Genomic DNA, 57,031 nt, shown 5'->3' with positions numbered 1-57,031 from the left:
GCAAGCCTCGTAGGTGACCTGGACCGCTTTCACTGGGACGACGCCACCATCAAGGTCGACTGGGCATTGTCCGCCCCAATCCCCTGGCGCGCGGCCGAGGCGTCTGCCGCCGGGACCGTCCACTTGGGGGTCGACACGGCCGGGGCCGTGCAGTTTGACGCGGACTTGGCCACCGGGCGGGTGCCCGGGGAGCCCTTCTTGCTGCTAGGACAAATGACGACCGCCGACCCAAGCCGCTCCCCTGCCGGTACCGAGTCGGCGTGGCTCTATAGCCACGTACCCAGGGACGGCTCTTGGCCCGTCGAGCGGCTTGCGGAGTGGGCGGACCGGGTGGAGCGGACGGTTGAGCGGCACGCGCCCGGTTTCCGAGACCTGGTGTTGGGCCGGGTCGTGTCGGGGCCTGGTGACCTTGAGCGGGGCAATCCGAGCCTGGTCGGCGGGGCGATCAACGCGGGGACGGCAGGAATCCACCAGCAGCTCGTGTTCCGACCAACCCCTGGGCTGGGACGCGCGGACACCGTCATCGAACGGCTGTTCCTGGCCAGTGCTTCGGCGCATCCTGGCGGTGGTGTGCACGGCTCGGCAGGAGCAAATGCGGCACGAGCAGCCTTGGCGGCGAATTCTTGGTACGGCCCAGCATACCGCCCGGCGATGCGTGGGACACACCGCGCACTGCACGGTCTACCAGCAATTACCGACTAGAACGACACCACCCCCCTACCACCACGCCATATCGAATAAACGCCATCCCCCGCACCGCGCGCCCAAAACCCGCCCCACATCGACGAAGCGCCACACTTGCACCGCCCACACACACACACCAAAGCCCACCCCTCATCGACGAAGCCCACCAACCTGCACCGCGCGCCTCGGGACCCGCCGACACCAACCGCCCGTTGTGGTGAAGTTGTTTTGTTTGGGGGGAGCGGTGGCCTAAGCCGGCTGGCGGGTAAGGCCACGCTTTCCAGTGGCCCCGCCTTTTTGCCTTACCCAGGCTGCCGCTAGGGGCCCCAAACAAAACAACTTCACCACAACGGGCACTACCGTTTTAATCTGGCGCCCGTGGCCGGCGTCGCCGCCAGGCGACAAGGCCGAACCCCGAGCGCAGCGAGGCCCAGAGACCCCTCACGCCATGATCAACCCGGACGAAAGCCCCCGAATACCCAGCCTAGACGCAACCACCGACAACCCCGGCCAACCATGATCAACCTGACCATGAGCCCCTGAATACACAGCCTAGACGAACCCACCGACAGTCTCGGGGGCATGAGGGCCGACGCAGGGGACTCTGAGCCTCGGCTGCGCCTCGAGACTCGGCCTTGTCGCCTGGCGGCGACGCCGGCCATGGGCGCCAGATTAAAGCTGAAGTGCCCGTTGTGGTGAAGTTGTTTTGTTTGGGGCCCCTAGCGGCAGCCTGGGTAAGGCTAAAAGGCGGGGCCACTGGAAAGCGTGGCCTTCCCCGCCGGCCGGCTTAGGCCACCGCTCCCCCCAAACAAAACAACTCCACCACAACGGGCAGTTGGTGTCGGCGGGTCCCGAGGCGCGCGGTGCCAGTGTGGGACTTCGTCGATTCAGGGTGGGCTTTGGTGTGTGTGTGTGTGTGTGTGGGCGGTGCAAGTGTGGCGCTTCGTCGATGTGGGGCGGGTTTTTGGGCGCGCGTGTGGGTTGGCGGGGCTTGCGGTGATGATGGAGGTGGTGGTGGTGGTGGTGACGGTTGGGTTAGGCTTGGATGGCGTCTGTGTTGCGGGTCCAGGTGCGGTGGGTGGCGATTTCCTTGGCGAAGGTTTCGGTGAAATTGGCTGGGAGGTCGGGGCCGGACTTGGGGGTGGTTACGACGCCTGCGTCAACGGCAACGTCTTGACCTTCGGCTGTGGTCACGGCTAGTCCGGCGGCGGTGAGTACTTCTCGGCCGGTGCCGGAGAGGGCGATTGTTTTGTGGTGTTTGAAGGCTTCTGCGACGAAGTGGCGGGCGTGGCCGTCGGTGGTGAGGGTTTGTGTGCCGTCTGGGATGAGGATGGCGTCGTAGAGGACGGATGTTGTTGATGTCATCACGCGGTCCACGGGGAGTTCGCCGCCGTCGGCGGTTTGGACGGTGCCGCCGTGTGGGGCGAGGACTTCCGGTGTGGCACCACGATTCTTCAACTCGGTCAGCACCGTTGTCAGGCCTGGACCGTCGACGCCGTCGGTGACCAATACGGCGATCTTGCGGGTGGCGATCGTGTCTGTGGGTTGCCGGGACTGGGACAGGGCGGGTGAGGTTTCGGTGCTCGCGGGCTTGCCCGTGGTGGGTGTGGGTAGGCCGAAGCCCGCGGCGACCTGGGCGGCGAGGTCCGGGTGGACCTTGGTGAGCTGGTCGACGACCGCGGAGCGGATTTCCGGGGTTTCCACGTGGCCGAGTTCGAACTGGAAGGCGGCGACGATGTGTTCGCGCTCCACAGTAGACATGCTGTTCCAGAACAGTGCCGCCTGGCTGTAGTGGTCCTTGAAGCTCTCGCTGCGCCTGCGGATCTTCGTGCCTTCGACCTTCTCCTGGTAGTGCTCGAAGACCTCCGGGTATTGACCGTCCACGACAGGGCAACCGCCGCCGAGGGTGTTGGGGGAGTAAGAGGTTCGACCGCGGTGGATTCGGTGTTGGCCGTATCCGTCGCGTTGGTTGTTGCGGACGTCCACGACAGGTCGGTTCACCGGGATCTGGGCGAAGTTGGGGCCACCGAGCCGGATGAGCTGCGTGTCCAGGTAGGAGAAGTTGCGGGCCTGCAACAGCGGGTCGTTGCTGAAGTCGATGCCCGGGACGATGTTGGCGGTGTGGAAGGCGACCTGCTCGGTCTCGGCGAAGAAGTTCTCCGGGTTGCGGTCCAGCACCATCTTCCCCACCGGCCGCACCGGCACCCGCTCCTCCGGGATGATCTTCGTGGCGTCCAGCAGGTCGAAGTCGAAGGCGAACTCGTCGGCCTCGTCGACCAACTGCACGCCCAACTCCCACTCCGGGAAGGCGCCCGCCTCGATGTTCTCCCACAGGTCGCGGCGGTGGAAGTCCGGGTCGGCGCCGCTGATGCGCAGGCATTCCGCCCAGACCAGCGAGTGCGTGCCGAGCACCGGCTTCCAGTGGAACTTGACGAAGGTGCCGCGCCCGTCGGCGGAGACCAGCCGGAACGTGTGCACGCCGAAGCCCTGCATCATCCGGTAGCTGCGCGGCAGCGCGCGGTCGGACATCAGCCACAGCACCATGTGCAGCGTCTCCGGCTGCAGCGCCACGAAGTCCCAGAACGAGTCGTGCGCGGACTGGCCCTGCGGGATCTCGTTGTGCGGCTCGGGTTTCACCGCGTGCACGAAGTCGGGGAACTTGACCCCGTCCTGGATGAAGAACACCGGCATGTTGTTGCCGACCAGGTCGTAGTTGCCCTGCTGGGTGTAGAACTTCGTGGCGAACCCGCGCACGTCCCGCACGGTGTCGGCGGACCCGCGCGACCCGGCGACGGTGGAGAACCGGACGAACACCGGGGTCGTGACCGACGGGTCGGTCAGGAACGTCGCCGCCGTGTACGCGGCCAGCGAGTCGTCGTACGGGGTGAAGTGGCCGTAGGCACCCGCGCCTCTTGCGTGCACGACCCGCTCGGGGATCCGCTCGTGGTCGAAGTGGGTGATCTTCTCGCGGGCGTGGAAGTCCTCGAGCAGCGTCGGGCCGCGATCGCCCGCGCGCAGCGAGTCGTCCGTGTGGCCGATCCGGACCCCCTGCTGTGTGGTCAGCGGGCCGTCCTGGTCGACCCGGTCCGGGTCGAGGTCGCGCTGCTTGGACATGCGTCGGCTCCTTCGGCGTTTGGGAACACCGACCGCTTACCCAGGCATGGGGCCGACAAACGTCCGTGGCCGGTGTCCCCGCGTGGGGGACACCGGCCACGGGGCGGGGTCAGGACTCAGACTCGGAAGCGGGACACCACGTCGTTCAGCTCACCGGCCATGGTGGCCAGCACGGCGGCGGTCTCCCGGGACGCGCCCACCGTGTCGCTGGTGGAGGCGGCCGCGTCGGCGACGTCGGTGACGGTGTGCGCGATCGCGTCGGCGCCCGAGGCGGCCTCGGCGACGCTGCGGCTCATCTCGCCGGTCGTGGCGGTCTGCTCCTCCACCGCCGAGGCGATGGTGTTCTGGTAGTCGCTGATCCGGTGGATGATCTGCGAGATCCGCTCGATCGCCTCGACCGCCGACGAGGTCTCGCCCTGGATGGTGAGCACCCGGCTGGCGATGTTCTCGGTGGCCCGCGCGGTCTCCTGCGCCAGGTCCTTCACCTCACCGGCGACGACCGCGAAGCCCTTACCCGCGTCACCGGCCCGAGCGGCCTCGATGGTGGCGTTGAGCGCCAGCAGGTTGGTCTGCTCGGCGATCGACGTAATGACCTTGACGATGTTGCCGATCTCGGCCGACGACTCACCCAGCTTGCCGACGATCTCGGTGGTCTCCCGCGCCGACTCGACCGCGTCGGTGGCGACCCGCGCCGCGTCGGAGGCGTTCGACGAGATCTCCCGGATGGAGGCGCCCATCTCCTCGGACGCGGTGGCCAGGGTCTGCACGTGCAGCGACACGTCCTGGGCGGCCTGGCGGACCGCACCGGCCCGGTCGGCCGTCTGCGCGGCGCCACCGGCGAGGATGTCGCCCGCCTTGGCCATGTCCCGGGACGACCCGGTCAGCGCCGCAGCGTTGGTGCTGATGGTGCGCACGGTGTCGAGCATGCTGTCGGTGGCCCGGTTCAGCGCGGCGGCCATCTGGCCGACCTCGTCGCGGCCGTGCACGTCCGCCCGGCGGGTCAGGTCACCGTCGGCGACACCCTCCAGCACGGCGGTGACCCGGCGCAGCGGCCGGGTGACGGCGGCGGCGACCCGCCATGCCAGCAGCAGGCCCAGCAGCAGGCCGATGCCCGCGCCGCCCAGGATCAGGCGGTTGGTGCTGCTGCCGGTGTCGGCCACGTCGGTGGCGGCGGCTTGGGCGGCGGCGGCCTGGGCGGCGGTCAGCGTCCCGAACTGCTTGTCGATGGTGGTGGTCAGGGCGTCGGCCTTGTTGTAGCCGTCCCAGAAGCTGCCCAGGTTGTTCGCGTCCGCCGACGGGATCATCTGCGTGTCGCGCACCGACAGGTAGCCCTTCCAGGTGTCCCGCAGCGCCGACAGCGTCGCCGAGTCGGCGGTCTGACCGGCGTACGTGTCGAGGGTCGACTCGATCTCGGCGTCCAGCGCCTGCATGGACTGCTTGTTCTTCGGCCGCCACTCGGCGTCCGACATGTAGTAGTTCAGCATGAAGTTGCGGTCGGTGAGGATGTCCGCCCGCACCTTCGCCAGCGTCTGCGTAGCCTCGACGCCGCGCGTGTAGACCAACCGCGCGCCGTCGGTCAGCTTCCCCGACCCGCTCAGGCTCAACCCGACCACGACGGCGAAGGCCGCCAGGACCGCCGCCACCGCGCTGAAGATCTTCACCGTCACCGGGAGGTCGTTGACCCGCCCCAGCACACCCCGCCCTGCCGCCATCTGCCGACCCTTCACCCGAGGAGACCACTCGTCCCGCGGTGATTCGGCACGCGGGGGGCGGGTCTGAGCCACCGGCGGGTGACGGCCCTATCACGTGACGGGCCCGGTGCGGAAGGGCCGTGCGCCCAGGTCCGGTGGGGCTGTGTGGCTCATACCCGGACCGGGTACGGACCGCGAGGCTGGTGCCCATGAACAACGTTCACGACACCGAGCAGGTGGACCGGGCCAACGCCTCCGGTCGCACCCCCGTCGTCTTCGTGCACGGCCTGTGGCTGCTGCCCAGCAGTTGGGACCGGTGGGCGGCCGTGTTCGACGCCGCGGGGTACGCCCCGGTCACCGCGTCCTGGCCGGACGACCCGGAGACCGCCGCCGAGGCCAACGCCCACCCCGAGGTGCTCGCCGGGAAGACCGTCGGGCAGGTCGCCGACCACGTCGCGGAGCTGATCGGCGCACTGGACCGCAAACCCGCCGTCGTGGGTCACTCGTTCGGGGGGCTGATCACGCAGATCCTCGCCGGACGCGGCCTGTCGGTGGCCTCGGTGGCCATCGACCCGGCACCGTTCCGCGGCGTGCTGCCGCTGCCGATCTCGGCGCTGCGGGCGTCCGCGCCGGTGCTGGCCAACCCGGCGAACCGGCACCGCGCGGTCCCGCTGACCCTCGACCAGTTCCGCTACGCCTTCGCCAACGCCGTCCCCGAGCAGGAAGCCGAGCAACTGTTCGAGACCTTCGCCGTGCCCGCCCCGGGCGCCCCGCTGTTCCAGGCCGCCGCCGCCAACCTCAACCCGTGGACCGAGGCCAAGGTGGACACGGACAACCCCGACCGCGGCCCCCTGCTGATCATCTCCGGCGAACGCGACCACACAGTCCCATGGGCACTGGCCAACGGCGCGTACAAACGCCAACAGGGCAACCCCGGTGTCACCGAGATCGAGGAGCTGCCGAACCGCGGACACTCACTGACCATCGACAGCGGCTGGCGCGAAGTCGCCGACACGGCGCTGCGGTTCATCAACCGCTTCACCGACCAGCCTGCGGCCGATCAGTGAGCTGACCGAGGCCGGTACCGGCCAGCGGCGGTGGGGCGGGCAGGCGGGGCGGGGCGCCGGTGTAACCGGTGACCTGGCCGAACCGGCCCGCCCCGTGTTCCGGTGGGCCACGATCTCATCGTGGGTGCGGGCGGCATTGGTGAGGTACAGGGTGGGTTGACGCATCGAGGTCGCGGTGTTCATCGGGGAGACAGTTTCACATTCCCGACATCCTGAACATCTGGGATGACGCGATGTCCATCGCCGATGACGCCGGACGCCTAATGCGACTGACCAGGTCGGTATCCGACCTCCAGACGCGCTTGAAGGACTGGCATCAGGCACTGGACTCCGTGGACAAAGAAGTCGCCGCGCTCCTCAGTCAGACCGGCCGCGCGACCCTGATCAGCCAGGCGATCGGACTGGCCGAACAATATCTCCGTGACCTCGACACCACGCTTGAATAAGCGGCCCAACGAATCCAATCGTCCGCGGACCACCACCTCCTCGGCACAACCGGTCGACCACCCGGCGGCCCGACACCCAGTTCCTCACAAGCCGCGGAAGGGCAACGCCTTCGCGCCGGATTGCCTTCCGATCTACCACAGAACAAGGACCGAGCCCGTCGACGCCCCTCAGCCAAAACGCGCGGCAGATGGAGAATCCAGCACGTCACATTGGCAATCAACAACATCCCATGCACCGGCAAACTCGGGTGCGACACCCTGATCCCCCAAAGGGATACACTATGACGGTTCTCGGGACAGGAGGCTTCTACAAGATGTACCACGGAAAGGCCAAGCCATGATCGCGGTAAGTGCGTTCTTCGATGAGGACGAACCCACCGTTCTCCGAACCCCGGAAGATGTCACAGCACTCCTCGATCGCGCCCAAACCGACTCGCGCAAGTTCGACATTCCTGTGTTCATGCAGTGGTACCTCGAGGACTCGGACGCGATCGAGTTCGGCGTGGGCGTGAACGACAACCTTGGCGCCCTCAGCTTCACCGGAGGCAACTGGCCCGGACTGTGGTTCAGCCTGGGCAACCCCGACGCGGGCGATGAGTTGTTGAGCTACGACTACATGAGTCACGAGCGGCCGACCCCCGCCTACTGCGAGATCCCGTTCACAGATGTCGTCAAGGCCGCGCAGGAGTTCCTCACAACCGGAGACCGGCCGACCTCCGTCACCTGGAAGGAGATGCACGCCGATTGACCGACGACCCCCGGGAGCCGACAGGCAGTCCGAGCAGGCCACGCCCCGTCTCGGGGTGGCACGGGGCGCGGGCAGGTGACCAGGGTAGTTGTCCACAAGCTGAACGGGTGTCCACAGCGGGGTGGCACCAGGGCACGGGGCCGGGGCGGGTGGTCGTAGTATCGCGGCCGTGTCCGGCGATCCGATCGAAACCAGCCCGACCGATTCCGCACCGAGTGACCACGGGCTCTACGGCCTCGAACACCTCGAGCCACCGGAGGACCCGTTCGAGTCGTCCGACGAAGACGTGCCGGTGTACGACGATGTCGACACCGGTCCGCCCGCGCTGCCCTTCCGCAGGCCGGAGCCCGGTCCGGAGCAGGTGAGCGCGACCCGTGAGGCCGCGGTCGAGGTGCTGCGCCGGGTGTTCGGCTACGACTCGTTCCGCGGTGAGCAGGCGGAGATCATCACCACCGTGGCCGCGGGTGGTGACGCGCTGGTGCTGATGCCGACCGGTGGCGGCAAGTCGCTGTGCTACCAGATCCCGGCGTTGGTGCGGCCGGGGGTCGGTGTGGTGATCTCGCCGTTGATCGCGCTCATGCAGGACCAGGTGGACGCGTTGCGCAACCTGGGGGTGCGGGCCGGGTTCCTCAACTCCACCCAGGACCTCCAAACCCGCCGCGACGTGGAGCGGGCGTTCCTGACCGGTGAGCTGGACCTGCTGTACCTGGCGCCGGAGCGGCTGCGGTTGGAGTCGACGGTGCAACTGCTGGACCGCGCGAAGATCGCGCTGTTCGCGATCGACGAGGCGCACTGCGTGTCCCAGTGGGGCCACGACTTCCGGCCGGACTACCTGGCGCTCTCGGAGTTGCACGAGCGCTGGCCGGAAGTGCCGCGCATCGCGCTGACCGCCACCGCGACCGACGCGACGCACAAGGAGATCGCCGAGCGGCTGAACCTGGGCGACGCCAAGCACTTCGTGGCCAGCTTCGACCGGCCGAACATCCAGTACCGGATCGCGCCGAAAGCGAGCGCGAACAAGCAACTGCTGGACCTGATCCGCACCGAGCACGCCAAGGAGGCGGGCATCGTCTACTGCCTGTCCCGGGCGTCGGTGGAGAAGACCGCGCAGTTCCTGGTGGACAACGGGGTCGACGCCGTCCCGTACCACGCCGGGTTGGACTCGCGGACGCGCGCGGCGAACCAGTCCCGGTTCCTGCGCGAAGACGGCCTGGTCGTCGTGGCCACCATCGCCTTCGGCATGGGTATCGACAAGCCGGACGTGCGGTTCGTCGCCCACCTCGACCTGCCCAAGTCCGTGGAGGGCTACTACCAGGAGACCGGCCGCGCGGGCCGTGACGGGCTGCCGTCGACGGCGTGGCTCGCCTACGGCCTCGCCGATGTCGTGCAGCAGCGCAAGATGATCGACAACTCCGACGGCGACGACGCGCACCGCCGCAAGCAGACCCGGCACCTCGACGCGATGCTCGCCCTGTGCGAGACGGTGGAGTGCCGCCGGGTGCAACTGCTGAACTACTTCGGCCAGTCCGGCGAGCCGTGCGGCAACTGCGACACGTGCCTCACCCCGCCGGAGTCCTGGGACGGCACCGTCGCCGCGCAGAAGATGCTGTCCACGGTCTACCGGCTCGACCGGGAGCGCAACCAGCGGTTCGGCGCCGGTCAGGTCATCGACATCCTGCTGGGCAAGCAGACCGACAAGGTCGCGCAGCACCGGCACGACCAGTTGTCCGTGTTCGGCAAGGGCGCCGAGCTGACCGAGCAGTCGTGGCGCGGGGTGGTCCGCCAACTGCTCGCCCAGGGGCTGCTGTCGGTGGAGGGCGACTACGGGACCTTCGCGTTGACCGAGCGGAGCGCGGAAGTCCTGTTCCAGGGCCGCAAGGTCAACCTGCGCCGGGAACCGGAGAAGCCCGCCCGTCTGCCGTCCGCCCGCACGTCCTCGCCCGCCAAGCCCGCGGTGGAGCTCTCCGCCGAGGCGACGCCGATCTTCGAGGCGCTGCGCGAGTGGCGGCGGAACGCGGCCCGGGAGCAGGGGGTGCCCGCGTACGTGGTGTTCCAGGACGCGACGCTGCGCCAGATCGCGGCGGTGCGGCCGGGGAACCTGCAGCAACTGGCCGGGATCAGCGGGGTCGGCGAGAACAAGCTGGCGCGGTACGGCCAGCAGGTCCTGGACACCTTGGCGGAACTGGTCTAGCGGGGCTCAGACCGACTCACGGGCGGTCAGCACCCGCAGCACGAACTCCAGGTTCCCCGCGCTGTGCGCCTCGACCAGCGCGGCGCTGACGTCGCGCAGCTTGCGGTTGGTGTTCTGCGACGCCACGGTCAGCGTCTGGAACGCGGTTTCCGCGTCGTAGTCGAAGCGCTGCATCAGCAGGCCCTGCGCCTGCCCGATGGTGGTCCGGGTCTCCAGCGCGGTCCGCAGTTGCTCCACCAGGCGGGTGCTGTCCTGGTACAGCGAGACGTTGTCGAACACCACGCCCGCGTTCAGCGTCAGCAGCATCACGAAGTCGAACGACAGCGAGTCGAACTGGTTGGCGTCGCCGGAGAACATCGAGAACACCGCCTGCCCCGGGCGGTGCGTCGGGACCGGCAGCACCAGGCACCCCCGGTACCCGCTCATCAGCATCTGGGTGGCGAACGCGGGCCAGCGCTGGTCGGCCGCGGCGTCGTCCATCCGCCGCGGCTCGTGGTAGGCCAGCGCCTCGCGGACCGGCCCCGGGACGCGGAAGTCCACGTCGGGGGCGCCGATCGTCTCGACCTCGCCGTCGTGCGCGCGGACCGTGATGGCGGCCCGGGTGCAGCCGGGTACGGTGCGCACCGCCCGGTCGGTGAACCTGTCCAACGCGGAGGCCACGTCTTCGCCGCCAATGAGCCTGGTCACCTCGGCCAGTTCCTGGGCGAGTGAGACCACATCGGTCATACGAGCCAGCCGGGCGTCGGGGCGTCGTGCTCCTCGCACCACTCGATCGAACCGACCGTCCACAGCAGGGCCAGCACCAGCACGTCGACCGGGTCAAACCGCGGGTCGTCGCGCAGCGCCAGTTCCAGTTGCAGGTCGACGTCGTCGAAGCGGCTGTTGAGCTGGGCCAGCAGGGCGCGGACCAGCGCGCGGACCGGTGGGTCGAGCCGGTCGACGTCGACGACGTCGCCGGTGTCGTCGCGCAGGTCCAGCACGAACGCCTTGTCGGGGCCGGACGACTCCGCCCGGCACAACATCATGTCCGCGGTGGCCACCACCAGCTCACGCAGCACGGCGGCGAGACGGTCGCGGTGGTCTGGGCCTGCGAGTACGTCGAGCGCTCCGGTCTGCGTGCGCGGGTCGAGGTCACCGCCTCGGGTGACGGCGACGAGCCTGCGGGCGACACCCCGGGGGTGCTCGGTCATCTGCACTGCCCTCCAGGTCACGGATTGGCCGGGTCTTGACGGGGACTTACCCGGTCCGCCCTGGGCTCAAGCGCCCGTTCCCCGGGTGAAATGCGCCCGCACCACGGTGCCCCGGCCGTCGGCGTGGATGGTGACCAGGTCGGCCAGGCTCTGCACCAGCAGCAGACCGCGGCCGTGCGCCTGGTCCACCGGGGCGGGCCGCAGCCCGGCGAGCGGGTCGGCGAGGGTGCCGTCGTCGCGGACCTGGCAGACGAGCTCACCGTCGGCCGCCCACACCGCGAGCCGGGCGTGGCCGCCGCCGTGCTCGATGCTGTTGGTGACCAGCTCGGTGACCACCAGCGCCACGTCGCCGACCCGCTGCTCGGACAGGCCGTGCGCGCGGGCCTCGGTGGACACCATGGCGCGGGCCGCGCCGAGGTCGCCGACCCCGACCAGCAGGCCGCGGGCCGCGTCCGGCTCGGCCGGGCGGCCCACCGACCCGGCGCCGCTCAGCGCCGACTCCGGGGCGTACTCGACGCTGGACCGGTAGCCCGCGCGGTCGAGCACGCCGGGGTGGGTGGTCAACGCGTCGGCCAGCACGGACTGCTCCAGCGCGGCCGCGTCGTAGGGGCACAGCAGCCGCAGGCCGCTGCCGTCGAGCAGGCGGTTGGCCAGGGCCTCGTGCCGCACGCAGGACGGGTACTGGGCGCGCGGCCGGTCCGGCCACACCACCTCGGTGACCACTCGGGCGGGGCGGTCCAGCACCGGGTGCAGCACCACGGGCACGATCCGCCCCGGGTTGCCGCCCACCTCGGCCATGTCCAGCCAGCGCACGTCCCCGGCGATGCCCTCGGCGGCGCACGCCTCGCGCAGCAGGTCCAGGTTCTCCACGGGGGCGGCCACGGTCACCGCGTCCCCGGCGGCGACGCCGCCGCGGACGAACGGCAGGACCGCGGCCAGGTATTCCACGGCCCCGCGGTAGAGCAGGGCGGTGTGGCCCGCCCGGGTGTCCTCGGTGGTCCCGTGCGTGGTCATCGTGTCCGTTGACCCCTCACGTCGCTCACCGTCGGGCGGCCCCTTCCGGGTCTCGGATCCGGCATCCCCGGCCCACACCCGGTCCACCGTCGAACAAGATCGGTGACCGGCCTGGTCAACAATCTACGCGCGCCGGAACCGTCCGGCTTAATGCCATCGCCACCGCCTGATCAGCCCGCGGCGATGGCCGCCTCGACCGAGGGGTGCACCTCGAGCACGTTGTCCAGCGAGCTGACCTCGATGGCCCGCAGCACCGCCCCGCCGCCGGTGAGCACGCGCAGCGGGCGGCCAGCGTCGCGGCAGCGGGTGTGGTACTCGACGAGCAGCGCCAGGCCCGCGGAGGCGAGGAAGCCGACCCCGGTCAGGTCGATCAGCAGCGGCGCCCCGTCGGCGCCGCGGCCGACCGCGGTCTCCAGGTGGTCGCGCAGCGCGGGGGCGGTGCCCATGTCGATCTCACCGCGGACGTGCAGCAGCACGAGGTCGTCGCGGTCGGCGAACTCGACGGTCAGCAGGTCGGACGTGCTCATGTCAACCCTTCGCGGGTCGGCGGCGCGGGGCCGCCGTGGTGCGGACACGACAGTGGGGCGGCTGGCTGCTCAACCGCCTCGGCGTCCAGCCTAGTAGGTTCTGCGCGGGCGGATCGATCCGTCCCACGCCACCGGGGAGGGTCCGGCGTGCCCGAGTCGTCCGCCCCGTCCGGCCCGACGCCCCCGAAGGAGCACAGGTGTCCGAGCCCGCCCAGCCCGACGTCGAACTGCGGTTGCGCGCGGACCTGGTGAACCTGCCGATCGTGCGCGGCGTGGCCGCCTCGGTGGCGATGGGCGCCGACTTCACCGTGGACGAGATCTCCGACCTGCGGCTGGCGGTGGACGAGGTGTGCTCGCAGTTGATCGTGCTGGCGGCGCCCGCGGCGGACCTGGAGTGCCGGTTCACCCGGACCGCGGACGGGGTCGAGTTCCACGCCAGCACCCGCTCCAACGATGGCCGCACCCCGGCGACGGACACCTTCGGCTGGCACGTGCTGCGCACCCTGGCCGACGAGGTCACCGCCGGGTTGGGTGAAGGGGTTCGGCCGCCGGTGCACATCACCGTGCGCAAGCGCCGCGCCGCGGAGTGAGCGGGGCGAGACGCGCGTCTCGCCCACGATGACCGGTCGAGGTGGAAAGATCGACCCGGTGGGCGACCTCCTGGCGATCAGCGACCTGCACATCTCCTACGCGGAGAACAAGGACATCGTGCGCGACCTGCGGCCCGGGGCACCGGACGACTGGCTCATCGTCGCCGGTGACGTGGCCGAGCAGGTCGCGGACGTGGAGTGGACGCTCGGGCTGCTGGCCGAGCGGTTCGCGAAAGTCGTGTGGACACCGGGCAACCACGAGCTGTGGACGATGCCCGCCGACGCGGTACAGGCCCGCGGCGTCGAGCGCTATGAGCGGTTTGTCGAATTGTGCCGCAAACTGGGCGTGGTCTCCCCCGAGGACGAGTACCCGGTGTGGGAGGGCGAGGGCGGTCCGGCGCGGGTGGCACCGATGTTCCTCGGCTACGACTACACGTTCCGTCCCGAGGGCGCGGCCACCAAGGAAGAGGCGCTGAAGATCGCGCACGCCAGCGGCGTCGTCTGCACCGACGAGTACTACCTGCACCCCGACCCGTACGAGACGCGGGACGACTGGTGCCGCGCCCGGGTCGCGCACACCGAGGCCCGGTTGACCGCGGCCGCCGACCCGGAGAAGCCGTTCGTGCTGGTCAACCACTACTCGACCTCGCGCGAGCCGACCAGGGTGCTGCGGTACCCCGAGTTCGCCCAGTGGTGCGGCACGGAGCTGACGGCCGACTGGCACACCCGGTTCCCGACGGCGGTGATGGTCTACGGCCACCTGCACATCCCCCGGATCACCCACTACGACGGGGTGAAGTTCCAGGAGGTGTCGCTGGGCTACCCGCGTGAGTGGCGCAAGCACGGCCATCCGCACGGATTGTTGCGGAAGGTGCTGCCGGTTCGCGAGCGCGTGTGACCGGCGATCCGCTCGTCTAGGGCCGTTCGTTCACTCTTGCCGTAGTTACTTCCTCGTTCGTCACGATATCGGCGTTGACCTGCGGTGATACCGTTCCTTTGTGGCCGGTATCACGCGGGGGTTATGCCTTGTTGGGATGAGTCGCTGCGGTAACCGTCACCCATATTGATGAACAGAAGTCGACGGCCGGGAAACCAGGCCGGGAAGAGGCCACTCCGACCGCCGACGGCGAAAGGTGGCTCGCCATGACCGCGGCGGAACTGTCCGACCTGCGCGCGCTGGACGGGGGCGTCGACACGGCGCCCGTGTTCGACGTGCCGGACTACCGGACGAGACTGGGTTGGCCGGTGGACGGGGACGCGTTGAACGCCTACCTCGACCTCGGCGGGGACCAGGTCGGTGGCCTGCGCATGCGCGCGGGGCTGGGCGCGGAGGTGCAGTGGTGGCTGCGCCTGCGGATGCTGGCGGGCCCGGTGCTCGCCGCTCCCGGCAAGCGCACCGAGTGGACCTTCCTCACCCAGCCGATCCCCGACGAGCACCACCGCAGGCCGCTGCCGCCGGGGGTGGAGCCGGTGTCGGCGCGGGTGCTGCTGCCGACCGCGGACACCGACCGGTCGGTGACGTTCTGGGCGACCGCGCCGGACCCGTCGCACCCGAGCCTGCCCCTGTTCACCTCCGTCGTCGGCGCCGTCCGCAGCGTCCTCTACGGCCATAGGTTTTGAGTTCGGGGCACACTCCCCCGCGCACGTGGCGCGCTGTGAACTGGCACGATCGACACCACCATGACGCTCACCGCGCGGCTGCCCGCCTCCCCCGACCCCGATGGCTTGTTCGACGCGTTCGCCTCTTGGGCCGACGAGCAGGGTCTGTCCCTGTACCCGGCGCAGGAAGAGGCGTTGATGGAGATCGTCTCCGGCGCCAACGTCATCCTCAGCACGCCGACCGGGTCGGGTAAGAGCCTGGTCGCGACCGGGGCGCACTTCGCCGCGTTGGCGCACGGCAAGCGCAGCTTCTACACGGCGCCGATCAAGGCGTTGGTGTCGGAGAAGTTCTTCGCGCTGTGCGCGACCTTCGGCGCGGAGAACGTCGGCATGATGACCGGCGACTCCAGCGTCAACGGGACGGCGCCGATCATCTGCTGCACGGCGGAGATCCTGGCCAACATCGCGCTGCGCGACGGCGCGGACGCCGACGTCGGCCAGGTCGTGATGGACGAGTTCCACTTCTACGCCGAGCCGGACCGAGGCTGGGCGTGGCAGATCCCGCTCATCGAGCTGCCGAAGGCGCAGTTCGTGCTGATGTCGGCGACGCTGGGCGACGTCACCCGGTTCAAAGAGGACCTGACCCGGCGCACCGGCCGGGACACCGCGGTGGTGACGTCGGCGGAGCGCCCGGTGCCGCTGATGTTCTCCTTCGGGATGACCCCGTTGACCGAGGCGCTGGAGGAGTTGCTCAGCACCAACCAAGCCCCGATCTACGTTGTGCACTTCACCCAGGCGGCGGCGCTGGAGCGGGCGCAGGCGCTGATGAGCATCAACGTGTGCACCCGCGCCGAGAAGGACCGGATCGCCGCGTTGATCGGCGACTTCCGGTTCTCCTCGGGGTTCGGCAAGACGCTGTCGCGGCTGGTGCGGCACGGGATCGGCGTGCACCACGCCGGGATGCTGCCCAAGTACCGCAGGCTGGTGGAGCGGCTGGCCCAGGCGGGCCTGATGAAGATCGTGTGCGGCACGGACACGCTGGGCGTGGGGATCAACGTGCCGATCCGGACGGTGGTGTTCACCGCGCTGTCCAAGTACGACGGCCAGAAGACCCGCGTCCTCAAGGCCCGCGAGTTCCACCAGATCGCCGGGCGCGCGGGCCGCGCGGGCTACGACACGCTGGGCACGGTCCTGGTGCAGGCGCCCGAGCACGTGATCGAGAACGAGAAGTCGCTGGCGAAGCTGGGCGACGACCCGAAGAAGCGGCGCAAGTTCGTCCGCAAGAAGCCGCCGGAAGGCATGGTCTCCTGGGGGCAGCCGACCTTCGAGCGGCTGCGCGACGCCGAGCCGGAGCCGCTGACGTCGAGCTTCCAGGTCAGCCACTCGATGCTGCTGAACGTGATCGGCCGCCCCGGCGACGCGTTCGCCGCGATGCGGCACCTGCTGGAGGACAACCACGAGGACCGGCCCGCGCAGCGCAGGCACATCCGCCGGGCGATCGCGATCTACCGGGCACTGCTGGCCGCCGGTGTGGTGGAGCAGTTGCCGGAGCCGGACGAGCACGGGCGCCGGGTGCGGTTGACGGTGGACCTGCAGTTCGACTTCGCGCTGAACCAGCCGCTGTCGCCGTTCGCGCTGGCCGCGGTCGACCTGCTGGACCGGGAGTCGCCGTCGTACCCGCTGGACGTGCTGTCCGTTGTGGAGTCCACTTTGGACGACCCGAGGCAGGTGCTGTCCGCCCAGGCGCACAAGGCGCGCGGCGAGGCGGTCGCGGCGATGAAGGCCGAGGGCATCGAGTACGACCAGCGGATGGAGCTGCTGGAGGCGGTCACCCACCCGAAGCCGCTGGCCGAACTGCTCGGCGCGGCGTTCGAGACCTACCGGCGTGGCCACCCGTGGGTCGGCGACCACCAACTGTCACCGAAGTCCGTCGTGCGCGACATGTACGAGCGGGCGATGACCTTCACCGAGTACGTGTCGCTCTACGGCCTGGCCCGGTCGGAGGGCCTCGTGCTGCGCTACCTCGCCGACGCCTACCGGGCGGTGCGGCAGACGGTGCCGGACGAGGCGAAGACCGAGGAGCTCACTGACCTGATCGAGTGGTTGGGCGAACTGGTCCGGCAGGTCGACTCCAGTCTGCTGGACGAGTGGGAGAAGCTGACCAACCCAACGGACGACGAGGACAAGGTCGACCAACTGCCGCCCGCCGTGACGAAGAACCTGCGTGCCTTCCGGGTCCTGGTGCGCAACGCGCTGTTCCACCGGGTCCAACTGGCCGCCCGCCGCGACTACACCGCGCTGGGCGACCTCGACGGCGACTCCGGCTGGGACGCCGGGGCGTGGGAGGACGCGCTGGAGCCGTACTTCGAGCTGCACAGCCAGATCGGCGTCGGCCCGAACGCGCGCGGGCCCGCCCTCCTGATCATCGAACAGGAGCCGGAACGCTGGCTGGTCCGGCAAATCTTCGACGACCCGGCGGCCGACCACGACTGGGGCTTCACCGCCGAGGTCGACCTGGCCGCCTCCGACGAGTCGGGCACCGCGGCGGTCCACATCACCGCCGTCGGCGACCTGTGAGAGGACTGAAGTGACCAGGGGTGACGGCGACCGGATGGTCGTCTGCGGATTGGGCCACGAACACTGGGGCGAACACGGCGCGGCGGGCCTGTTGCCGGTCGCCGAGGACCACGTCCTCCTGCAACAACGCGCCGACGGCACCTGGGGCATGCTCGGCGGCGCGCGGGACAGCCACGAGGACACGATCACAGCCGCGCTGCGCGAGGCGAGTGAGGAGAGCACCCTCGACCCCGACCTGGTCGACCCCATCGGCGTGACCGTCGAAGACCACGACGGCTGGACATACTCGACGGTGATCGCCTGGGCCGACTCGCGGTTCCCGGTGGAACCCGCGTCCGCCGAGACCATCGACACCGCTTGGGTACCGGTGGGTGCGGTGACCGACCTGGACCTGTTCGCCCCGTTCGCCGCCAACTGGACCCGACTGCGCGACTGCCTCGAACCGGTGGTCTTGGTCGTCGACTGCGCCAACGTCATGGGCTCCCGCCCGGACGGCTGGTGGCGCGACCGGGCGGGCGCCGCCGTGCGGCTGCGTGACCGGTTGGGTGCTACTGAGGAGTTCCCCGGGCTCGGGCCGTTCGACATCGCTTATCCGGACATCATCCTGGTGGTCGAGGGTCAGGCACGGCGCACTCGGTCGACGGATATCGTGGAGGTCGTCTCCGCCGCGGGCGAAGGGGATGACACGATTGTTGAAGTGGCCGCGGAAAACCCCGGGTGTTTCGTGGTGACGGCTGACCGGGAACTCCGGCGCAGGTGTGTGGCGGTGGGGGCGGAGATCATGGGGCCGGGGTGGTTGCAGGACTTGATGCCGGATTGAGGCTCGTGGGCTGGGCTGTCGGTGGGTCGGTCTAGGCTCTGTCCCTAGTTGTCGCGGTTCTGCTCCGCCACGATGAAGGCGTCGATGATCTGTTGGTGTTGAGCGGTGTTCGAGCCGGTGATCTCTATGGTGCGTTTACCGGACTTGATACGGCCTCATCGACTCCGACGAGCTGTACCGCTACGTCTTCGACCAAGTGGAGTCCGGACCATTTCGACAGACCCCGCGGCTGGACAGCCAACTGGACGGGAAGCTGGTCATCGCCACCAGCGTGCGTGGGCCACGCACCTCGGTCGGACTGCCAACCGAGGTCGCGCAGGCGCTGCGCAGTGCGCTGCCTGATGTGCGGTTGGCCGCACTGCGGCACATGGTCGCCCAGGCCGAGTCGGACTCACCCAAGGACTACCCGGGTGGCGTGCGAAACCCTCTCACGGCGGGAAATCGGCTGGCTGCGGCCTCGCCACGCATACCCTCGGTTGATCTTGGTGTGGGGGCGGGTGAGGGGTCTCTGGGCCTCGGCTGCGCCTCGGGGTTCGGCCTGGTCGCCTCCGGCGACGCCGGCCTCGGGCGCCAGATTTTGCGGGCTGCGCCCGTTGGGGTGAACTTGTTTTGTGTGGGGCCCCTACGGCAACCGCACGGTAAGGCTAAAAGGCGGGGCCACTGGAAAGACGTGGCCTTACCCGCCAGTCAGCTTTGCGGTCACCGTCCCCCCACACAAAACAAGTCCACCCCAACGGGCGGTTGGTGTCGGCGGGTCCCGAGGCGCGCGGGGCGAGTTGGTTGTGATGCTTCTTCGCCTGGTTGGCGGGTTTCGAGGCGCGCGGTGCGGGAGTGGTGCTTCATCGATGGGGGCTGGGGTTTCGCGGGGCGCGGTGCGGGGGTGACGCTTCGTCGATGGGGGCCGGGGGGTTGAGGCGCGTGGGCCGGGGTGGCAGGTGCGCGTCTTGGTGGGGGGTTAGGGGAAGGTTGAGTTGACGCAGGCTAGGCGGGGGCCCGCGGTGCCGGCTTGGCCGGGTTCGGTGTGGGTGTGCTCGTTGTGGATGACGACGGCGTTGGCTTGGCGGCCTGCGAAGCGCCAGTTGACGGTGGCGACGGCGATGGCGGCGCCGTGGTCGTCGGTGCCGAAGTCGAGCCAGACCTCGTTCTGCGGGTTCGCGTAGGCCGGGTCGACCGAGGGTTGGACGGGGTCGGGGACGTTTTGGAAGTGGCTGCCCGCGTCGGCGGGGGTGGGGCCGCAGGGCTTGATGTGGACGTGGGCGCCGTAGTGGCGGTTGGGGAGGAGGCCGTAGACCCACAGGGTGATGGTGGTCCGGTTGCCGAAGGCGAAGGGGATCACCGCGACCTTCGCTCCTACCGGCACCTTCTCCTGGTCGTAGGTGATGGCTGTGGCGCCGTCGTGCCAGGTGGTGAAGGAGCCGAAGGCGCCGTGGTGGTGGAGGGGGGTCGCGGATGCTGGGGTGGCGACCGCGGCGGCGGTGAGGAGCGTTGCGGCCACGGTCAGTAGCTTGCGCATGGGGGTGATCCTGGTCGTTGCCGGCCGGAAGTCGGCCACACTGGCAAGTCCTTCACCTCATCAGGTGCATACCGGGGGGTTAGCGACCGGGCTCGACGCCGCCCTCGACCACGCGCGGACCGGGGAGGTCGACGGGGCGGTCCGGGACCACCGAGCCGACGACGACGATCGGACCGCGGGACTCGGCGCGGCGGATGACGCGGCGGCGGACCAGGGCGCGGGTGGGTGGGAACAGCAGGAAGAGGGCCACCACGTCGCTGATGAAGCCGGGGAGGGCGACCAGGACACCCGCGGCGGCGATGAGCATGCCGTCGACGACCTCGCGTTCGGGGGTCCGGCGCAGGAACACGGCCTCGCGCAGCGCGGCCAGGGTGCGCAGGCCCTCGCGGCGCAGCAGGTAGCCGCCGAGGACGGTGGCCAGGACGAGCAGGGCGATGGTCGGCAGGACGCCGATGAGGCTACCGATGGAGACCATCACCGTGATCTCGGCGGCGATGGCCAGCAGGATGATCAGCAGGACGGGCACTTCGGGCTCCTCGTACGGCGGTCAATTCAGTGGATGTCCTTCTAACGCACGAGCGGCCGGGAAAGCTCCCAACCGGCAAACCCGCAGGTCAGCGCGGCGTGTCCGGGTAACGGGCCGGTCAAGACCACGTGGTGTTCACCACGGGGACCGCTTGGCCTATCCCGGATACGCCGAGTTCACACTATTGTCATGAGAACCCCGGATGACCCCGGGGAAGCAACACGCGTGGGTGAGGACCGACTCCGCACCGGAGAACGGACCGCGGCCCACGTACTCCGGCCGCACGACGAGGTGCGCTGCCACTCTCCGCACGACGAGGTGCGTTCCACCGCCTGAGCCTGGGCGAAGCCGTATCCGCCGCACCGTTTCGACGCGCGGCACCGGGCCGCCGCGGCTGGTCGGAGTGCACCCGTGCCCACCCCCAGCCGCTGGATCCACGTGCCCGCGTGCGCGCCTCCAGAGCACTGGGAGGGCCGCTAGCTGTGACGACCCGCCAAGACCACCTCGCAGGTGGTCTCTATGACGAGCAGTACGAGCACGACGCCTGCGGGGTGGCCTTCGTCGCCGACCTCGCGGGCCGCCGGGACCATGGCATCGTCGCCAAAGCCCTCGTCGCCCTGCGCAACCTGGAACACCGCGGCGCCCGGGGCGCCGAGCCGGACACCGGTGACGGTGCCGGGATCCTGATCCAGGTGCCGGACGCGTTCTACCGCGCCGTCACCGGTTTCGACCTGCCCGACGCCGGTGCGTACGCGGTCGGCACCGCCTTCCTCCCGGTGGACGCGGCGGAGCGGGCCCAGGTTGTCGCCGTCGTCGAATCGATCGCGGCCGAGGAGGGCGCGGTCGTCCTCGGCTGGCGTGAGCTGCCGGTCAACCGCGAGCACGCGGGCGCGACCGCCGCCGCCGTGATGCCGCACTTCACCCAGTTGTTCCTCGCCGCCGCCGACGGTGTGTCCGGGCTGGCCCTGGAGCGGCTGGCCTTCTGCGTGCGCAAGCGCGCCGAGCACGCCGCCGACGTCTACTTCTCGTCGCTGTCCTCGCGCACGGTCGTCTACAAGGGAATGTTGACCGAGCCGCAGGTCGAGGCGTTCTTCCCGGACCTGGCCGACGAGCGGGTGACCAGCTCGATCGGCCTGGTGCACTCCCGGTTCTCCACCAACACGTTCCCGTCGTGGCCGCTGGCGCACCCGTACCGCTTCGTCGCGCACAACGGCGAGATCAACACGCTGCGCGGCAACCGGAACTGGATGGACGCGCGCGAGTCGCTGCTGGCGGGTGACCTGATCCCCGGTGACCTCAAGCGGATCTTCCCGGTGATCACCCGCGGTGCCAGCGACTCGGCGAGCTTCGACGAGGTGCTGGAGCTGCTGCACCTGGGTGGCCGCAGCCTGCCGCACGCGGTGCTGATGATGATCCCGGAGGCGTGGGAGAACCACGCCGAGATGGACCCGGCGCGTCGGGCGTTCTACCAGTTCCACTCGACGCTGATGGAGCCGTGGGACGGTCCGGCGCTGGTGGCGTTCACCGACGGCACCCAGATCGGCGCGGTGCTCGACCGCAACGGCCTGCGCCCGGCCCGCTACTGGGTGACCGAGGACGGCCTGGTCGTGCTGGCCAGCGAGGTCGGCGTGCTGGACATCGACCCGACGACGGTGGTGCGCAAGGGCCGCCTCGAACCGGGCCGGATGTTCCTGGTGGACACCGCGCAGGGCCGGGTGGTCGACGACGAGGAGATCAAGGGCCAGTTGGCCACCGAGCACCCGTACGGCGAGTGGGTCGCCACGGGTCTGCTGCCGTTGGCGGACCTGCCCCGGCGCGAGCGCGAGGTGCCGACGCACGCGTCGCTGGTGCGCGGGCAGCAGGCGTTCGGCTACACCGAGGAAGAGTTGACCGTCCTGTTGGAACCGATGGCCCGCACCGGCGCCGAGCCGATCGGGTCGATGGGCAACGACGCCCCGCTGGCGCCGCTGTCCCGGGCGCAGCGGCCGCTGTTCGACTACTTCAGCCAGTTGTTCGCCCAGGTGACCAACCCGCCGCTGGACGCGATCCGGGAGGAGCTGGTGACCTCGCTGGGCACCCAGCTCGGCGCGGAGCCGAACCTGCTCGGCGCGGGCGCCGACTCGTGCCGCCGGATCACGCTGCCGTTCCCGGTGCTGGACAACGACGAGCTCGCCAAGATCGTGCACGCCAACGACGACGGCGACCTGCCGGAGTTCCACGCGGTCACCGTCCACGGCCGGTTCGACGTGCGCGGCGGCGGTGACGCGCTGCGCGAGCAGTTGTCCCAGATCCGCGCCGAGGTGTCCCAGGCGATCAAGGCGGGCGCGCGCGTGGTCGTGTTGTCCGACCGGGGTGTTGACACCGAGTCGGCGCCCATCCCGTCGCTGCTGCTGGTCGGCGCCGTGCACCAGCACCTGGTGCGGGAGAAGACGCGCAGCCAGGTGAGCCTGGTGGTCGAGTCCGGTGACGCCCGCGAGGTGCACCACGTCGCGCTGCTGATCGGCTACGGCGCGTCCGCGGTCAACCCGTACCTGGCGATGGCGACCGTGGAGGACATGGCCGACCGCGGCCTGATCCCCGGCACCGACGCGCACACCGCCACCCGCAACCTGATCAAGGCGCTGGGCAAGGGCGTGCGCAAGACCATGTCCAAGATGGGTGTGTCCACTGTGGCCTCGTACCACGGCGCGCAGATCTTCGAGGCGCTCGGCCTCGGCGCCGAGGTGGTCGACGCCTGCTTCACCGGTACCACGTCCCGGTTGGGCGGCATCGGGTTCGACGTGCTGGCCGAGGAGGTCCGGCAGCGGCACTCGGTGGCCTTCCCGGCCGACGGGGTGCACGCCGACCACCGGGAGCTGGCCGTCGGCGGCGACTACCAGTGGCGCCGCGAGGGCGAGCCGCACCTGTTCAACCCGCAGACGGTGTTCAAGCTGCAGCACTCCACCCGGGCCGGGAAGTACGAGGTCTTCAAGGAATACACCCGGCTCGTCGACGACCAGTCGACGGCGCTGAAGACGCTGCGCGGGCTGTTCGCGTTCAAGGAGGGCGTGCGCCCGCCGGTGCCGGTCGAAGAGGTCGAGCCGGTCAGCGAGATCGTGAAGCGGTTCGGCACCGGCGCGATCTCCTACGGGTCGATCTCGCAGGAGATGCACGAGACGCTGGCGATCGCGATGAACCGGTTGGGCGCCAAGTCGAACACCGGTGAGGGCGGCGAGGACCCGGAGCGGCTCTACGACCCGGCCCGCCGCTCGGCGATCAAGCAGGTGGCCTCCGGCCGGTTCGGCGTGACCAGCGAGTACCTGGTCAACGCGGACGACATCCAGATCAAGATGGCGCAGGGCGCGAAGCCGGGCGAGGGCGGTCAACTGCCCGGCACCAAGGTGTACCCGTGGATCGCCCGGACCCGGCACTCCACGCCGGGGGTCGGGTTGATCTCGCCGCCGCCGCACCACGACATCTACTCGATCGAAGACCTGGCGCAACTGATCCACGACCTGAAGAACGCCAACCCGGCGGCCCGCGTCCACGTGAAGCTGGTCTCCGAGGTCGGGGTCGGCACGGTCGCGGCGGGGGTGTCCAAGGCGCACGCGGACGTCGTGCTGATCTCCGGGCACGACGGCGGCACCGGCGCGTCGCCGCTGTCGTCGATCAAGCACGCGGGCGGGCCGTGGGAGCTGGGTCTGGCGGAGACGCAGCAGACCCTGCTGGCCAACCGGCTGCGCGACCGGATCGTGGTGCAGACCGACGGTCAGCTCAAGACCGGCCGCGACGTCCTGGTGGCCGCGCTGCTGGGCGCCGAGGAGTTCGGGTTCGCGACCGCGCCGCTGGTGGTCTCCGGCTGCGTGATGATGCGGGTCTGCCACCTCGACACGTGTCCGGTCGGTGTGGCGACGCAGAACCCGGTGCTGCGGTCACGGTTCAGCGGCAAGGCGGAGTACGTGGTGAACTTCTTCGAGTTCATCGCCCAGGAGGTCCGCGAATACCTTGCGGCGCTTGGCTTCCGCTCCCTCAAGGAGGCCGTGGGCCACGCGGAGCTGCTGGACACCCGCGCCGCGGTCGACCACTGGAAGGCCGCCGGGCTGGACCTGGCGCCGATCTTCTTCGTGCCGCCGCTTGAGCCGCGCGCCGCCCGGCACCAGACCGTCGCGCAGGACCACGGTTTGGCGCGGGCGCTGGACAACACGCTGATCCAGTTGGCCGAGGGCGCGTTGGCCTCGGGCGACAAGGTGCGGCTGGAGCTGCCGGTGCGCAACGTCAACCGGACCGTCGGCACCATGCTCGGCTCCGAGGTGACCAAGCGGTGGGGCGGCGAGGGCCTGCCCGACGACACGATCGACGTGACCTTCACCGGTACCGCCGGCCAGTCGTTCGGCGCGTTCCTGCCCCGCGGCGTGACACTGCGGCTGATCGGCGACGCGAACGACTACGTCGGCAAGGGCCTGTCCGGCGGTCGGATCACCGTGCGGCCGCACGATGGCGCGCAGTTCGCCGCCGAGCAGCACGTCATCGCGGGCAACGTCATCGCCTACGGCGCCACCTCCGGTGAGGTGTTCCTGCGCGGCAAGGTCGGCGAGCGGTTCTGCGTGCGCAACTCCGGCGCGCTGGCCGTCGTCGAGGGTGTCGGCGACCACGGCTGCGAGTACATGACCGGTGGTCGGGTCGTCGTGCTCGGGCAGACCGGCCGGAACTTCGCGGCGGGCATGTCCGGCGGCATCGCCTACGTGCTCGACCTGAATCCCGCCCGGGTCAACCCGGAGATGGTCGACCTGGACCCGCTCGCGGTCGAGGACGCCGACTTCCTGCGCGAGGTGGTCGCCCGGCACGCCGCCGAGACCGACTCGGCGGTGGCGCGGGCGCTGCTGGCGGACTGGGACAACGAGGTCAGCCGGTTCACCAAGGTGATGCCCACCGACTACAAGCGGGTGCTGGCCGCGCGGGCCGCCGCCGAGGCCGAGGGCCGCGACATCGACCAGGCGATCATGGAGGCCGCACATGGCTGACCCCAAGGGCTTTCTGACCACCAAGCGCGAGAACGCCACCCACCGGCCGGTTTTCCTGCGGCTCAAGGACTGGCGCGAGGTCTACGACGAGTTCGGCAACGAGCGGGTGCAGCAGCAGGCCGGGCGGTGCATGGACTGCGGGATTCCGTTCTGCCACCAGGGTTGTCCGTTGGGGAACCTGATCCCCGAGTGGAACACGCTGGTGTGGAAGGAGGACTGGAAGCGGGCGGCCGAGCGGCTGCACGCGACCAACAACTTCCCCGAGTTCACCGGCACGCTCTGCCCGGCCCCGTGCGAGTCGGCGTGTGTACTGGGCATCAACGACGACCCGGTGTCGATCAAGCGCGTCGAGGTGTCGATCGTCGACCGCGCGTGGGACGAGGGTTGGGTGACGCCCCAGATCGCGGCGACCAAGACCGGTAAGAAGGTCGCGGTCGTCGGCTCCGGTCCGGCCGGGCTGGCCGCGGCGCAGCAACTGACCCGCGCGGGCCACGACGTGGTGGTCTTCGAGCGGGCCGACGCCGTCGGGGGGCTGCTGCGCTACGGCATTCCCGAGTTCAAGATGGAGAAGGCCCGGCTGGACCGGCGGCTCGACCAGATGCGCGCCGAGGGCACCGAGTTCCGCACGAGCGTCAACGTGGGCGTCGACGTCACCGCCGAGCAGTTGCGCGCCGAGTACGACGCGGTGGTGCTCGCCGGCGGCGCGACGGCGTGGCGGGACCTGCCCGTCCCCGGCCGCGACCTGGCCGGGGTGCACCAGGCGATGGAGTACTTGCCGCCCGCCAACCGGGTGGCCGCGGGCAGGCTGGACCGCTCCCCCATCCACGCCGGGGGCAAGCACGTGGTCGTCATCGGCGGCGGCGACACCGGCGCGGACTGCGTCGGCACCGCGCACCGGCAGGGCGCGGCCTCGGTCACCCAACTGGAGATCATGCCCAAGCCGCCGCTCTCGCGCGCCGAGGCGCACCCGTGGCCGACCTACCCGATGCTGTACCGGGTGACCTCGGCCCACGAGGAGGGCGGCGAACGCGTCTACTCGGTGTCGACGACCGAGTTCGTCGGCGACGACGCGGGCAATGTCCGCGCCCTGCGGATCACCGAGGTGGCCATGGAGAACGGCCGGTTCGCCCCGGTCGAGGGCTCCACCCGGGAGATCCCGGCCGACCTGGTCACCCTGGCCATGGGCTTCGTCGGCCCGGAGAAGGCCGACCTGCTCACCGACCTCGGCGTCGACCTCGACGACCGCGGCAACGTCGCCCGCGGCCGCGACTTCCAGACCTCGGTCGACGGAGTCTTCACCGCGGGCGACATGGGCCGCGGCCAATCGCTGATCGTCTGGGCCATCGCCGAGGGCCGCTCCGCCGCGGCCGAGGTGGACACCTACCTGACCCAGCGCACCGTCCTGCCCCGCCCGATCGAACCGACGGACCGCCCCCTGGTCTGACCGGTTCCCCCGGACAACGGCCCCCGCGAGCAATGGCGCTCGCGGGGGCCGTGCTTTGTTTGGACGCCCGTGGACGCCGATGCCGTCAGCAGGTCGGCACGGTGCCCGGCAGCGCCGATCAGGTCAGCGCGGTGTTCGTCCCCGCCACGTTGGCGCTGATGGCGCCGACCACCGGGATGGTCAGGTTGATCGAGACCGGCGTGACCGAGACGCTGGACCCGGCGTTCACCACGTGGTTGAGCCGGACGGTGCCCAGCACGCCGATCGAGATCGTCTGGTCGGGCACCGGGTTCGGGATCAGGTTGCCGAGTACCCGCAGGTTGGTGAAGGTGGCCGAACCGCTCGACGAGCGGTTGCCCACGGCGTCGGTGGTCGTGGTGGCGGTGGAGCCGATCGAGTCGGCGGTCACCACGGTGCCGAGCAGCGGGATGGTGAGCAGGCTGACGTTGCTCACCGACACGTTGGCGGTCGAGGTGCGCAGGCCCGCCGCGTCCTCGGTGCCCGCGGCGCTGACGCTGACCGTGCCCACGGTACCGACGAGCGGCACCGCCGGGGGCGACAAGGTCTGCCCGCTGGAGGCGGGGGTCGAACTGGACACGTCGGCCGGGACGAGGTTGGTCGACCCGAGCGGGGTGGTGGCGGTGAGCCCGGACGCGTGGGCTTCGAAGTGGTAGGGGACGGCCGCGGCGGCGGGCTGGGCCAGCCCGACCGCGGCGGCGCTCACCAGGGCGAGCGCGGCGGGGATCATCCGGCGGGCAACACTGCGCATGCGAGGTTTCCTCCGATTCCGGCCCAACGATGTGGGCCACCTGGATCATGGCCCCGCGGCCACCCGGAGTGCTCCCGTACAGCGCACGTTCCAGCCGAACAGCCCCGCCGAATCACCCTTCTCCCAATCGTGCGCACGCAGCGCCGAGTGCACATGCGTGCTCATGAGCAGATGCGGCGGCCGAATGGGCGCGCGGCCCACCCGGTCGAGCGAACCCTGTCCAGCCGGTGGCTGCGGAGTGCACAATCGCGGCATGGCAGAGCAGTTCACCGATGCGGAGTTCTCGTTCCTGCGGCATGTGCGTTTTGGCGAGCTGCCCGCCCGGGTTCGCCCCGAGGACATGGTCATCCTCAAGGAGACCGACCCCGCCCCCGACTACGCCGACCTCGCCTACGACGCCGAACACACCCGCCGGGCCTGACCTACCGAACGCGCGACGGGTGGTGACCGGGATCGACACGGCGCGGTAGGGCAAGGCCGGGGTCATGCTGCCGCTGACGTACTTGACCACGCGCGGCAACGGGTTCCGGACCGTGGGCGGCAAGTCGGAGACCCCGGCGCCCACGCAGGTGCTGGTCGGCGTCCCGGACACGGTGAAGCCGACCGGGAGGGTCACCGTGAAGGTGAAGCTGAACGAGGTGGGGATGGTCGAGTTACCGACCGACAACAGCAGCATCGGCGGCGTGTTGATTGCCGAGGCCTCCACCGCGTACGCCGCGTAGAGCGACGGCGGCGGGCACCAAGCGACGGAACGGACATCGCATCGACGTCACCTTTCGCACCGAGCACTGGGGACGGCGCTCGTCACCTTCCCCGGTACCCGGTGCGTGGGTGTCCACACCGGTCGGACCGCGGCATTTCACCCACCCGACCGGCGGCTCACCGAACGCGCGACGGGTGCGGCGCCTCGAAGTAGATCGACGCGCAGGTGCTCAGGTTGGTCCCGATACCGGATGTGCCGGTGATGTTCGCGGCGCACGTGTTGTAGGTGCCCTCGGTGGTGGTGGTGACCGGGATCGTGGCCGTGCAGGAGGCGGTGGACATGTTGAGCGAACCGGTGACGTACTTCATCACCGCGGGCAGCATGGTCCGTTCCGAGGTCGCGCTGCGGAACGGCGGCGAGTCGGTGATGGTGCCGCCGCTGCACGTGGTTGTCGGCGTCCCGGACACGGTGAAGGTCAGCGGCAGGGTCACCTGGAACTGGAAGCTGAAGTTCTGCGGCACGATCGGCTGGTTGGAGATGGTGAACACCAGGTTCCGCGCCGTGTTGATCGCCGAGGCGCCCACGCTGTACGCGGCGGTCAGCGTTGACCCCACCGTGGCCTGCGCGGGGATCGCCGTGCCTGCCACCACGACCGCGGCGGCCGCGACGGCGGCGGGCACCAGGCGGGAATACGAACTTCGCATCGGGGTCACCTTTCACGATCACCTGCGCACCAGACCGGTGCTCCTCAACCTGGTACCCGATGTGGACCATCCACACCGGACATCCCCATCGGACAGGTGGTGGTTTTCACCCACCCGGGCGGTGGTTCAGCCCGCGCGGGACGGGTGCGGCGCCTCGAAGTAGATCGACACGCAGGACGCGAAGTTGGTCAGGCCGCTCAGGTCCGCGATGCCCGCCGGGCACAACGAGGAGGTGCCCTCGGTGGTCGCGGTGACCGGGACGGTGATCGTGCACGTGTTGAGGCCGAGGTACATCGATCCCTCGACGTAGACGTTGTTCGGCGCGGGACCGAACGCGCTCCGGCCCAGCGGGGTGGTGGACACGGTCGTACCGCCGCAATCGGTGCTCGGCGCGCCCGCGGGGGTGAGTCCGGCCGGGATGGTCGCGGTGAACCCGTAGCTGAAAATGGTCGGCGCGTCGGAGTTGTGCGCGACCAGCACCAGGTTGCGGGTCGCGTTGATCGCGGACGCGCCCACGCTGAACGAGGCGGTCAAGGTCGGGGTCAGCGCGGCGTGCGCGGGCGTGGCGAGTGCCGCGGCGGCGACGAGGGCGACGGAGGTGGGCAGCAGGCGGGAAAGCAGACGGGACATGGCTCGCCTTTCACGTCGGGCACCGGGGTGGCTCGCCTTGCAGCGTGCACCCCGGGCACCCGACGCGCTCAGGCGCGCGTCGTCCGAATCGGACGACGCCCAGTTGGGCGGCGGTGGAGTTCACCCACCCGGGGTCACATGTTGATCATGTGTCCGGCCAGGCCGTGGATCGCCTCCTTGACCGCCTCGCCCAGCGTCGGGTGCGCGTGCACGTTGCGGGCCACCTCGTGCACGGTCAGGTCCCACTGCTGGGCCAGGGTCAGCTCCGGCAGCAACTCGGTGACCTCGGGCCCGATCAGGTGGCCGCCGACCAGCTCGCCGTAGCGCTTGTCGCTGATCAGCTTCACGAAACCGCCCGGGTCGCCCAGGCCGTGCGCCTTGGCGTTGGCGGTGAACGGGAACTTCGCGACCTGCACGTCGTAGCCCTTCTCCCGCGCCTGCGCCTCGGTGTAGCCGAAGCTGGCGATCTGCGGCTGGCAGTAGGTCGCCCGCGGGATCATCGCGTAGTCCAGCTCCATGGTCTCCGCGTCCGCGATGGTCTCCGCCGCGATGACGCCCATGGACTCGGCGGCGTGCGCCAGCATCAGCTTCGCGGTGACGTCGCCGATGGCGAAGATGTTCGGCACCGACGTCCGGCAGAACCCGTCGATGTCGATCGCCTTGCGCTCGGTCAGCCGGACGCCGGTGTTCTCCAGGCCGTAGCCGTCGACCCGCGGCGCGAACCCGATCGCCTGCAGCACCTTGTCCGTCTCGATGACGTCACGGGTGTCGCCCTTGGCCACGGTCACCTTGACCTTGTCGCCCGAGTCGTCGATCTCCTCGACCCGGGTGCCGACCCGCACGTCGATGCCGAGCTTCTTGTACCGGCGCAGCAGCTCCTTGGAGACCTCCTCGTCCTCCAAGGGCACCATCCGGTCCAGGAACTCGACGATGGTCACCTTGACGCCGTAGTTGTGCAGCACGTAGGCGAACTCGACGCCGATCGCGCCTGCGCCCGCGATCACGATGCTCGCCGGGAGCGTGTCGGAGAGGATCTGCTCCTCGTAGGTGACGACGCGCTCGGACAGCTTCGTGCCCGGCAGCAGCCGGGTCGTCGCGCCCGCCGCGATGATCGCGTTGCCGAACGTGACGGTCTCACTGCCGCCGTCGGCGAGTTTGACGTCGATGGTGTTCGCGTCGCGGAACGTGCCCCACCCGGTGAACTGGGTGATGCCGTTCTTCTTCATCAGGTAGTGCACGCCCTTGACCCGGCCGTCGGCCACGGTCCGGGAACGCTGGAAGGCGGCGCCGTAGTCGAGGCTGATCGAGCCGTCGACCTGGATGCCGAACGTCTTGGTCTCGTGCTGGAGGATGTGCGCCAGCTCGGCGTTGCGCAGGAGCGCCTTGGAGGGGATGCAGCCGACGTTGAGGCAGACACCGCCCCAGTACCGCTCCTCGATGATCGCGGTCGACAGCCCGAGCTGGGTCGCCCGGATCGCCGCCACGTACCCGCCCGGCCCCGCCCCAACCACCACGACGTCGAAGTGTGTGCTCATACCACCACGATATTCGCCCCACCCTGGCCGACGCCCGGCACCGCCCACAACCGCGACCCCGCCCACACCGGCCGGAACCGGTGGGTCCTGGCCACTGTGGATGGCAGTCGCCTGCGGGAAGAGTGCGCGATCGCCTTACTCGCCGACGGCTTCGGGAGCGGTCCAGCGAATGCGGATTGACTCCGCCTCGCGCGGGGCACGGTGGTCCGCGGCCGCCAAGGCGGCTGTGATGTCGTCGACCACGTCGGGCCGGGCCAGTGCGCCCGGCCCGACGGCGGTCTTGGCCAGGGTGACCCGACGGGTCGGTACCCCGGTCGGTTCCGGTGTGCGGCCGGGGCCGACGAGGACGAGGCCGCGGACGATGTCCGGGAACTCGGCCGCGATGCGGCAGGCCACGTCGGTCAGCGCGGTGTGCGCGACGACCTGGGTGCGGGTGCGCCGGTCGGCCAGCGTCTCCAAGACGTCCTCGACCCGGTCGAGGGAGCCCGCGCCGTCCGCTCCCGGCGGGATGGCGCACCAGGCGACCTGGTAGAGCTGTTCCAGCGGTTGCCAGGCGACCGGGAGATCGGCGGGTCTCGCGGCTGCGGGGCTGAGCACGACCACCGCGGGCCCGTAGTCCAGCCCGCGCCACAGCGGTGCCTGCGCCGTGGGGACCACCGTCAACCGCGTGCCGCGTGCCATGTTCCGCCTCCCGAGTCCGAAAATCCCCCGTCCGCTGGCTACCCAGGTCAGGTGGTTTCAATCACTCGATAGGCGCAGATCACACCTCAGTCGGTGGGCTGGTGCAGCACCGCGAAGTTGAGCTGGCCCTCCGCGTCGGGCTGCACGTCGAGGACCTTGTCGGCGAGCAGTTCGGCCGCCCCCGGCTCGAGGAAGACCTGCGCCGCGTTCGCGGTCACCACCTGGTCGCCCGCCACCGGTTCGGGTGCCAACGCCACCGCCAGTGGTGCTCCGTCGACCTCGGGCGTGACCAGGGTGAACCGCAGCCCCCCGGTCTCCGGCACCCCGTCCTGCGCGGTCAGCGCGCTGATCGCGTCCGCCGCCGCCTCTGTCACCGCCAGCATGTCTGGCTCCTTTCCGTGTCACCTTGTCGTGCGGCTTGCGCGACCCACCGTAGGCGGAACGGCCGCGGCCCGCCGGGCGGGACCCGACCCGCCTTGTGCCCGCTTCGGCGTGATCTTTAGAGTGCTCCGGTAGCGGTTGAGCAAGCAGCCGCAGCACGCCGGGGGCGACAGCCCGAGCCAGCAGGCCCTTCGGGGACCTCGCCGCCCGGCACTCGCGGGAAGCGAGGGGCTGCGTGCTGCCCGACCCCGCCGGTCTCCCGGCGGTGTTGTCGCTCGTGACGCGTCCCCTCGCCGAACGCGGACAGCCCCTGTGTCGACCCCAACGTCGCGCCGGGGTCGGCCGGATGGACGCGGAGCGGGAGGGAAGACCGTCATATGGGCACCGCGGTGCGAAGACCGCAGGGGCGAGCCGGAGGGCGCCGGTGACGCCGGACCCGAACTCGCGGGTGGCCCAGTTGCAGTCCGAGTTGGACGGTCTGCGGCGCGCCCTGCGCACCCGGGCGACCATCGAGCAGGCCATGGGCGTGCTGGTGGTGTTGCGCCGGTGTTCGCCGAAGGAGGCGTTCGACGCGCTGGTGCGGCTCTCCCAGCAGTACAACACCAAGCTGCACCGGGTCGCGCACCTGGTGGTCGGCATGTTCGCCGAACCGTCGGTCGAGCCGCTGGACAGCTACCTGCGGCGCAACATCGGCGGTGACGAGTCCGAGCCGGACGCCGGAGTGGCGCCGGTGCGGTTGGACGAGGCGCTGCTGGACGCGGCGCGGGCGCTGGCGAAAGCCGGTCAGGAGCGGGCGGAGTTGGACCAGGCGGTGCACGACCTGTACCGGGTGTTGGTGGAGCAGGGGTGGGTGCCGCCCTACGAGGTGCTCGGCCCGATCGCGGACTCGGCCCGTCCGTGAGCGGCGGCCACTCGAACGCGCACGTGTCCCCGGCCGGTTTTGCGGGTACGTGGTCGACATGACCGGAACCCCGTGCCGATGACCAGCGGCGAGCAGAACGCGCACTCGTCGTCCGGGGACGTCCCGAACGGCGGTCGGCCGGTGCGCGGTCGGGTGGCCGTGCGGGTGCGCGCGGACCTGGCGAACCTGCCCGTGTTGCGGACGGTCGCGGGGGTGTTGGCGGCCGGGTTGGACGACGACCCGGACACCTGGGCGGACCTGACGCTGGCGGTGGACGAGGTCGCCGCCACGCTGGTCGGGTTGGCCGCGCCGGGCGCGGTGCTGGAGTGCGCGTTCGTGCCGCACGCCGGGGCGTTGGAGGTGGACGCGTCGGTCGAGGCGGTGGACGACGCGGGCCCCGATACCACCTCGTTCGGGTGGCAGGTGCTCACCGCTCTCGCCGATAGTGTCGAGTGCGGTGTTGCCCCCGGTTCGGACGGGAGACCCAAGGTGCACATCAACGTCTTGCGGACCGGGACGGCGGGTGCCGGGTGAACGCGGAGACACCGACCGGCTCCGCGCACGAGTACAGCCACTTGGCGCCGCTGTTCACGGAGTTGGCGGACTTGCCCGAGGAGGACCAGCACCGCGAGGTGGTGCGGGACAAGCTGGTGACCGGCCACCTGCCGCTGGCCGAGCACATCGCGCTGCGGTTCGCCCACCGCGGTGTGGCCCGCGACGACCTGACGCAGGTCGCCATGGTGGGCCTGATCCACGCGGTGGACCGGTTCGACCCGACCAGGGGCATCGACTTCCTGTCGTTCGCCGTCCCCACGATCATGGGCGAGGTGCGCCGGTACTTCCGGGACACGGCGTGGGCGGTGCGGGTGCCGCGCCGGTTGAAGGAGCTGCACCTGACCATCACCGCCGCGGGCAACGAGCTGTCCCAGCGGCTGGGCCGGGCGCCGACGCCGAGCGAGATCGCCGCTCACCTGGGGATGAGCCGGGAAGAGGTGTACGAGGGCTTGGAGGCCGGTCAGGTCTACCAGTCGGTGTCGCTGGACGAGGCCCTCTCCGCCGGTGACCCGGACTCCGACCCGCTGGCCGACACCCTCGGCGAGGACGACTCGGCGCTGCTCGGCATCGAGGACCACGAGTCACTGCGTCCCCTGATCGAGCGACTCCCGGAACGGGAACGCCGGATCCTGCTGCTGCGGTTCTTCCGGAACATGACGCAGACCCAGATCGCCGAGAAGATCGGCGTGTCGCAGATGCACGTGTCCCGCCTGCTGGCCCGCACCCTGGAGACGCTGCGTGCCGGTCTGGTCACCGACGAGCGCTGAACAGGACTTTCGCCCCCTTCCTGGTACACACTGATGGAGTAACCCAGGAGTCGGGGAGGCAGGCGTGGCACGACCGATTTGGCACGGTGCGATCAACTTCGGGCTGGTCACGGTCCCCGTGGACCTCTACAGCGCCACCGAGGACCACACCATCAGCTTCCGCCAGTTCGAACGCGGCACCTCCGACCGCATCCGCTACAAGCGGGTGAACGAACGCACCGGCGCCGAGGTCGCCTACGCCGACATCGTCAAGGGCGCCGAAGTCGGCGGCGGTGAGTACGTCATCATCGAACCGGAAGAACTGGACCACATCGCCCCCGGCCGCTCCCGCACGATTGACATTTCGTCATTCGTGTCGGTCGAGGAGATCGACCCCATCCACTTCCAGAAGACGTACTGGCTCGCCCCGTCCAAAGAGGAGTATTCGAAAGCTTACAGCCTCCTCCTCCAAGCCATGCGAAAGACCAACCGAGCAGGCGTAGCCACCTTCGTCATGCGCGGCAAGGAATACCTGACAGCCATCCGCGCCTCCGACGACGACCTGCTGGTCCTCACCACCATGCTCTTCGTCGAAGACCTCCGCGACCCCGCCAAGGAAATCAAGTCCCTACCGGAAATCACCCCCGCACGCGGCAAAGAACTCGACATGGCCATCAACCTCATCGACTCCATGACCGACCAGTGGAACCCCGACGACTACCACGACACCTACACCCAACGCGTAGAACAATTGATCGAGGACAAAAAAGACGGCCGCGACATCGTCGCCGAAGAAGCCCCCCAGTCCCCCACCAAGGTCATCGACCTCTTCGAAGCCCTCAGCAAAAGCGTCGAAAGCCGCAAAAAGCGCACCACCCCCACCCCAAACCCAACCGAGGACGACCTCACCTCCCTCACCAAATCAGACCTCGACAAACGCGCCCGCGAACTCGACATCAAGGGCCGCTCCAAAATGACCCGCGACGAACTCCACCAAGCCATCACCGCCGCCTCCACAAAAACCCAAGCAGCCTCCTAACCACAACAACAAATCACCAAGCGCCACCCCAAAGGTCCACCCCCACCCCCATCGACGAAGGCCGCCAGCCTGCGCCGCGCGCCTCGGGACCCGCCGACACCAACTGCCCGTTGTGGTGGAGTTGTTTTGTTTGGGGGGAGCGGTGGCCTAAGCCGGCTGGCGGGTAAGGCCACGCTTTCCAGTGGCCCCGCCTTTTAGCCTTACCCAGGCTGCCGCTAGGGGCCCCAAACAAAACAACTTCACCACAACGGGCACCCCGCATTTATCTGGCGCCCGAGGCCGGCGTCGCCGCCAGGCGACCAGGCCGAACCCCGAGGCGCAGCCGAGGTCCAGTGCCCCCTCACACCAAGATCAACCCGACGAAAAGCCCCCAAATACACAGCCTAGACCGACCCCCCGACAAGAACGCCCACCCGCCCAAGCACCATGATCAACCCAAACTTGAGCCCCTGAATAAACAGCCTACCCAAGCCCCCCGACAAGATCGACAACCCACAAGATCCACACCCCTCAACACTCGATCACATTCAACGCCAACCCCCCACGCGCCGTCTCCTTGTACTTCGTGTGCATGTCATTCCCCGTCTCCCGCATCGTCTTGATCACCTTGTCCAGGTGCACGACATGCGTCCCGTCCCCCCGCAACGCCATCCGCGATGCGTTGATCGCCTTCGTCGACCCCACCGCGTTCCGCTCGATGCACGGGATCTGCACCAACCCCCCCACCGGGTCACACGTCAACCCGAGATGATGCTCCAACCCGATCTCCGCCGCGTTCTCCACCTGCGCCACCGACCCACCCAGCACCGCGGTCAACCCCGCCGCGGCCATCGCGCAAGCAGACCCGACCTCTCCCTGGCACCCCACCTCAGCCCCCGAGATCGATCCGGTCTCCTTCAACACCACCCCAATCGCCGCAGCGGTGAGGAGGAAGTCAACAACCCCATCATCATTCGCCACCGACAAGAACCGCGTGTAGTAGTGCAACACCGCAGGAATGATCCCCGCAGCACCGTTCGTCGGCGCGGTCACGACCCGCCCACCCGAGGCGTTCTCTTCGTTGACAGCCAAGGCGAACAGGCTCACCCAGTCCATCACGTACAGCGGATCCCCTTCACCGCTCTCCGCGAGAAGCTTGTCGTGCAACGCTTTCGCCCGCCGAGGCACGCGAAGCCCCCCGGGCAGCACGCCCTCCTGCTCACACCCCCGCGCCACGCAGTCCTGCATGACCTGCCAGATCGCCAGCAGCCCCGACCGCACCTCGGCCGCGGTACGCCACACCAGTTCATTGGCGAGCATGACCTGCGCGATCGTCTTCCCGCTGGACGCGCAGTGCGCCAACAGGTCCGCCGCGGTGCGGAACGGGAACGGCACCGGCGTCGTGTCGGCCGAGATCACCGGCCCGTCCGCGGCGTTCTCGTCGAGCACGAAACCGCCGCCCACGGAGTAGTACGTCCGTGACGACAGTTCGGTCCCGTCAGCGGACCACGCCACGAAGGTCATCCCGTTGGGGTGCAACGGCAGCGACTTGCGCCGGTGCATGACGAGGTCGGTGTCCTCGGTGAAGGCGATCGGGTGCGAACCCAGCAGCCGGAGCCGCCCGGTCTCCCGGATGGCGGCGACCCGGGACGGCACCGAGTCCGTGTCGATGTCTTCCGGCCGTTCCCCCTCCAGGCCGAGCAGCACCGCCTTGTCGCTGCCGTGGCCGTGGCCGGTGGCGCCGAGTGAGCCGAACAGCTCGGTCCGCACCCGGGCGGTGTCGCCCAGCGCTCCCGCCGCGCGCAGCCCGTCGGCGAACATCAGCGCGGCGCGCATCGGCCCGACGGTGTGCGAGCTGGACGGCCCGATGCCGATGCTGAACAGGTCGAAGACACTGACCGCCACGACGTTTCCTCCTTGTTAGGCCGCCGGGCCGCGCCGGGTCTCGGCGCGGCCCGGGGCGGTCGATCAGCCCAGCTCCGGGTAGAGCGGGCGGCGGCGCACCAGCGCGGCGACGCGGTCGCGCAGCCGGTCGGTGCTCGCCTGGTCGAGGTCGGGCCGCAGCGCGACCGCGATGATGTCGGCGACCTCGGTGAAGTCGGCGGCGTCGAAGCCGCGGGTGGCCAGCGCGGGGGTGCCGATGCGCAGGCCGGAGGTGATCATCGGCGGCCGCGGGTCGAACGGGACCGCGTTGCGGTTGACCGTGATCCCGACCGAGTGCAGCCGGTCCTCGGCCTGCTGCCCGTCCAACCGGGAGTCGACCAGGTCGACCAGCACCAGGTGCACGTCGGTGCCGCCGCTGAGCACCTTCACCCCGGCCTCGGCGCAGTCCGGCGCGGTGAGCCGCTCGGCGAGGATCCGCGCTCCCTCGAGTACCCGGCGCTGGCGCTCGGCGAACTCGGCGGAGGCGGCGATCTTGAACGCGACCGCCTTGGCGGCGATGACGTGTTCGAGCGGGCCGCCCTGCTGGCCGGGGAACACCGCCGAGTTGATCTTCTTGGCCAGCTCCTTGGTGCACAGCACCACGCCGCCGCGCGGACCGCCGAGGGTCTTGTGCGTGGTGGTGGTGACCAACTGGGCGTGCGGGACCGGGCTCGGGTGCAGCCCGGCGGCGACCAGGCCCGCGAAGTGCGCCATGTCGACCATGAGCAGCGCGTCGACCGAGTCGGCGATCCGGCGGAACTCGGCGAAGTCGAGCTGGCGCGGGTAGGCCGACCAGCCCGCCACGATCAGCTTCGGGTTGTGCTCCTTGGCCAGCCGCTCGACCTCGGCCATGTCGACCCGGCCGGTGTCCTTGTCGACGTGGTAGGCGACCACGTTGTACAGCTTGCCGGAAAAGTTGATCTTCATGCCGTGCGTGAGGTGCCCGCCGTGCGACAGGTCGAGGCCGAGGATCGTGTCCCCCGGCTTGAGCACCGCGAACATGGCGGCGGCGTTGGCCGAGGCACCCGAGTGCGGCTGCACGTTCGCGTGCTCGGCGCCGAACAGCGCCTTCACCCGGTCGATGGCCAACTGCTCGACCACGTCGACCTGCTCGCAGCCACCGTAGTAGCGCTTGCCCGGGTAGCCCTCGGCGTACTTGTTGGTCAGCACCGAGCCCTGCGCCTCGAGCACGCCCACCGGGGCGAAGTTCTCCGAGGCGATCATCTCCAGCGTGTTCTGCTGGCGGGCCAGCTCACCGGCGACCGCCGCGGCGACCTCCGGGTCGACCTCGGCCAGCGACTGGCCGAACGAACCCCCGGCCATCAGCCCTCCTTCGTGTGCTCGGCGTACGCGGCGGCGTCCAGCAGCTCCGGCTCGCTCTCGACGCGCAGCCGGAACAGCCAGCCGTCACCGAACGGGTCGGTGTTGACCAGCTCGGGGGTGTCCACAACCGCCTCGTTGATCTCCACCACGACCCCGTCCGCCGGGGCGAACAGGTCCGACACCGACTTGGTCGACTCGATCTCGCCGCACGACTCGCCCGCGGTCACCTGCGCGCCCACCTCGGGCAACTGGACGTACACCACGTCGCCCAGGGAGTCGGCGGCGTACTTGGTCACCCCGACGGTGGCGGCGGTCAGGTCGGCCGTGTCGACCCACTCGTGCTCCGCGGTGTAGCCGAGGTTCTCCGGGTTGCTCATCTGGATCTCGTTCTCCTGGGTTCAGGCTGGACGCTGGTAGAAGGGCAGCTTGACGACCTCGACCGGGGTGCCGGTGCCGCGGATGTCCACGGTGAGCGCGGTGCCCGGCTCGCTGACCGCGACCGGCACGTAGGCCATCGCGATCGGGTGGCCCAGCGTCGGCGAGAGCGCGCCGCTGGTGACGGTACCGACCTCGGTGCCGTCGGACGCGAGCACGGCGTACCCGTGTCGGGGGGCGCGCCTGCCCTGGCCGACCAGACCCACCAGCACCTTGGTCTCCACGTCGGCGTCGCGGCGGCGCCGCAGGGCCGCCTCGCCGACGAAGCCGTCCGGCTTGTCGAACTTGACGACCCGGCCGAGTCCGGCGTCGAACGGGGTGAAGTCGGCGGTCAACTCGTTGCCGTAGAGCGGCATCCCGGCCTCCAGCCGCAGCGTGTCGCGGCAGGCGAGCCCGGCCGGGAGCAGGCCGTGGTCCTTGCCCGCCTCGGTGAGCACCCGCCACACCTCGGCGGCGCGGTCACCGTCCACATAGACCTCGAAGCCGTCTTCGCCCGTGTAGCCGGTGCGCGCCAACAGGATGTCAATTCCCGCGATGGCGGCGGGAACGCTGGCGTAGTACTTGAGCGCGTCGAGGTCGGCGCCGGTGACCGAGCCGATGATCGCGGTCGATGTGGGGCCCTGCACGGCGATCAGCGCGAGGTCGGCCGAGCGGTCGGTGACCTCGACGTCGAACTTCTCCGCCCGCTCGCGCAGCGCGGCGGCCACCGCGGGGGCGTTGGAGGCGTTCGCGACGACCATGAACTTGTCGTCCGCGAGCCGGTAGACGACCAGGTCGTCGAGCACACCACCCGCGGCGTCGCAGATCATCGTGTAGCGGGCTTTGCCCGGCTTCACCGCGGACAGCTTGCCGACCAGCGCGTAGTCCAGGGCGCGCGCCGCCTCGGGACCGGTCAGCTCGATCTCGCCCATGTGGCTGAGGTCGAACAGACCGGACGCGGTGCGGACCGCCTTGTGCTCGGCGAGCTCGCTGCCGTAGCGCAGCGGCATCGACCAGCCCGCGAAGTCGGTGAACGCCGCGCCGAGCGCTTCGTGCACCGCGTGCAGCGGGGAGGGTGTGCTCATGGAACTCGGGTCTCCTTCGGGCGCCGGGAACAGGTCGTGTCCGCAGCGTGGCACGCCGGGAGCGCGTGGCGCAGCGTGACTGGGTCATCACAGCGCGGCGCGACCGGTCGGGCCATCGATAACTGTGGCGTATGTGGGGATCGGTGCGTCTTTACGCTGTATTCGGTGCGGGTCATGGGGAGCTCCTGTGCAGCGCGCCGGTGGACGACCGGCGCTGGAACTCCCCCTCTGTCATGGCACCTGAGAGCTTCGCCGCGAGCGCGGCTTGCACCGTGGGTGAGACGCCGAGATCGCGTCTTCTTTCCAGAGTGGCCTGGCGGGAACGGTAGCTTTACCTGAGAGATTGACGGGGAGTTTGCTCCTTCGGTGCCCCGACCCGTGGGTCGAGGACTCTCCCGGTCCCGCTCGTACGGCCCGATGTGTGGTTGTGCCCGCGAGACTAGTCGAGGCGGAACCCGAACGGAAGTTCCAGCCGGTGCCGGGCCAACAGGTCGGCGTCGGCCAGCAGCTCCCGGGTCGGGCCGTCGGCGACGATGACGCCGTCGTCGATGACGACCGAGCGCGGGCACAACTGCAGCGCGTACGGCAGGTCGTGGGTGACCATCAGCGTCGTGCGGTCCAGGCCGAGCAGCACCTCGGCCAGCTCGCGGCGGGCCCGCGGCTCCAGGTTCGCCGACGGCTCGTCGAGGACGAGGATGTCGGGGTCGCAGGCGAGCACGGTGGCCAGCGCGACCCGGCGGCGCTGCCCGCCGGACAGGTGCATGGGCGAGCGGTCGGCGTGGTCGGCCATGCCGACGTCGTCGAGGGCGCGTTTGACCCGGGCGGCCAGGTCGGTGCCGCGCAGCCCGAAGTTGGCGGGACCGAAACTGACGTCCTCACGCACGGTCGGCATGAACAGTTGGTCGTCCGGGTCTTGGAAGACGATCCCGACTCGGCGGCGGACCTCCTTGAGCGTCGCCTTCTCCACCGGCAAGCCCGCCACCTCGACGTTGCCCTGTCCGGTGAGAACGCCGTTGAGGTGCAGAACGAGGGTGGTCTTACCGGCGCCGTTGGGGCCAAGCACCGCGACCCGCTCGCCGTGCTCCACGCGCAGGTTGACGCCGAACAGCGCCTGGTGGCCGTCCGGGTAGGCGTAGGCGAGGCGCTCGACCAAGAGCGCGGGCGGGGTCATAAGGACACACCCAGCACGACGACGGCGAGGGCCGTGGGGGCCAGCCCGGTCAGCCAGGCGGATCGACCCGCGGAGTGACCCTGGTCCGGCATGGCACCGGCCCACCCCCGGGACACCATGGCCAGGTGGACCCGCTCGCCGCGCTCATAGCTGCGGATGAACAGGGTGCCGATACCGCGTGCGGTGGCACCGACCTGCCAGAGGAACCGCGGGTCGTGCCCGCGGCAGATCCGGGCGATCCGCATCCGCCGGGCCTCGGCGGCGATGACGTCGAGGTAGCGCAGCATCAGGGTGGCGATGGTGACGACCATCGTCGGCACGCGCAGCCGCTGCAGCCCGACGATCAACTCACCGGGCGCTGTCGTGGCGGACAGGGTGAGCGACACGAGGACGCCCAGGGTGCCCTTGGCGAGGATGTTCCACCCGGACAGCAGCCCGTGTTCGGAGAGCGCGACACCGAGGACGGTGGTGGTCGGCCCGCCCGCGACGAAGGGGAACACCAGCGCCAGCAGCACGAACGGCGCCTCGATCACCACGCGCCGGGCCAACCAACCCGGCGGGATCCGCGCGATCGTCCACACGCAGCCGAGCACCGCCAGGTACAGGCCGAACGCCCAGAACCGCTCCCTCGGCGTGGCGACGACGCAGAGCACCCCGAACCCGGCGGCGACGATCTTGACCTGCGGCGCGAGCCGGTGGACCGGGCTGGTGCCCGGCCGGTGCAGTGGATGCGCGTGCCCGGCGCTCACTCGGCGGACTTACCGGGGCGCTTGCGCAGCACCCAGAACAAACCGCCCGCGAGGACCACGGTCACCGCGACCCCGATGACCCCGGCGAGCCCGGTGGTGCCGGAGTCGCCGCTGATGGAGTAGCCGGCGAGCGGGCTGCTCGCCAGGTTGTGCTCCCGCGCGTTCTGGGCGATGCAACTGCCCCGTAGTTCTTCGCCGTTGGCCGTCCGCACGACCTGGCAACCCTCCAGGGTCGCGTGGTCGAGCCCATCCGGGTTCGGGTCGGCGAAGTACGACACCACACCAGCGAGCACCAGCGCGACGGCCAGGAATCCGAGCAGGAACGCGAGGTTGCGCGTCTTCGCCTTCACGCCAGGGTCTCCTCACGCACGTCCAGCGCCTTGTGGCTGCCGCGCAGCAGGTACACCAGGTCGGGCCGCACGGCAGCCACCGCGACCAGGGTCAACGCGGTGATCACGCCCTCGCCGACGCCGATCAGGCAGTGCACGCCGACCAGCGTGGCCGTCACCGTGCCCAGGCTGAACGCCGGGTCCCCGCCGATCGCGAACTCCAGGACGAACCCGAACGACGCGATCACCGTGTTGGTGAACGCCGCGACGAACGCGGTCACCGCCAACCCCGCCCTGTTCTTGGCGAACCGCTTGAGCAGCGTCGCCACCAGGAACCCGGCCGCCGTGCCGATCAGGGCCATGTTCGTGATGTTGGCCCCCAACGCGGTCAACCCGCCGTCGGCGAACACGAGCGCCTGCACGACGAGGACGATCGAGACACACAGGGCGCCGACCCAGGGGCCGACCAGCATCGCCGCCAGCGCGCCACCGAGCAGGTGACCGCTGACGCCGGGCAGCACCGGGAAGTTCAGCATCTGGGTCGCGAACACGAAGGCCGCGACCAGCCCGGCCAGCGGGGCGGTGCGGTCGTCGAGGTCGTTGCGCGCACGGGCCGCCGCCACCGCGAGGCCGACCACGGCCACACCCGCGAACAGCAGCGAGGTCTTCGTATCCAGCAGCCCATCGCTCATGTGCATGGCGACCGCGGACATCGGCGCACCTCCGGGTGGGGACTCAGTGGCGGGTCGAGCGTAGTTGCCAGCGGGACGCTACCGCCAGGGCTTGGCAATAGCGTCCCACTGGCTGGTGTGACGTTCGACTACCCCGGGGCCGGTCAGAAACGGACCAGGGTGCGGCCACCGGTGTTGGTGGGCAGGTCGGCGAGGGCGGTACCGACCTCGTCGAGGGTGATCTCGGCGGTGATGAGGCCGTCCAGGTCGAGTTCACCCGCTTGGACGTGGTCGAGGAGACGGGGCACGTCGACATCCGGGTCACTGGAGCCGTAGAGGCAACCGGTGAGGGTACGACCGAACCAGTACAGCTCAAGAGCGTTGAACTCGACGGGGGCTTTGGCCGACCCGACACCGACCACGACCACGTGCCCGCCGCGGCGAGCAGCCGACCAGGCCGTGCGGATGCCCGCGGGGGAACCGACGCACTCGAACGTGACGTCAGCGCCACGGGTGTCGGTAAGGGCGCGGATGGTCTTGGCGGTCGTATCGTCGGAGAGGAGGAAGTGGGTCGCGCCCATCGACAGCGCGAGGGCTTCCTTCTCCGGGCGCACATCCACCGCGATGATCGGGGAGGCACCGGCGAGGCGGGCGGCCTGCAGAACGGACAGCCCCACTCCCCCAACCCCCACTACTACTACGGACTGCCCCGGCTTGACGTCTGCCGTGTTCAGCACGGCCCCTGCACCGGTCAACACCGCGCAGCCCAACACCGCAGCTCGGTCCAACGGCACATCGGCCGGGATCTTCACCGTGGCCCGCTCGGACACCACGGTCTCTTCGGCGAACGCGCCCGTACCGAGCCCCGGGTACAACGGCGTCCCGTCCGGCAAGGTCGCGTGGGGTATAGAGGCAGCATCGGCCGCGCGCTCACACAGGTAAGGCTCGCCGGCGAGGCAGTACCAGCATTCCCGGCACGGCGGCGCCCAGTTGAGCAGCACGTGGTCACCCGGGGCGACCCGCGTGACACCTGCGCCGACCGACTCGACAACCCCCGCGCCCTCATGCCCCAGGACGGCGGGCACCGGCTGGCGGAGCGTGCCGTTGGCCAGTGACAGGTCCGAGTGGCACACGCCCGCGGCCACCAACCGGACCCGCACCTGGCCAGGGCCGGGATCGGGCAGCACGATGTCGGTGACCGCCAACGGCTCCCCTTGTGCGCGCAGCACCGCCGCCCTGACCATGTCGCCCCCTCGAAGTCCGTGACAAGACAAACCGCAGAGTACTCAGCCGAAGGCGTTGATCCCGGTCAGCGCCCGTCCGATCAGGAGCTTCTGGACCTGGCTGGTGCCCTCGTACAACGTCATCACGCGGGAGTCGCGGAGGATCTTGGCGACCGGGTACTCGTCGAGGTAGCCGTAGCCGCCGAAGACCTGGATGGCGAGGTTCGCGGCGCTTACGGCGTTCTCGCTCGCGTACAACTTGGCCATAGAGGCGGCGGTGCCATACGGCTCACCACGGTCGATGAGGTCGGCCACCCGCCACACCAACAGCCGCGCGGCGTCGGTGTTGACGGCCATGTCCGCCAGCATCTCCTGCACGAGTTGGTAACTGGCGATGGGTTTGCCGAACTGCACGCGGTCCTTCGCGTACTGGACGCTTGCCTGGAGCGCGCCCTTGGCCAGCCCGACGCACCCGGCGGCGACGGACATCCGGCCCTTGTCCAAAGCGGACATGGCGACCTTGAACCCGACACCCTCGTCGCCGAGCCGGTCGGCCACCGGCACGCGGACCCCGTCGAGGACGAGTTCACCGGTGGACTGCCCGCGCAGCCCCAGCTTGCCCTTGATCTCGCGGTGCTGGAAGCCGGGCGAGTCGGTGCGGACGAGGAACGCGCTGATGCCCTTGGGGCCGGGGCCGCCGGTGCGGGCGAAGACCAGCGCGAGGTCGGCCCAGGTACCGTTGGTGATGAACATCTTCGTGCCGGTGAGCACGTAGTCGTCGCCGTCGCGGACCGCGCGGGTGGCCAGGTTGGCGGCGTCGGACCCGGTGTCGGGCTCGGTCAGGCCGAAGCAGGCCAGCGACGCACCGGAGGCGATCCGGGGCAGCCACCGGGACTTCTGCTCGTGCGTGCCCCAGGCGGCGATCGACTTGCCGACCAGGCCGAGGGACACCGACACGATGCCGCGGATCGCCGAGTCGCCGCGGCCGAGCTCCTCCATCATCAGGCAGTACGACAGGTGGTCGCCGCCGGAGCCGCCGTACTCCTCGGGCAGGGTGAGACCGAGGAAGCCGACTCCGCCGAGCTTGCCGACGATGCCGCGGTCGACCTGCTCACGGCGGTCCCACTCGGCGGCGTTGGGCACGACCTCGCGGTCGATGAAGTCCCTGGCCAGGTCCCAGAGGGCCTGCTGCTCACCGCTGAGGGCCAGATCCATGCGGGTCTCCCGTCCATAAACCAAACGGTGTTAGGTTCGCTCAGGATAGGATCGCCCCGCGACCCCGGCAACCACCTCCAGGGGAGGACCCCCTCGTGCCGCGACCCCGAGTGCCCCTGCTGGACCGGCCGCGGATCCGGGCGGCGGCCCTCGCCGTGGTCGACCGGGACGGCCTCGCCGGGCTGTCGATGCGCAGGCTGGCCGCCGACCTCGGCGTGCAGGCGCCGTCGCTGTACTCCCACTACCGCACGAAAGACGACCTGCTGCAGGACATCGCCGAGGACATCATGTCCACTGTGGACACCTCGGCCTTCGCGGACGGCTGGGTCGCGGGCCTGCGCGGCTGGGCCAACTCGTACCGGACCGCGCTGGCCGCGCACCCCAACCTGGTCCCGGTACTGGCCACCGGACCCGCCCGCAGACCCACCGCCCTGGCCCGCGCCGACGCCGTACACGGCGGCCTGGTCGGCGCGGGCTGGCCACCCCGCCACGCCACGATGATCGGCGCCGCCACCAAGTACCTCGTCCTAGGCGCCGCCACCACCTCCTTCACCCACGGCTTCGACGACGACATCCAGATCTACGTCGACCGCTACCCCCACCTGAACCAGGCCCACCGCCTCCGCGACCACGCCACCCACATCGACACCGACAGCTTCGCCCTGGCCCTCGACGCCTTCATCCACGGCCTCACCAGCCTGTACACCCAAGTAGCCGTCGCCCCACCCCCGCCGTGAGCAGGGCAGCGCCCGCCCAGCCTCGACCGCACCTACCCCCGCGGTCGCCTCCACTTCACCCAGGCCACCACACCTGCCCAGAGACCACCCTCACCCCAGCCGCTGACCGCACCTACCCCAGCAGGCCACCCTCACCCTGGCCGCCAACCGCACTTGGCGCAGAGGCCACCCTTCACCCCAGCTACTGATCGCACCTGCCCCAGAGGCCACCCTCTCCCCAGCCGGTGACCCACCTACCCCAGAGACCGCCCTCGTCCCAGCCGCTAACCGCATTGGCCCAGAGGCCACCCTCTCCCCAGCTACTGACCGCACCTACCCCAGCAGGCCACCCTCACCCTGGCCGCCAACCGCACTTGGCCCAGAGGCGCTTTCACTCAGCCACTCACCGAACCCCGCCCCAACCCTGTCTGGCCCAGAAGCCCACCTTCGCTCCAGCCGCCCGGCCATGGACCGCGCCTGCCGCAAGCCTCGCCTTCGCTTCACCCGACCAACGCTTCACCCGACCAAGCGCTTGACTTCGCCCCACCCCGCCGCCAGGCAGAGCCCCACCCACCCGGGGGTCCGGTGCCCATTCATGAGCCTATCGGTTTGGCGGGGTTGTCAAGGGGTGCGGCGATGCGCTGTGGACGGTTGGGGGAGTTGTGGACAAACTCGGCCTCACCGGCCTGCGCGGCCGGGTGGGAGGAGGGCGGCTCGGGCGGCGGTGAAGACTGCCTCTGCGGTGGCTTTGAGTGCGGGGGAGTCGAGTTTCCACTGCTGCCAGTGGAGTTGGACGTCCACGTGTCGGTCGGACAGGCGGACCAAGGTGCCTGAGCGCAGCCGTGGGGCGGCCTGGGTTGTGGGTATGACGCCCCAGCCGAGGCCTGCCGTGATGGCGGCGACGAAAGCTTCGGACGCGGGGACGTAGTGGCGGAGTTGGCTGGCTGGGCGGCGGGTGAGGGTGCGCAGGAAACGGTCCTGCAGTTCGTCGCGGCGGTCGAATACGACGACGGGGGCGGTGGGGAGGCGGTGGCGCAGTGGGCCGTCCAGCCAGTGGTCGACGAAAGCCGGGGCGGCGACCGGGAGGTAGCGCATGCGGCCGAGGGGGCGGACCGAGCAGCCGGTGACCGGTTCCGGTGACGAGGTGACCGCGGCCATCACCATGCCCTCGCGCAGCAGGGAGGCCGTGTGCGACTCGTCTTCGCGGTTGAGGTCGAAGTAGACGCCGGGGACCTCGACGAGGGCGGGGAGCAACCAGGTGGCCAGCGAGTCGGCGTTGACCGCGATCGACAGGCGCACCGACTCGCCCGCCATACCCAGTTCGGCGGCCAGGTCGCGGTCGAGTTGGGCCAACTGCCGGGCGTAGCGGACGACATGGGTGCCGGATTCGGTGGGGCGTACGGGTTTCGTGCGCAGCAGCAGCACGCGGCCGGTGCGCTCCTCCAGGGCCTTGACCCGCTGGCTGACCGCGGACGGGGTCACGTGCAGGGCGGCGGCGGCCGCGTCGAACGTGCCCTCGTCGACCACGGCGAGCAGCGTCCTGACCTGGTCGAGAGGTAGGTCACCCATCACGAACGCTAAGGGTACGTAAAAACCTTGAGCTGTACTACAGGAGCGTGTCGACCGTACGGTTGGCGCATGGAGCTCGCGGTGCTGGCCGGGTTCGGCACGGGGATATCAATGATCATCGCCATCGGGGCGCAGAACGCTTTCGTGCTGCGCCAAGGCATCCGCCGCGAGTCCGTGCTGCCCGTAGTGGCGATCTGCGCGCTGTCCGATGTGGTGTTGATCGCGTCGGGCGTGGCCGGGATGGGCACCCTTGTGGCCTCTTACCCCGTCGCGCTCACCATCGTCGCGGTGTTCGGCGGCCTCTTCCTCATCGGTTACGGCGTACTGGCGGCGAAGCGCGCGTTTCGACCGTCGAGCATGGCGGCCAGCGGAACCCGAGTGGGGTCGACACGACAGGCTGTCCTCACCTGCCTGGGTCTGACGTGGCTCAACCCGCACGTGTACCTGGACACGGTATTGATCCTCGGCACCATCGCAGCAGCACACGGGACCCAACGGTGGTCCTTCGCCGTTGGCGCTACCTTCGCGAGCATCCTCTGGTTCATCGGGCTCGGTTTCGGCGCCCGGTTCCTGACGCCGCTGTTCGCCCGGACCGCCGCGTGGCGGGTGCTGGACTCGGTGATCGCGGTGACCATGGCGGTCCTCGGCGTCACCCTGCTGACCCGGGTGTGAGGGCGAACCCGCCGCCCCCACACCCGGTCCTGCACAGAGGACCTCGGTCAGCCGACCCCGGCGCCGTGCAGCGCGACCCACCGGCGCATCGCGTACTCGACCATGGTGATCAGCGCGGCCTTCACCGACTCCCGCCCGCGCGCGTCGCACGGCACGATCGGCACCTCGGGCCCGATCGCCAACGCGTCGCGGACCTGGTCGACGCTGTGCCCGAGTACCCCGTCGAAGCAGTTCAACGCCACCACGTAGGGCAGGTTGCGCTCCTCGAAGAAGTCGATCGGGGAGAACGAGTCGGCCAGCCTGCGGGTGTCGGCCAGCACCACCGCGCCGATCGCGCCGCGCACCAGGTCGTCCCACATGAACCAGAACCGCTGCTGGCCGGGGGTGCCGAACAGGTACAGCACCAGGTCCGAGTCCAGCGACACCCGGCCGAAGTCCATCGCGACCGTGGTGGTCGACTTGTTCGGCGTGGCGGCCGTGTCGTCGATCCCGGCGCTGGCGCTGGTCATCACCGCCTCGGTGGTCAGCGGCATGATCTCCGACACCGAACCGACGAAGGTGGTCTTCCCCGCGCCGAACCCGCCTGCCACCACGATCTTGACCGAGGTCAGCCCGCCGCCGGGGGCCACGTCGTCATAGCCTGCGGAGCCCACTCAACACCCTTTCCATCAGCACCAGGTGCGCCCGGTTGGCGCCGCCGGTCGCGGTCTTGTGCACGGTGACCAGCCCGAGTTGGGCCATGTCGCCGAGCAGCACCTTGGCAACGCCCAGCGGAGCCCCGAGCAGCGTCGCCACCTCGGCGACCGACCGCGGCTCGTGGCACAGGGCCCCGATCGCGCGGTGCTCGGACTCGGCGAACGCGCCTGCGTCCGGCGACCCGTCGCTGGTGGACACCATGGTCTCCACCCGCATCTCGAAGTTCGACCTGGTGCGGCCCCTGGTCCAGGCGTACGGGCGGACGATCGAGGCATCCGGGTCGGCGTCCTGGCCCGCCGCCGACACCTGCCCGACCGGGTCCAGCACCCGCTCGGCCCGCTCGGCGACCTCACCGTCCGGCCAGTCCGGCTCGGCCTCCGGTTCGTCCACATCGGACTTGCGCCGCCTGCGGCCACCGCCGAGGGCCAGGCTCGCCATCACGTCCGCGATGGTCTGCTCCGACTCGGCTCCGTCGTGCGCGCTCATGGAGTGCTCATGCTGGCTGCCCCACCATCCTCCCGGCGGTCCCCTGCAGGGCCGCGCGCAGTTCCGGGGTCAGGATCTGGCCCACCCGGTCCACCAGCAGCGTCATCTCGTACGCCACCTGGCCGATGTCACAGGTCGGGGCCGCGAGGATCGCTAAACACGACCCGTCGCTGATGGCCATCAGCAACATGATGCCGCGCTCCATCTCCACCACGGTTTCCTTGACCGCGCCCGCCTCGAAGCAGCGGGCCGCGCCCTGGGTGAGGCTGACCAGCCCGGACGCGACCGCGGCCAACTGGTCGGCGCGGTCGGCGGGCAACCGCGCGGAGGAGGTGAGCAGCAGCCCGTCTGCGGACACCACCACCGCGTGCGCCACCCCGGACACCCGGTCGGCGAAGTCGTTGACCAACCAGCCGAACTGGCCCGGTTTGGACTGCGTGGACGTCATCGTGCTCCATTTCGGCGTCGGCACCGGCTCGCTCGTCGGCTGCTCGGTCGATACTCGGCGACCTGGCTCAGGCATCCCTGCCTTCTTTCTCGGTGTCCCCCTCGGTCGGTGTCCCCGGCCGCCGGGCGATGCTGCTGCGGCCGCGGCCGATGCCGCGCTGCAGGCTGCCCAGCCGGGACCGCAGCGCCTCGGCGTCCCGCTCGACCGGCACCTGGCGGGCGGTGGCCGGGTCGAGGCTGCCGGGCAGCAGCCGTTCCCGGGGGGTGCGCCGCGGCAGCAGACCCTCCGGCTGGTCGGCGGCCGTGGTGGCCAGCGCCTCGGCGGCCTGCCAGCCCGCGTCGGGCGCGAACCGCCACGGCGCGCCGCGCAGGTCGAGCCCCGGTGTGTGCCCTGGCGTGTGCCCTGTGTCCACTGTGTCCACTGGGTCCATATCGGACTCCGGGCTGCTCAGGAGTCCGTTCGGATCGGCTTGCCGCACAGGTGACTCCGGTTCGGCGGGCAGGCGCAGCGGCGCGGTGACACCGCCGGGGCCAGGGTCGGACAGATCCATCCCGACGGCGCGGGCGGCCACTCCCGGCACCCGCTTGTCCAGCCCGGCGATCCGCACCCCGGTGGCCGGGCCGGACTCGACCCGGCGTGCCTCGGGCAGCGCACCGGCCCGGACCGCGCGCCGCGGCAACGCGCCACCCGTATCCGTTGGGCCACCCCGGGTTACGCCCCGCTCGACGGGCGACCGCCGGGCGGGCGGCCCGTTGACCGGCGGATCGACCGGCACCCGGTCACCGGGCAGCACATCGACGGGCAGCGGTTCATCGGACAGCTCGTCGACCCGCACCCGGTAACCACGTGACCGGTCACCGGACCCCCCGCCACCGGACTCCCGGCCACCGGACATGGCGGCGGCGGGCGGCATGGCGGCGGACGAAACCCGATAGCCGTGCGGAGGGTCAACAGCCCCACCGTCACCGGGCAACGCGTCGGCGGGCGCCGTGGTGGCGGGCACCCCGTCGACCGGCACCTGGCGGTCGGGCAGCCGGTGACCAGATCCCTCGTCACCGGGCTGGACGTTGCCGGGCTGGACCTTGGAGGGCAGGGCGTCGGTGGGCTGCGCGTCGGCGGGTGGGGTGGCGCGGCCGTGCCTGCCGAGTTCGGCGGTCAACTCGTCCGGCGTGGCGTGGGCCGGGCCGGCGTGGTGCGCGCCCCTGGCCCGGTGGATGCCGCGCTGGTAGCTGGACAGCCGCTTGCGCAGGTGGTTGGCGTCGCGACCGGAGAGGGGGTCGGCGGATCGCTTACCGCCTCGGGTCCCGTCGTCTTGGCCGCCGCCCGTAGCGGACGCGCCGTTCTGGACGCCGCCCGGCACCAGGTTCCGCCGCGGCGTGCGGCGGGGCAGGCCGGAGGTGGTGAAGTCGTCCGGTTCGGCCGCCAGCACCTCGCGGGCCGTGTGGAAGCCCTGGTCGGCGGCGAAGTCCCAGCCAGGGCCCCGGTCCGCGTCGGCGGCGGTGGAGTTGGGGTCGTCGGTGACCGCGCGGAACCACGCGGAGACCATCTCGTCGAAGATCGGCGTGGTCTCGTGCAGCGCGGCCGGGGGCGGCGCCTGCGCGGGTTCGTCGACCAGCGCGGCCTGGTGGACCAGTGTGGTGTCCCACCAGCCGCCGTCGTCGGTGGCGGCCGGGTCGCCGTCCGGCGCGGGGTCGTTGGTGACCAGCGCCTCGGTGGGCTCGGGCTCGGCCGCCGGGCGGGAAGCGCGCCGCGGCAGTGGGAGGCCGTCGCCGACCGGGGTGCGCAGCGGCAGTTCGGCCCCGTCGCCACCGGGCGGCCGGGTCGGGTCCCACTTCGGCTTGCCGTTGGCCAGCCTGCGGGCCAGGCCCGCGGAGAACCCGTTGTGGCCGTTGGCATGCCCATTGTAACCATGGGAACCGTTCGACCCGTTGGCACCGTTGGTGTGGCCGTTGGCGGTCGGCCGCGGCGGGTGCGCGGTGACGGTGATCCTGGGCACGTCCGGGACGACCTCGCCCACGACCAGCTCGGCCGGGATGGTGACGACGGCCCGGATGCCCGGCTGGGTAGCCGGGCGCAGCCGCACCTCCACGTTGAGCCGCGCGGCGAGCCTGCCGACCACGAACAGGCCCATCCGGCGCGAGGTGGACGCGTCGATGGTCCCGCTGTCGGCCAGCCGCTCGTTGACCTCGGCCAGCTCCGACTCGCTCATGCCGATGCCGCGGTCGACCACCTCCACCTTGAGCGCGCCCGCGTCGGTGCGGTGGCTGGCCACGGTGACCTGGGTGGCGGGCGCGGAGAACGCGGTCGCGTTGTCCAGCAGCTCGGCGACCAGGCGGACCAGGTCGCCCGCGGCGTAGCCGACGACCAGCACCGCGGCGGGCGGCGAGATCACCACCCGCGGGTACTGCTCGATCTCGGACACCGCGGCGCGCAGCAGGTCGCCCAGCTCGGTCGGCTGCTGCGCGCGGCGGGCCGAGTCGGCGCCGGAGAGCACCATCAGGTTCTCGTTGTTGCGGCGCATCCGGGTGGCGAGGTGGTCGAGCTGGAACAGCGTGGCGAGCTGGTCGGCGTCCTCCTCGTCGCGCTCCAGCCGCTCCAGCAGGTGCAACTGGCGCTGCACCAGGCTCTGGCTGCGGCGGGAGAGGTTGACGAACACGTTGCTGTAGTTGGCCCGCAGGCCCGCCTGCTCGGTGGCCAGCCGCAGCGCCTGCTGGTGCACGGCGTCGAACGCCCTGGCCACCTCGCCGACCTCGTCGTCCGGCAGGACCGCGACCGGTTCCACCACCGGCTCGGCCACGTCGCGACCGTCGCGGATGCGGGCCACGGCGGCGGGCAGCCGGTTGCTGGCGACGTCCAGCGCGCCGCGGCGCAGCAGGGCGAGCGAGCCGAGCAACTGCCTGCCGATCACCAGCATCACCCCGGCGGCGGCGACCAGGGCGAGCAGCAGCACCACCGAGGCGAGACCGGCCGCGTTGCCCGCCTCGTCCTGCAGTGCCGAGGACCGCTCCTTGATCTCGGTGCCGAGCAGCGCGCTGACCGCGCTGATCCGCTGGGACGCCTGCTCCGAGGCGGTGTTCCAGTCGGCCGAGGTGATCGGCAGCGGCACGTTGACCGCGGCGCTGCCGTCGCTGCCGTCGCCGACCGCCAACCGCAGCAGGTCGGTGCGGGCGCGCACGCTCGGGTCGTTGTGCAGCTCGTCGTAGCCCGCCTGCTGGTTCAGCGTGGCGATGGAGCGGAAGTCGGAGGTGCGCTCGGCCAGCCGGGACTGGGAGGCGCGCAGGCTGTCCAGGTCGGCCGCGTTGAGACCACCCCGGGCGATGCCGATCGCGACCATGCCCTGCTGGAAGTAGATCTCCTCCTTCGCCGCCTCCAGGTCGTGCAGGGCGGCGGCGGTGTTGGCCAGGCCGGGGTCGGCCACCTCACCGGTTGTCGCGCGGTCGAAGTTCAGCAGCGCGTGGATGACGTCGGTGTAGCCCTCGAGCGCGGTGCCGCTGTCCACCGAGCCCGCTCCCACGGGGCGCCGCAACGCGGTGAGCGTGTCGAACGCGGACGTCACGTCGCGCAAGCGCGCGCGGGTGACCTCGGTGTCGAAGGTGGCCTTGCCGATGGCGCGGTACATCTCTTCGCGCGCGTAGTCCGCGCTCTGCCGCTCCCCGGCCAGTTCCGCGGCTACATCGCGGGAACCGCTGGTGAGCAGCACGGCCGCCTTGGTGCGCTCGCGCTGCAGCCAGGTGAGCGTTTTGCGCAGGCTCTCGTTGACCGCTACGAGCTTGTCGACCCGTTGGTAGGACTGGGCGCGCTCGACCTGGCCGCTGATCCGAAGCACGCCGAGGACGACCGCGAACACGACCGGGACAAGGATGACCGCGGCGAGCTTGACCGGGATGTTCCAGTCCCGCCAGCGGGTCAGCGTGGTCATTCGCGGAGTCATCCTGCCCGCCGTCTTGGACCCGCCGGCTTCCCCACCGGCGGTGTCCGAGGCGGTCGACCGGGCGCGGCGGCGTGCCGGGCGTTGGGCCGCGCGCGTAGACGCGCCACCCACCCGGTCCGGCGACACGGTGCGGTTCACTCGCGGGCCTCCTGGTCCGCGGGTGGCCGCTGTCGGAGTAACTGCCTCACCGCGCGGATCTCCCTTCGACGAGCACGACCGGCCTGACCGGCTCACTGGCTGGCTGCGGAATTGGTTCGAGATCGACCGGCGGGGTGCGCCGATTCGTCGAGCCGCTCAGCGTCCCTACCGACATCGGTGCGGCCGCGGCGCGAACTTGAGTGCCGATGCTACCCCGATCCGGCGATCTTGAACCCATTCCCGTTGACCTGCGGGAATCGTCTGTCCGCTGTGGAACTCGCGGCCCCGAACGGGGACGCCGGGCCGGTTCGCCACATTTCCGGTCACGCTTCGCACGGAATTCTCGCCTTGATCCCTCGATCGGGTAATTCAACGTACAACGACCAGGACTGTCCGATGTGATCATCGTCCACCTGCGGGAACACAGGTCGGTCCGCTGTGGATCTTCCCGGATCGAGTGATGCGCGGCCGGTTGCCAGCCCGACGGACAACACCCAGTGACGCGGCAATTCACCATTAAGTGTGAGAGCAACGCCCCGGTTGACATGCAACCACACCGGTATCGTTCGGTAACCCGAGCCGCCCTGTGCACAACTGGCTGCACGCTCGATCCGAACCCGGCTAGCATGGCGGCCGTTCACCGGGGCGCGTCGCGCGCATTGGTGAAATCGCCCCCGGCGCCGCCCGCCGCGATTCCCGCCCGGATCGTCGCCGCCCCACTCAATTCTCGGAGGAAAACGCATGACCGAGGTCATCGGCCGCGCGGACCACCCGCGGTTGGCCACCTTCGGCGGCATCGGCGGCCCGGCCACCGCGCCCGCGGCAGGCGGCCCCGACTTCGCCGCCGTGCAGGCCAGCGCCGAGTTCGCCGTGCTGCGCGCCCGGTTCCGCCGGTTCGTGTTCGGCATGACCGGCCTGTTCCTGTGCTGGTACCTGGGTTACGTGCTGCTCGCCGCGTACGCGCACGAGTTCATGGCGATCCGGCTCACCGGGTCGATCACCGTCGGCCTGGTGCTCGGCCTGGCCCAGTTCGGCACCACCGCGCTGATCACCGCCGTCTACCTGCGGTGGGCCCGGCGCAAGCTCGACCCGGCGGTCGCCGAGCTGCGGGAGTCCACCGGGGCGGGCCGATGAGCGCCGCGGGCGGCCTGGTCGTCGCGCAGGAGCAGGCGGGCAACACGGCGCTGAACTCGGTGGTGTTCGGCGCTTTCGTCGTCGTCACGCTGTTCGTCGCCTACCGGGTCGGCTCCCGCAACAGCTCCACCGCCGACTACTACGCGGCGGGCGGGGCGTTCACCGGGGTGCAGAACGGCATCGCGTTGTCCGGCGACTTCCTGTCCGCCGCCTCGTTCCTCGGCATCGCGGGCGCCATCGCCATCCACGGCTACGACGGGTTCCTGTACTCCATCGGCTTCCTGGTGGCCTGGCTGGTCAACCTGCTGCTGATCGCCGAGCCGGTGCGCAACATCGGCCGGTTCACCATGGGCGACGTGCTGGCGTTCCGGATGCGCCAGCGCCCGGTCCGCGCCGCCGCCGCCACCTCCACCCTGGTGATCTCGCTGTTCTACATGCTGGCCCAGATGGCGGGCGCGGGCGCGGTGGTCGCGCTGCTGCTCAACGTGCACAGCAAGGGCGGGCAGGCGCTGGTGATCGCCGTCGTCGGCCTGGTCATGATCTTCTACGTGCTGGTCGGCGGCATGAAGGGCACCACCTGGGTGCAGATCATCAAGGCCGCCGTGCTGCTGCTCTGCGTCGTGCTGATGACGGTGTTCCTGCTCGGCAAGTTCGGCTTCAGCATCACCGCGCTGCTGGAGCAGGCCGCCGCCAACAACACCAAGGGCGAGAAGATCCTCGCGCCGGGCGAGCAGTACGGCCGCACCCCGATCACCACGCTCGACTTCATCTCGCTGTCGCTGGCCCTCGTCCTCGGCGCCGCCGGGCTGCCGCACGTGCTGATGCGCTTCTACACCGTCCCCGACGCCCGCCAGGCCCGCCGCTCCGTCGTGTGGGCCGTCGGCACCATGACCGTTTTCTACGTCGCCACCCTGATCATCGGCTACGGCGCCTCCGCCCTGGTCGGCTCGGAACGCATCCTGGACGCCACCGGCAAGGAGAACGCCGCCGCCCCGCTGCTCGCCTTCGAGATCGGCGGCACGGTGCTGATGGGCGTCGTCGCCGCCGTCGCCTTCGCCACCATCCTCGCCGTCGTCGCGGGCCTCACCATCACCGCGTCCGCCTCGTTCGCCCACGACGTCTACGCCAACATCCTCCGCCGCGGCAAGGCCGACACCCGCTCCGAGATCCGCGTCGCCCGGCTCACCGCCATCGTCACCGGCCTGCTCGCCATCGTCGGCGGCATCCTCGCCAACGGCCAGAACGTCGCCTTCCTGGTCGCCCTCGCCTTCGCCTTCGCCGCCTCCGCGAACCTCTCCACCCTGGTCTACTCGCTGTTCTGGAAGCGCTTCAACACCACCGGCACCCTCTGGGCCATGTACGGCGGCCTCGGCTCCTGCCTCCTCCTGGTCGCCCTCTCCCCCGTCGTCTCCGGCGCCCCCACCGCCATCTTCCCCACCGTCGACTTCCACCTCTTCCCGCTCACCAACCCCGGCATCATCTCCATCCCCACTTCCTTCATCTGCGGCTACCTAGCCACCCTCCTCAGCCACGATTCCCCCAACCCCACCAAAACCACCGAAATGGAAGTCCGCTCCCTCACCGGCATCGGCCGCTAACCCCGCCGCCCCCACACCGCACCGCAAGCAAACCACCGCATGACAACCCACCCCACAGAACCTGCACCGCGCGCCTCGAAACCCCACCCCACATAGACAAAGGCCGCCAACCCACCCCACGCGCCTCAAAACAAACCCCCCGCCCCCCGCCCCATCGACGAAGCCCACCAACCGGC

51 protein-coding genes and 2 riboswitches (1 of these 53 cut by a window edge) are annotated in these 57,031 nt (G+C 70.3%); of the genes, 22 read left to right on the top strand and 29 right to left on the bottom strand.

Annotated elements, in window-relative coordinates; genetic code table 11:
• On the top strand, positions 1–702 hold the end of the coding sequence (locus tag H504_RS0117865) for a phytoene desaturase family protein (protein WP_026423884.1). 894 nt of this gene lie to the left of the window's left edge; only the last 702 of its 1,596 coding nucleotides appear in the window; its start codon lies beyond the left edge, outside the window; the stop codon is at positions 700–702.
• A 1,017-nt stretch (positions 703–1,719) separates the two neighbouring features.
• On the opposite strand, the gene H504_RS0117860 is transcribed toward H504_RS0117865, so the two are convergent.
• Entirely contained in the window at positions 1,720–3,798 is a 2,079-nt protein-coding gene (locus H504_RS0117860; RefSeq protein WP_026423883.1) for a catalase, read from the bottom strand.
• Positions 3,799–3,914: 116 nt separating this feature from the next.
• Positions 3,915–5,510, bottom strand: a complete 1,596-nt coding sequence (locus H504_RS0117855) for a methyl-accepting chemotaxis protein (protein ID WP_035304753.1) — start codon at positions 5,508–5,510, stop codon at positions 3,915–3,917.
• 188 nt (positions 5,511–5,698) lie between these two features.
• On the opposite strand from H504_RS0117855, the gene H504_RS0117850 reads away from it, so the two are divergent.
• The 4 genes from H504_RS0117850 to recQ all read left to right on the top strand — a co-directional run bounded on the left by H504_RS0117850 (position 5,699) and on the right by recQ (position 9,941).
• Complete coding sequence (locus tag H504_RS0117850) at positions 5,699–6,556, top strand: alpha/beta hydrolase (protein ID WP_026423881.1); 858 nt, start codon at positions 5,699–5,701, stop codon at positions 6,554–6,556.
• A gap of 233 nt (positions 6,557–6,789) precedes the next feature.
• Positions 6,790–7,002, top strand: coding sequence for a hypothetical protein (locus tag H504_RS0117845; protein WP_026423880.1), 213 nt, complete (start codon positions 6,790–6,792; stop codon positions 7,000–7,002).
• Between the two features lie 337 nt (positions 7,003–7,339).
• A complete protein-coding gene (locus H504_RS38815) occupies positions 7,340–7,750 on the top strand; it encodes an Imm1 family immunity protein (RefSeq protein ID WP_051385997.1) in 411 nt (136 codons plus the stop codon).
• Between the two features lie 361 nt (positions 7,751–8,111).
• Positions 8,112–9,941, top strand: a complete 1,830-nt coding sequence (gene recQ, locus H504_RS0117835; protein ID WP_026423879.1) for a DNA helicase RecQ — start codon at positions 8,112–8,114, stop codon at positions 9,939–9,941.
• Positions 9,942–9,947: 6 nt separating this feature from the next.
• Here recQ and H504_RS35700 read toward each other — a convergent pair whose 3' ends face one another.
• From H504_RS35700 to H504_RS0117815, 4 genes are all read right to left on the bottom strand, one after another.
• Positions 9,948–10,667, bottom strand: coding sequence for an ANTAR domain-containing protein (locus H504_RS35700; RefSeq protein ID WP_035304751.1), 720 nt, complete (start codon positions 10,665–10,667; stop codon positions 9,948–9,950).
• Complete coding sequence (locus tag H504_RS38810) at positions 10,664–11,131, bottom strand: hypothetical protein (protein WP_051385996.1); 468 nt, start codon at positions 11,129–11,131, stop codon at positions 10,664–10,666. The genes H504_RS35700 and H504_RS38810 overlap by 4 nt, the downstream gene beginning before the upstream one ends.
• 66 nt (positions 11,132–11,197) lie before the next feature.
• Complete coding sequence (locus H504_RS0117820) at positions 11,198–12,145, bottom strand: sensor histidine kinase (RefSeq protein WP_026423878.1); 948 nt, start codon at positions 12,143–12,145, stop codon at positions 11,198–11,200.
• A gap of 170 nt (positions 12,146–12,315) precedes the next feature.
• Entirely contained in the window at positions 12,316–12,672 is a 357-nt protein-coding gene (locus H504_RS0117815; RefSeq protein ID WP_035304749.1) for an STAS domain-containing protein, read from the bottom strand.
• Between the two features lie 197 nt (positions 12,673–12,869).
• Between H504_RS0117815 and H504_RS0117810 the strand changes: the two genes are divergently transcribed.
• The 5 genes from H504_RS0117810 (at position 12,870) to H504_RS0117790 (ending at position 18,258) form a co-directional block, all read left to right on the top strand.
• The gene (locus tag H504_RS0117810) at positions 12,870–13,262 is read left to right on the top strand and encodes an ATP-binding protein (RefSeq protein WP_026423876.1); all 393 of its coding nucleotides are present in this window, start codon (positions 12,870–12,872) and stop codon (positions 13,260–13,262) included.
• A 28-nt stretch (positions 13,263–13,290) separates the two neighbouring features.
• Positions 13,291–14,160, top strand: a complete 870-nt coding sequence (locus H504_RS0117805; RefSeq protein WP_026423875.1) for a metallophosphoesterase family protein — start codon at positions 13,291–13,293, stop codon at positions 14,158–14,160.
• A 245-nt stretch (positions 14,161–14,405) separates the two neighbouring features.
• The gene (locus H504_RS35690; protein ID WP_035304747.1) at positions 14,406–14,882 is read left to right on the top strand and encodes a hypothetical protein; all 477 of its coding nucleotides are present in this window, start codon (positions 14,406–14,408) and stop codon (positions 14,880–14,882) included.
• Positions 14,883–14,942: 60 nt separating this feature from the next.
• Positions 14,943–17,438, top strand: a complete 2,496-nt coding sequence (locus tag H504_RS0117795) for a DEAD/DEAH box helicase (protein WP_026423874.1) — start codon at positions 14,943–14,945, stop codon at positions 17,436–17,438.
• A 10-nt stretch (positions 17,439–17,448) separates the two neighbouring features.
• Positions 17,449–18,258, top strand: coding sequence for an NUDIX hydrolase (locus H504_RS0117790; protein ID WP_026423873.1), 810 nt, complete (start codon positions 17,449–17,451; stop codon positions 18,256–18,258).
• Positions 18,259–19,213: 955 nt separating this feature from the next.
• On the opposite strand, the gene H504_RS0117785 is transcribed toward H504_RS0117790, so the two are convergent.
• Positions 19,214–19,771, bottom strand: coding sequence for a superoxide dismutase family protein (locus H504_RS0117785; protein ID WP_026423872.1), 558 nt, complete (start codon positions 19,769–19,771; stop codon positions 19,214–19,216).
• A gap of 79 nt (positions 19,772–19,850) precedes the next feature.
• On the bottom strand, positions 19,851–20,297 hold the full coding sequence (locus H504_RS35685; protein WP_035304745.1) for an FxsA family protein: 447 nt from the start codon (positions 20,295–20,297) through the stop codon (positions 19,851–19,853).
• A 482-nt stretch (positions 20,298–20,779) separates the two neighbouring features.
• Here H504_RS35685 and gltB point away from each other — a divergent pair, with 482 nt between their 5' ends.
• Together gltB and H504_RS43665 are read left to right on the top strand one after the other, a co-directional pair.
• A complete protein-coding gene (gene gltB / locus H504_RS0117770) occupies positions 20,780–25,297 on the top strand; it encodes a glutamate synthase large subunit (protein ID WP_026423871.1) in 4,518 nt (1,505 codons plus the stop codon).
• Positions 25,290–26,741: a glutamate synthase subunit beta gene (locus H504_RS43665; protein WP_026423870.1), complete on the top strand. Its 1,452-nt coding sequence runs from the start codon at positions 25,290–25,292 to the stop codon at positions 26,739–26,741. The genes gltB and H504_RS43665 overlap by 8 nt, the downstream gene beginning before the upstream one ends.
• Positions 26,742–26,859: 118 nt before the next feature.
• On the opposite strand, the gene H504_RS0117760 is transcribed toward H504_RS43665, so the two are convergent.
• Positions 26,860–27,510: a choice-of-anchor P family protein gene (locus H504_RS0117760; RefSeq protein ID WP_157440491.1), complete on the bottom strand. Its 651-nt coding sequence runs from the start codon at positions 27,508–27,510 to the stop codon at positions 26,860–26,862.
• A gap of 253 nt (positions 27,511–27,763) precedes the next feature.
• Between H504_RS0117760 and H504_RS42060 the strand changes: the two genes are divergently transcribed.
• Both H504_RS42060 and H504_RS0117750 read left to right on the top strand, forming a co-directional pair.
• Positions 27,764–27,931: a hypothetical protein gene (locus H504_RS42060; protein ID WP_169735417.1), complete on the top strand. Its 168-nt coding sequence runs from the start codon at positions 27,764–27,766 to the stop codon at positions 27,929–27,931.
• Between the two features lie 64 nt (positions 27,932–27,995).
• Complete coding sequence (locus tag H504_RS0117750; protein WP_026423867.1) at positions 27,996–28,232, top strand: hypothetical protein; 237 nt, start codon at positions 27,996–27,998, stop codon at positions 28,230–28,232.
• A gap of 157 nt (positions 28,233–28,389) precedes the next feature.
• On the opposite strand, the gene H504_RS0117745 is transcribed toward H504_RS0117750, so the two are convergent.
• From H504_RS0117745 to H504_RS0117725, 5 genes are all read right to left on the bottom strand, one after another.
• Positions 28,390–28,917, bottom strand: coding sequence for a hypothetical protein (locus tag H504_RS0117745; protein ID WP_157440490.1), 528 nt, complete (start codon positions 28,915–28,917; stop codon positions 28,390–28,392).
• Positions 28,918–29,043: 126 nt separating this feature from the next.
• A complete protein-coding gene (locus H504_RS0117740; RefSeq protein ID WP_026423865.1) occupies positions 29,044–29,547 on the bottom strand; it encodes a hypothetical protein in 504 nt (167 codons plus the stop codon).
• Between the two features lie 134 nt (positions 29,548–29,681).
• Entirely contained in the window at positions 29,682–31,082 is a 1,401-nt protein-coding gene (gene lpdA / locus H504_RS0117735; protein ID WP_026423864.1) for a dihydrolipoyl dehydrogenase, read from the bottom strand.
• Positions 31,083–31,217: 135 nt separating this feature from the next.
• Positions 31,218–31,763: a hypothetical protein gene (locus H504_RS0117730; protein WP_026423863.1), complete on the bottom strand. Its 546-nt coding sequence runs from the start codon at positions 31,761–31,763 to the stop codon at positions 31,218–31,220.
• A gap of 86 nt (positions 31,764–31,849) precedes the next feature.
• Positions 31,850–32,146: an iron-sulfur cluster biosynthesis protein gene (locus H504_RS0117725; protein WP_026423862.1), complete on the bottom strand. Its 297-nt coding sequence runs from the start codon at positions 32,144–32,146 to the stop codon at positions 31,850–31,852.
• Between the two features lie 422 nt (positions 32,147–32,568).
• On the opposite strand from H504_RS0117725, the gene H504_RS38805 reads away from it, so the two are divergent.
• From H504_RS38805 to ku, 4 genes are all read left to right on the top strand, one after another.
• Positions 32,569–33,045, top strand: a complete 477-nt coding sequence (locus H504_RS38805; protein WP_051385995.1) for an ANTAR domain-containing protein — start codon at positions 32,569–32,571, stop codon at positions 33,043–33,045.
• Positions 33,046–33,123: 78 nt separating this feature from the next.
• Complete coding sequence (locus H504_RS0117715) at positions 33,124–33,579, top strand: hypothetical protein (RefSeq protein ID WP_035304741.1); 456 nt, start codon at positions 33,124–33,126, stop codon at positions 33,577–33,579.
• Positions 33,576–34,367 (top strand): SigB/SigF/SigG family RNA polymerase sigma factor, encoded by a 792-nt coding sequence (locus tag H504_RS0117710; RefSeq protein ID WP_026423860.1) that lies wholly within the window; start codon positions 33,576–33,578, stop codon positions 34,365–34,367. The genes H504_RS0117715 and H504_RS0117710 overlap by 4 nt, the downstream gene beginning before the upstream one ends.
• Before the next feature lie 64 nt (positions 34,368–34,431).
• A complete protein-coding gene (gene ku, locus H504_RS0117705) occupies positions 34,432–35,385 on the top strand; it encodes a non-homologous end joining protein Ku (protein WP_026423859.1) in 954 nt (317 codons plus the stop codon).
• A gap of 510 nt (positions 35,386–35,895) precedes the next feature.
• Here ku and H504_RS0117695 read toward each other — a convergent pair.
• The 10 genes from H504_RS0117695 to H504_RS0117650 form a co-directional block, all read right to left on the bottom strand.
• On the bottom strand, positions 35,896–37,269 hold the full coding sequence (locus tag H504_RS0117695; RefSeq protein ID WP_026423858.1) for an L-serine ammonia-lyase: 1,374 nt from the start codon (positions 37,267–37,269) through the stop codon (positions 35,896–35,898).
• Between the two features lie 63 nt (positions 37,270–37,332).
• Positions 37,333–38,610 (bottom strand): serine hydroxymethyltransferase, encoded by a 1,278-nt coding sequence (locus H504_RS0117690; RefSeq protein WP_035304739.1) that lies wholly within the window; start codon positions 38,608–38,610, stop codon positions 37,333–37,335.
• The gene (gene gcvH, locus H504_RS0117685) at positions 38,610–38,987 is read right to left on the bottom strand and encodes a glycine cleavage system protein GcvH (protein WP_026423856.1); all 378 of its coding nucleotides are present in this window, start codon (positions 38,985–38,987) and stop codon (positions 38,610–38,612) included. The genes H504_RS0117690 and gcvH overlap by 1 nt, the downstream gene beginning before the upstream one ends.
• A 21-nt stretch (positions 38,988–39,008) precedes the next feature.
• Complete coding sequence (gene gcvT, locus H504_RS0117680; RefSeq protein ID WP_026423855.1) at positions 39,009–40,109, bottom strand: glycine cleavage system aminomethyltransferase GcvT; 1,101 nt, start codon at positions 40,107–40,109, stop codon at positions 39,009–39,011.
• A gap of 218 nt (positions 40,110–40,327) precedes the next feature.
• A riboswitch (glycine riboswitch) is annotated at positions 40,328–40,422 on the bottom strand.
• Positions 40,423–40,517: riboswitch (glycine riboswitch) on the bottom strand. It lies immediately after the preceding riboswitch.
• A 31-nt stretch (positions 40,518–40,548) separates the two neighbouring features.
• Positions 40,549–41,280 (bottom strand): energy-coupling factor ABC transporter ATP-binding protein, encoded by a 732-nt coding sequence (locus H504_RS0117675; protein WP_026423854.1) that lies wholly within the window; start codon positions 41,278–41,280, stop codon positions 40,549–40,551.
• Positions 41,277–42,029, bottom strand: a complete 753-nt coding sequence (gene cbiQ / locus H504_RS0117670; RefSeq protein WP_026423853.1) for a cobalt ECF transporter T component CbiQ — start codon at positions 42,027–42,029, stop codon at positions 41,277–41,279. Before cbiQ ends, H504_RS0117675 begins: the two co-directional genes overlap by 4 nt.
• Complete coding sequence (locus tag H504_RS0117665) at positions 42,026–42,379, bottom strand: PDGLE domain-containing protein (protein WP_026423852.1); 354 nt, start codon at positions 42,377–42,379, stop codon at positions 42,026–42,028. Before H504_RS0117665 ends, cbiQ begins: the two co-directional genes overlap by 4 nt.
• Positions 42,376–43,071, bottom strand: coding sequence for an energy-coupling factor ABC transporter permease (locus H504_RS0117660; RefSeq protein ID WP_026423851.1), 696 nt, complete (start codon positions 43,069–43,071; stop codon positions 42,376–42,378). The genes H504_RS0117665 and H504_RS0117660 overlap by 4 nt, the downstream gene beginning before the upstream one ends.
• Before the next feature lie 122 nt (positions 43,072–43,193).
• A complete protein-coding gene (locus H504_RS0117655; RefSeq protein ID WP_026423850.1) occupies positions 43,194–44,273 on the bottom strand; it encodes a Zn-dependent alcohol dehydrogenase in 1,080 nt (359 codons plus the stop codon).
• Between the two features lie 42 nt (positions 44,274–44,315).
• Entirely contained in the window at positions 44,316–45,467 is a 1,152-nt protein-coding gene (locus tag H504_RS0117650; protein WP_026423849.1) for an acyl-CoA dehydrogenase family protein, read from the bottom strand.
• Between the two features lie 95 nt (positions 45,468–45,562).
• Between H504_RS0117650 and H504_RS0117645 the strand changes: the two genes are divergently transcribed.
• On the top strand, positions 45,563–46,204 hold the full coding sequence (locus H504_RS0117645) for a TetR/AcrR family transcriptional regulator (protein WP_026423848.1): 642 nt from the start codon (positions 45,563–45,565) through the stop codon (positions 46,202–46,204).
• A gap of 657 nt (positions 46,205–46,861) precedes the next feature.
• Here H504_RS0117645 and H504_RS0117640 read toward each other — a convergent pair.
• Entirely contained in the window at positions 46,862–47,752 is an 891-nt protein-coding gene (locus H504_RS0117640; RefSeq protein WP_211239349.1) for a LysR family transcriptional regulator ArgP, read from the bottom strand.
• Between the two features lie 69 nt (positions 47,753–47,821).
• Between H504_RS0117640 and H504_RS0117635 the strand changes: the two genes are divergently transcribed.
• The gene (locus H504_RS0117635; protein ID WP_026423846.1) at positions 47,822–48,424 is read left to right on the top strand and encodes a LysE/ArgO family amino acid transporter; all 603 of its coding nucleotides are present in this window, start codon (positions 47,822–47,824) and stop codon (positions 48,422–48,424) included.
• Positions 48,425–48,471: 47 nt separating this feature from the next.
• Here H504_RS0117635 and H504_RS0117630 read toward each other — a convergent pair whose 3' ends face one another.
• The 4 genes from H504_RS0117630 to H504_RS35675 all read right to left on the bottom strand — a co-directional run bounded on the left by H504_RS0117630 (position 48,472) and on the right by H504_RS35675 (position 53,973).
• Positions 48,472–49,077 carry a GTP-binding protein gene (locus H504_RS0117630; RefSeq protein WP_035304738.1) on the bottom strand — a complete coding sequence of 202 codons (606 nt, stop codon included), beginning with the start codon at positions 49,075–49,077 and terminating at the stop codon, positions 48,472–48,474.
• Positions 49,058–49,606 (bottom strand): DUF742 domain-containing protein, encoded by a 549-nt coding sequence (locus tag H504_RS0117625; protein WP_051385994.1) that lies wholly within the window; start codon positions 49,604–49,606, stop codon positions 49,058–49,060. Before H504_RS0117625 ends, H504_RS0117630 begins: the two co-directional genes overlap by 20 nt.
• Before the next feature lie 7 nt (positions 49,607–49,613).
• Complete coding sequence (locus tag H504_RS0117620; RefSeq protein ID WP_026423843.1) at positions 49,614–50,054, bottom strand: roadblock/LC7 domain-containing protein; 441 nt, start codon at positions 50,052–50,054, stop codon at positions 49,614–49,616.
• A gap of 67 nt (positions 50,055–50,121) precedes the next feature.
• Positions 50,122–53,973, bottom strand: coding sequence for a sensor histidine kinase (locus H504_RS35675; RefSeq protein ID WP_051385993.1), 3,852 nt, complete (start codon positions 53,971–53,973; stop codon positions 50,122–50,124).
• A gap of 891 nt (positions 53,974–54,864) precedes the next feature.
• Between H504_RS35675 and H504_RS0117610 the strand changes: the two genes are divergently transcribed.
• On the top strand, positions 54,865–55,257 hold the full coding sequence (locus H504_RS0117610) for a DUF485 domain-containing protein (RefSeq protein ID WP_026423842.1): 393 nt from the start codon (positions 54,865–54,867) through the stop codon (positions 55,255–55,257).
• Positions 55,254–56,855 carry a solute symporter family protein gene (locus H504_RS0117605; RefSeq protein WP_035304736.1) on the top strand — a complete coding sequence of 534 codons (1,602 nt, stop codon included), beginning with the start codon at positions 55,254–55,256 and terminating at the stop codon, positions 56,853–56,855. Before H504_RS0117610 ends, H504_RS0117605 begins: the two co-directional genes overlap by 4 nt.
• Positions 56,856–57,031 lie beyond the last annotated feature (176 nt).

Source organism: Actinokineospora inagensis DSM 44258, from assembly GCF_000482865.1.
GTDB classification, from domain to species: domain Bacteria; phylum Actinomycetota; class Actinomycetes; order Mycobacteriales; family Pseudonocardiaceae; genus Actinokineospora; species Actinokineospora inagensis.
The sequence above is the reverse complement of the archived record's forward strand: the minus strand, read 5'-3'. Positions and strand labels throughout refer to the sequence as shown.

Excerpts from the sequence above, each read along its gene's own strand:
- H504_RS0117860 (WP_026423883.1), bottom strand. The coding sequence starts at position 3,798 with ATGTCCAAGCAGCGCGACCTCGACCCGGACCGGGTCGACCAGGACGGC.
- H504_RS0117855 (WP_035304753.1), bottom strand. The coding sequence starts at position 5,510 with ATGGCGGCAGGGCGGGGTGTGCTGGGGCGGGTCAACGACCTCCCGGTG.
- H504_RS0117850 (WP_026423881.1), top strand. The coding sequence starts at position 5,699 with ATGAACAACGTTCACGACACCGAGCAGGTGGACCGGGCCAACGCCTCC.
- H504_RS0117845 (WP_026423880.1), top strand. The coding sequence starts at position 6,790 with ATGTCCATCGCCGATGACGCCGGACGCCTAATGCGACTGACCAGGTCG.
- H504_RS38815 (WP_051385997.1), top strand. The coding sequence starts at position 7,340 with ATGATCGCGGTAAGTGCGTTCTTCGATGAGGACGAACCCACCGTTCTC.
- H504_RS35700 (WP_035304751.1), bottom strand. The coding sequence starts at position 10,667 with ATGACCGATGTGGTCTCACTCGCCCAGGAACTGGCCGAGGTGACCAGG.
- H504_RS38810 (WP_051385996.1), bottom strand. The coding sequence starts at position 11,131 with ATGACCGAGCACCCCCGGGGTGTCGCCCGCAGGCTCGTCGCCGTCACC.
- H504_RS0117820 (WP_026423878.1), bottom strand. The coding sequence starts at position 12,145 with ATGACCACGCACGGGACCACCGAGGACACCCGGGCGGGCCACACCGCC.
- H504_RS0117815 (WP_035304749.1), bottom strand. The coding sequence starts at position 12,672 with ATGAGCACGTCCGACCTGCTGACCGTCGAGTTCGCCGACCGCGACGAC.
- H504_RS0117805 (WP_026423875.1), top strand. The coding sequence starts at position 13,291 with ATGACCGGTCGAGGTGGAAAGATCGACCCGGTGGGCGACCTCCTGGCG.
- H504_RS35690 (WP_035304747.1), top strand. The coding sequence starts at position 14,406 with ATGACCGCGGCGGAACTGTCCGACCTGCGCGCGCTGGACGGGGGCGTC.
- H504_RS0117795 (WP_026423874.1), top strand. The coding sequence starts at position 14,943 with ATGACGCTCACCGCGCGGCTGCCCGCCTCCCCCGACCCCGATGGCTTG.
- H504_RS0117785 (WP_026423872.1), bottom strand. The coding sequence starts at position 19,771 with ATGCGCAAGCTACTGACCGTGGCCGCAACGCTCCTCACCGCCGCCGCG.
- H504_RS43665 (WP_026423870.1), top strand. The coding sequence starts at position 25,290 with ATGGCTGACCCCAAGGGCTTTCTGACCACCAAGCGCGAGAACGCCACC.
- H504_RS0117760 (WP_157440491.1), bottom strand. The coding sequence starts at position 27,510 with ATGCGCAGTGTTGCCCGCCGGATGATCCCCGCCGCGCTCGCCCTGGTG.
- H504_RS42060 (WP_169735417.1), top strand. The coding sequence starts at position 27,764 with ATGGCAGAGCAGTTCACCGATGCGGAGTTCTCGTTCCTGCGGCATGTG.
- H504_RS0117750 (WP_026423867.1), top strand. The coding sequence starts at position 27,996 with ATGCTGCCGCTGACGTACTTGACCACGCGCGGCAACGGGTTCCGGACC.
- H504_RS0117745 (WP_157440490.1), bottom strand. The coding sequence starts at position 28,917 with ATGCGAAGTTCGTATTCCCGCCTGGTGCCCGCCGCCGTCGCGGCCGCC.
- H504_RS0117740 (WP_026423865.1), bottom strand. The coding sequence starts at position 29,547 with ATGTCCCGTCTGCTTTCCCGCCTGCTGCCCACCTCCGTCGCCCTCGTC.
- lpdA (WP_026423864.1), bottom strand. The coding sequence starts at position 31,082 with ATGAGCACACACTTCGACGTCGTGGTGGTTGGGGCGGGGCCGGGCGGG.
- H504_RS0117730 (WP_026423863.1), bottom strand. The coding sequence starts at position 31,763 with ATGGCACGCGGCACGCGGTTGACGGTGGTCCCCACGGCGCAGGCACCG.
- H504_RS0117725 (WP_026423862.1), bottom strand. The coding sequence starts at position 32,146 with ATGCTGGCGGTGACAGAGGCGGCGGCGGACGCGATCAGCGCGCTGACC.
- H504_RS0117715 (WP_035304741.1), top strand. The coding sequence starts at position 33,124 with ATGACCAGCGGCGAGCAGAACGCGCACTCGTCGTCCGGGGACGTCCCG.
- H504_RS0117690 (WP_035304739.1), bottom strand. The coding sequence starts at position 38,610 with ATGGCCGGGGGTTCGTTCGGCCAGTCGCTGGCCGAGGTCGACCCGGAG.
- gcvH (WP_026423856.1), bottom strand. The coding sequence starts at position 38,987 with ATGAGCAACCCGGAGAACCTCGGCTACACCGCGGAGCACGAGTGGGTC.
- gcvT (WP_026423855.1), bottom strand. The coding sequence starts at position 40,109 with ATGAGCACACCCTCCCCGCTGCACGCGGTGCACGAAGCGCTCGGCGCG.
- H504_RS0117675 (WP_026423854.1), bottom strand. The coding sequence starts at position 41,280 with ATGACCCCGCCCGCGCTCTTGGTCGAGCGCCTCGCCTACGCCTACCCG.
- H504_RS0117660 (WP_026423851.1), bottom strand. The coding sequence starts at position 43,071 with ATGTCCGCGGTCGCCATGCACATGAGCGATGGGCTGCTGGATACGAAG.
- H504_RS0117655 (WP_026423850.1), bottom strand. The coding sequence starts at position 44,273 with ATGGTCAGGGCGGCGGTGCTGCGCGCACAAGGGGAGCCGTTGGCGGTC.
- H504_RS0117650 (WP_026423849.1), bottom strand. The coding sequence starts at position 45,467 with ATGGATCTGGCCCTCAGCGGTGAGCAGCAGGCCCTCTGGGACCTGGCC.
- H504_RS0117640 (WP_211239349.1), bottom strand. The coding sequence starts at position 47,752 with ATGGGTGACCTACCTCTCGACCAGGTCAGGACGCTGCTCGCCGTGGTC.
- H504_RS0117635 (WP_026423846.1), top strand. The coding sequence starts at position 47,822 with ATGGAGCTCGCGGTGCTGGCCGGGTTCGGCACGGGGATATCAATGATC.
- H504_RS0117625 (WP_051385994.1), bottom strand. The coding sequence starts at position 49,606 with ATGAGCGCGCACGACGGAGCCGAGTCGGAGCAGACCATCGCGGACGTG.
- H504_RS0117620 (WP_026423843.1), bottom strand. The coding sequence starts at position 50,054 with ATGACGTCCACGCAGTCCAAACCGGGCCAGTTCGGCTGGTTGGTCAAC.
- H504_RS35675 (WP_051385993.1), bottom strand. The coding sequence starts at position 53,973 with ATGACCACGCTGACCCGCTGGCGGGACTGGAACATCCCGGTCAAGCTC.
- H504_RS0117610 (WP_026423842.1), top strand. The coding sequence starts at position 54,865 with ATGACCGAGGTCATCGGCCGCGCGGACCACCCGCGGTTGGCCACCTTC.
- H504_RS0117605 (WP_035304736.1), top strand. The coding sequence starts at position 55,254 with ATGAGCGCCGCGGGCGGCCTGGTCGTCGCGCAGGAGCAGGCGGGCAAC.